At 70.5% G+C, this 55175-nt stretch carries 59 protein-coding genes, 1 tRNA gene and 1 riboswitch (1 of these 61 running past the window's edge); of the genes, 25 read left to right on the forward strand and 35 right to left on the reverse strand.

Annotation, left to right across the window (positions count from 1 at the left end; genetic code table 11):
• The 5 genes from ACFXJ8_RS29925 to bcp all read right to left on the reverse strand — a co-directional run.
• On the reverse strand, nucleotides 1-509 hold a 509-nt coding region (locus tag ACFXJ8_RS29925), incomplete at its 3' end, for a serine dehydratase beta chain (protein ID WP_379647316.1).
• 55 nt (nucleotides 510-564) lie between these two features.
• Complete coding sequence (gcvH, locus tag ACFXJ8_RS29930; RefSeq protein ID WP_379647317.1) at nucleotides 565-954, reverse strand: glycine cleavage system protein GcvH; 390 nt, start codon at nucleotides 952-954, stop codon at nucleotides 565-567.
• Entirely contained in the window at nucleotides 951-2036 is a 1086-nt protein-coding gene (gene gcvT, locus ACFXJ8_RS29935) for a glycine cleavage system aminomethyltransferase GcvT (RefSeq protein ID WP_379647318.1), read from the reverse strand. Before gcvT ends, gcvH begins: the two co-directional genes overlap by 4 nt.
• Before the next feature lie 131 nt (nucleotides 2037-2167).
• Nucleotides 2168-2265: riboswitch (glycine riboswitch) on the reverse strand.
• A 49-nt stretch (nucleotides 2266-2314) separates the two neighbouring features.
• A tRNA-Leu gene (locus tag ACFXJ8_RS29940) sits at nucleotides 2315-2398 on the reverse strand.
• 79 nt (nucleotides 2399-2477) lie between these two features.
• On the reverse strand, nucleotides 2478-2951 hold the full coding sequence (bcp, locus tag ACFXJ8_RS29945; RefSeq protein ID WP_379647319.1) for a thioredoxin-dependent thiol peroxidase: 474 nt from the start codon (nucleotides 2949-2951) through the stop codon (nucleotides 2478-2480).
• A gap of 166 nt (nucleotides 2952-3117) precedes the next feature.
• Between bcp and ACFXJ8_RS29950 the strand changes: the two genes are divergently transcribed.
• The gene (locus ACFXJ8_RS29950; protein WP_379647320.1) at nucleotides 3118-3444 is read left to right on the forward strand and encodes a DUF3618 domain-containing protein; all 327 of its coding nucleotides are present in this window, start codon (nucleotides 3118-3120) and stop codon (nucleotides 3442-3444) included.
• 82 nt (nucleotides 3445-3526) lie between these two features.
• On the opposite strand, the gene ACFXJ8_RS29955 is transcribed toward ACFXJ8_RS29950, so the two are convergent.
• Nucleotides 3527-4714: an amino acid deaminase/aldolase gene (locus tag ACFXJ8_RS29955; protein WP_379647321.1), complete on the reverse strand. Its 1188-nt coding sequence runs from the start codon at nucleotides 4712-4714 to the stop codon at nucleotides 3527-3529.
• A gap of 97 nt (nucleotides 4715-4811) precedes the next feature.
• Between ACFXJ8_RS29955 and ACFXJ8_RS29960 the strand changes: the two genes are divergently transcribed.
• Together ACFXJ8_RS29960 and ACFXJ8_RS29965 are read left to right on the forward strand one after the other, a co-directional pair.
• A complete protein-coding gene (locus ACFXJ8_RS29960) occupies nucleotides 4812-5423 on the forward strand; it encodes a DUF6286 domain-containing protein (protein WP_379647322.1) in 612 nt (203 codons plus the stop codon).
• Entirely contained in the window at nucleotides 5420-5917 is a 498-nt protein-coding gene (locus ACFXJ8_RS29965; protein WP_379647323.1) for a hypothetical protein, read from the forward strand. The genes ACFXJ8_RS29960 and ACFXJ8_RS29965 overlap by 4 nt, the downstream gene beginning before the upstream one ends.
• Before the next feature lie 188 nt (nucleotides 5918-6105).
• Here the strand turns inward: ACFXJ8_RS29965 and ACFXJ8_RS29970 are convergent, their stop codons facing one another.
• Nucleotides 6106-7299: an RNA-guided endonuclease InsQ/TnpB family protein gene (locus ACFXJ8_RS29970; RefSeq protein WP_379647324.1), complete on the reverse strand. Its 1194-nt coding sequence runs from the start codon at nucleotides 7297-7299 to the stop codon at nucleotides 6106-6108.
• A gap of 45 nt (nucleotides 7300-7344) precedes the next feature.
• Here ACFXJ8_RS29970 and ACFXJ8_RS29975 point away from each other — a divergent pair, with 45 nt between their 5' ends.
• Together ACFXJ8_RS29975 and ACFXJ8_RS29980 are read left to right on the forward strand one after the other, a co-directional pair.
• Nucleotides 7345-7758, forward strand: coding sequence for a carbohydrate-binding protein (locus ACFXJ8_RS29975; RefSeq protein WP_379647325.1), 414 nt, complete (start codon nucleotides 7345-7347; stop codon nucleotides 7756-7758).
• Between the two features lie 131 nt (nucleotides 7759-7889).
• A complete protein-coding gene (locus ACFXJ8_RS29980; protein ID WP_379647326.1) occupies nucleotides 7890-8498 on the forward strand; it encodes a hypothetical protein in 609 nt (202 codons plus the stop codon).
• Nucleotides 8499-8516: 18 nt separating this feature from the next.
• Here ACFXJ8_RS29980 and ACFXJ8_RS29985 read toward each other — a convergent pair whose 3' ends face one another.
• Complete coding sequence (locus tag ACFXJ8_RS29985; protein ID WP_379647327.1) at nucleotides 8517-9362, reverse strand: haloalkane dehalogenase; 846 nt, start codon at nucleotides 9360-9362, stop codon at nucleotides 8517-8519.
• 91 nt (nucleotides 9363-9453) lie between these two features.
• Between ACFXJ8_RS29985 and ACFXJ8_RS29990 the strand changes: the two genes are divergently transcribed.
• The 5 genes from ACFXJ8_RS29990 (at nucleotide 9454) to ACFXJ8_RS30010 (ending at nucleotide 15335) form a co-directional block, all read left to right on the forward strand.
• Nucleotides 9454-9939, forward strand: coding sequence for a MarR family winged helix-turn-helix transcriptional regulator (locus ACFXJ8_RS29990; RefSeq protein WP_379647328.1), 486 nt, complete (start codon nucleotides 9454-9456; stop codon nucleotides 9937-9939).
• A 272-nt stretch (nucleotides 9940-10211) separates the two neighbouring features.
• Nucleotides 10212-11381, forward strand: coding sequence for a sensor histidine kinase (locus tag ACFXJ8_RS29995; RefSeq protein ID WP_379647329.1), 1170 nt, complete (start codon nucleotides 10212-10214; stop codon nucleotides 11379-11381).
• A complete protein-coding gene (locus tag ACFXJ8_RS30000; RefSeq protein WP_379647330.1) occupies nucleotides 11378-12040 on the forward strand; it encodes a response regulator in 663 nt (220 codons plus the stop codon). Before ACFXJ8_RS29995 ends, ACFXJ8_RS30000 begins: the two co-directional genes overlap by 4 nt.
• Before the next feature lie 95 nt (nucleotides 12041-12135).
• A complete protein-coding gene (locus ACFXJ8_RS30005) occupies nucleotides 12136-12888 on the forward strand; it encodes an ABC transporter ATP-binding protein (RefSeq protein WP_379647430.1) in 753 nt (250 codons plus the stop codon).
• On the forward strand, nucleotides 12885-15335 hold the full coding sequence (locus ACFXJ8_RS30010; protein WP_379647331.1) for an ABC transporter permease: 2451 nt from the start codon (nucleotides 12885-12887) through the stop codon (nucleotides 15333-15335). The genes ACFXJ8_RS30005 and ACFXJ8_RS30010 overlap by 4 nt, the downstream gene beginning before the upstream one ends.
• A 68-nt stretch (nucleotides 15336-15403) precedes the next feature.
• Here ACFXJ8_RS30010 and ACFXJ8_RS30015 read toward each other — a convergent pair whose 3' ends face one another.
• From ACFXJ8_RS30015 to ACFXJ8_RS30050, 8 genes are all read right to left on the reverse strand, one after another.
• Complete coding sequence (locus ACFXJ8_RS30015) at nucleotides 15404-15667, reverse strand: hypothetical protein (RefSeq protein WP_379647332.1); 264 nt, start codon at nucleotides 15665-15667, stop codon at nucleotides 15404-15406.
• Nucleotides 15664-16398 (reverse strand): toxin glutamine deamidase domain-containing protein, encoded by a 735-nt coding sequence (locus ACFXJ8_RS30020; protein WP_379647333.1) that lies wholly within the window; start codon nucleotides 16396-16398, stop codon nucleotides 15664-15666. Before ACFXJ8_RS30020 ends, ACFXJ8_RS30015 begins: the two co-directional genes overlap by 4 nt.
• 185 nt (nucleotides 16399-16583) lie before the next feature.
• Nucleotides 16584-18323, reverse strand: coding sequence for a molybdopterin-dependent oxidoreductase (locus tag ACFXJ8_RS30025; RefSeq protein ID WP_379647334.1), 1740 nt, complete (start codon nucleotides 18321-18323; stop codon nucleotides 16584-16586).
• A 179-nt stretch (nucleotides 18324-18502) separates the two neighbouring features.
• The gene (gene rdgB, locus ACFXJ8_RS30030) at nucleotides 18503-19090 is read right to left on the reverse strand and encodes an RdgB/HAM1 family non-canonical purine NTP pyrophosphatase (protein ID WP_379647335.1); all 588 of its coding nucleotides are present in this window, start codon (nucleotides 19088-19090) and stop codon (nucleotides 18503-18505) included.
• Nucleotides 19087-19806 carry a ribonuclease PH gene (rph, locus tag ACFXJ8_RS30035; RefSeq protein WP_379647336.1) on the reverse strand — a complete coding sequence of 240 codons (720 nt, stop codon included), beginning with the start codon at nucleotides 19804-19806 and terminating at the stop codon, nucleotides 19087-19089. The genes rdgB and rph overlap by 4 nt, the downstream gene beginning before the upstream one ends.
• Before the next feature lie 40 nt (nucleotides 19807-19846).
• Entirely contained in the window at nucleotides 19847-20599 is a 753-nt protein-coding gene (locus ACFXJ8_RS30040) for an MBL fold metallo-hydrolase (RefSeq protein ID WP_379647337.1), read from the reverse strand.
• Complete coding sequence (gene murI / locus ACFXJ8_RS30045; protein WP_379647338.1) at nucleotides 20596-21420, reverse strand: glutamate racemase; 825 nt, start codon at nucleotides 21418-21420, stop codon at nucleotides 20596-20598. Before murI ends, ACFXJ8_RS30040 begins: the two co-directional genes overlap by 4 nt.
• 73 nt (nucleotides 21421-21493) lie before the next feature.
• Nucleotides 21494-22285: a thioesterase family protein gene (locus ACFXJ8_RS30050; RefSeq protein WP_379647339.1), complete on the reverse strand. Its 792-nt coding sequence runs from the start codon at nucleotides 22283-22285 to the stop codon at nucleotides 21494-21496.
• Between the two features lie 100 nt (nucleotides 22286-22385).
• On the opposite strand from ACFXJ8_RS30050, the gene ACFXJ8_RS30055 reads away from it, so the two are divergent.
• The 3 genes from ACFXJ8_RS30055 (at nucleotide 22386) to ACFXJ8_RS30065 (ending at nucleotide 25115) form a co-directional block, all read left to right on the forward strand.
• On the forward strand, nucleotides 22386-22712 hold the full coding sequence (locus tag ACFXJ8_RS30055) for a hypothetical protein (RefSeq protein ID WP_379647340.1): 327 nt from the start codon (nucleotides 22386-22388) through the stop codon (nucleotides 22710-22712).
• 98 nt (nucleotides 22713-22810) lie between these two features.
• Nucleotides 22811-24757 (forward strand): DUF3352 domain-containing protein, encoded by a 1947-nt coding sequence (locus tag ACFXJ8_RS30060; protein WP_379647341.1) that lies wholly within the window; start codon nucleotides 22811-22813, stop codon nucleotides 24755-24757.
• Between the two features lie 175 nt (nucleotides 24758-24932).
• Nucleotides 24933-25115, forward strand: a complete 183-nt coding sequence (locus ACFXJ8_RS30065; RefSeq protein ID WP_379647342.1) for a hypothetical protein — start codon at nucleotides 24933-24935, stop codon at nucleotides 25113-25115.
• A gap of 120 nt (nucleotides 25116-25235) precedes the next feature.
• On the opposite strand, the gene ACFXJ8_RS30070 is transcribed toward ACFXJ8_RS30065, so the two are convergent.
• The 5 genes from ACFXJ8_RS30070 to clpS all read right to left on the reverse strand — a co-directional run bounded on the left by ACFXJ8_RS30070 (nucleotide 25236) and on the right by clpS (nucleotide 28915).
• Nucleotides 25236-26183, reverse strand: a complete 948-nt coding sequence (locus tag ACFXJ8_RS30070) for a PLP-dependent cysteine synthase family protein (RefSeq protein WP_379647343.1) — start codon at nucleotides 26181-26183, stop codon at nucleotides 25236-25238.
• Between the two features lie 588 nt (nucleotides 26184-26771).
• Nucleotides 26772-27050, reverse strand: a complete 279-nt coding sequence (locus ACFXJ8_RS30075) for a MoaD/ThiS family protein (RefSeq protein WP_358131645.1) — start codon at nucleotides 27048-27050, stop codon at nucleotides 26772-26774.
• Nucleotides 27051-27246: 196 nt separating this feature from the next.
• Nucleotides 27247-27651: a Mov34/MPN/PAD-1 family protein gene (locus ACFXJ8_RS30080; protein WP_379647344.1), complete on the reverse strand. Its 405-nt coding sequence runs from the start codon at nucleotides 27649-27651 to the stop codon at nucleotides 27247-27249.
• A gap of 435 nt (nucleotides 27652-28086) precedes the next feature.
• Complete coding sequence (locus tag ACFXJ8_RS30085; protein ID WP_379647345.1) at nucleotides 28087-28611, reverse strand: DUF2017 domain-containing protein; 525 nt, start codon at nucleotides 28609-28611, stop codon at nucleotides 28087-28089.
• Between the two features lie 10 nt (nucleotides 28612-28621).
• Nucleotides 28622-28915 carry an ATP-dependent Clp protease adapter ClpS gene (gene clpS / locus ACFXJ8_RS30090; protein WP_358131639.1) on the reverse strand — a complete coding sequence of 98 codons (294 nt, stop codon included), beginning with the start codon at nucleotides 28913-28915 and terminating at the stop codon, nucleotides 28622-28624.
• 46 nt (nucleotides 28916-28961) lie between these two features.
• On the opposite strand from clpS, the gene ACFXJ8_RS30095 reads away from it, so the two are divergent.
• The 3 genes from ACFXJ8_RS30095 (at nucleotide 28962) to ACFXJ8_RS30105 (ending at nucleotide 32075) form a co-directional block, all read left to right on the forward strand.
• On the forward strand, nucleotides 28962-30245 hold the full coding sequence (locus ACFXJ8_RS30095) for a nicotinate phosphoribosyltransferase (RefSeq protein WP_379647431.1): 1284 nt from the start codon (nucleotides 28962-28964) through the stop codon (nucleotides 30243-30245).
• Between the two features lie 391 nt (nucleotides 30246-30636).
• Entirely contained in the window at nucleotides 30637-31206 is a 570-nt protein-coding gene (locus ACFXJ8_RS30100; RefSeq protein WP_379647346.1) for a nicotinamidase, read from the forward strand.
• Nucleotides 31207-31547: 341 nt separating this feature from the next.
• A complete protein-coding gene (locus ACFXJ8_RS30105; protein ID WP_379647347.1) occupies nucleotides 31548-32075 on the forward strand; it encodes a hypothetical protein in 528 nt (175 codons plus the stop codon).
• Between the two features lie 101 nt (nucleotides 32076-32176).
• On the opposite strand, the gene ACFXJ8_RS30110 is transcribed toward ACFXJ8_RS30105, so the two are convergent.
• From ACFXJ8_RS30110 to ACFXJ8_RS30135, 6 genes are all read right to left on the reverse strand, one after another.
• A complete protein-coding gene (locus tag ACFXJ8_RS30110; RefSeq protein ID WP_379647348.1) occupies nucleotides 32177-33931 on the reverse strand; it encodes a DEAD/DEAH box helicase in 1755 nt (584 codons plus the stop codon).
• 124 nt (nucleotides 33932-34055) lie between these two features.
• Nucleotides 34056-34784 (reverse strand): hypothetical protein, encoded by a 729-nt coding sequence (locus tag ACFXJ8_RS30115; RefSeq protein ID WP_379647349.1) that lies wholly within the window; start codon nucleotides 34782-34784, stop codon nucleotides 34056-34058.
• 73 nt (nucleotides 34785-34857) lie between these two features.
• Nucleotides 34858-36237 (reverse strand): MFS transporter, encoded by a 1380-nt coding sequence (locus ACFXJ8_RS30120; RefSeq protein ID WP_379647350.1) that lies wholly within the window; start codon nucleotides 36235-36237, stop codon nucleotides 34858-34860.
• 9 nt (nucleotides 36238-36246) lie between these two features.
• Nucleotides 36247-37149: a zinc metalloprotease gene (locus ACFXJ8_RS30125; RefSeq protein ID WP_379647351.1), complete on the reverse strand. Its 903-nt coding sequence runs from the start codon at nucleotides 37147-37149 to the stop codon at nucleotides 36247-36249.
• A gap of 118 nt (nucleotides 37150-37267) precedes the next feature.
• On the reverse strand, nucleotides 37268-37525 hold the full coding sequence (locus ACFXJ8_RS30130) for a DUF3039 domain-containing protein (protein WP_379647352.1): 258 nt from the start codon (nucleotides 37523-37525) through the stop codon (nucleotides 37268-37270).
• Between the two features lie 88 nt (nucleotides 37526-37613).
• Nucleotides 37614-39194 (reverse strand): MFS transporter, encoded by a 1581-nt coding sequence (locus ACFXJ8_RS30135; RefSeq protein WP_379647353.1) that lies wholly within the window; start codon nucleotides 39192-39194, stop codon nucleotides 37614-37616.
• 121 nt (nucleotides 39195-39315) lie between these two features.
• On the opposite strand from ACFXJ8_RS30135, the gene ACFXJ8_RS30140 reads away from it, so the two are divergent.
• Nucleotides 39316-39933 (forward strand): TetR family transcriptional regulator, encoded by a 618-nt coding sequence (locus tag ACFXJ8_RS30140; RefSeq protein ID WP_379647354.1) that lies wholly within the window; start codon nucleotides 39316-39318, stop codon nucleotides 39931-39933.
• A 7-nt stretch (nucleotides 39934-39940) separates the two neighbouring features.
• On the opposite strand, the gene ACFXJ8_RS30145 is transcribed toward ACFXJ8_RS30140, so the two are convergent.
• Nucleotides 39941-40519, reverse strand: coding sequence for a YqgE/AlgH family protein (locus ACFXJ8_RS30145; RefSeq protein WP_379647355.1), 579 nt, complete (start codon nucleotides 40517-40519; stop codon nucleotides 39941-39943).
• A gap of 120 nt (nucleotides 40520-40639) precedes the next feature.
• Between ACFXJ8_RS30145 and ACFXJ8_RS30150 the strand changes: the two genes are divergently transcribed.
• Nucleotides 40640-41251, forward strand: coding sequence for a hypothetical protein (locus ACFXJ8_RS30150; protein ID WP_379647356.1), 612 nt, complete (start codon nucleotides 40640-40642; stop codon nucleotides 41249-41251).
• 29 nt (nucleotides 41252-41280) lie between these two features.
• Here ACFXJ8_RS30150 and ACFXJ8_RS30155 read toward each other — a convergent pair whose 3' ends face one another.
• On the reverse strand, nucleotides 41281-41898 hold the full coding sequence (locus ACFXJ8_RS30155) for a TetR/AcrR family transcriptional regulator (protein ID WP_379647357.1): 618 nt from the start codon (nucleotides 41896-41898) through the stop codon (nucleotides 41281-41283).
• 67 nt (nucleotides 41899-41965) lie between these two features.
• On the opposite strand from ACFXJ8_RS30155, the gene ACFXJ8_RS30160 reads away from it, so the two are divergent.
• Entirely contained in the window at nucleotides 41966-43372 is a 1407-nt protein-coding gene (locus ACFXJ8_RS30160) for an MFS transporter (RefSeq protein WP_379647358.1), read from the forward strand.
• A 108-nt stretch (nucleotides 43373-43480) separates the two neighbouring features.
• On the opposite strand, the gene ACFXJ8_RS30165 is transcribed toward ACFXJ8_RS30160, so the two are convergent.
• The gene (locus ACFXJ8_RS30165; RefSeq protein ID WP_379647432.1) at nucleotides 43481-44890 is read right to left on the reverse strand and encodes an NAD-dependent malic enzyme; all 1410 of its coding nucleotides are present in this window, start codon (nucleotides 44888-44890) and stop codon (nucleotides 43481-43483) included.
• 186 nt (nucleotides 44891-45076) lie between these two features.
• Between ACFXJ8_RS30165 and ACFXJ8_RS30170 the strand changes: the two genes are divergently transcribed.
• Nucleotides 45077-46234: a phosphatidylinositol-specific phospholipase C1-like protein gene (locus ACFXJ8_RS30170; protein ID WP_379647359.1), complete on the forward strand. Its 1158-nt coding sequence runs from the start codon at nucleotides 45077-45079 to the stop codon at nucleotides 46232-46234.
• Here ACFXJ8_RS30170 and ACFXJ8_RS30175 read toward each other — a convergent pair.
• From ACFXJ8_RS30175 to ACFXJ8_RS30185, 3 genes are all read right to left on the reverse strand, one after another.
• Nucleotides 46209-46838 (reverse strand): AAA family ATPase, encoded by a 630-nt coding sequence (locus ACFXJ8_RS30175; RefSeq protein ID WP_379647360.1) that lies wholly within the window; start codon nucleotides 46836-46838, stop codon nucleotides 46209-46211. The genes ACFXJ8_RS30170 and ACFXJ8_RS30175 overlap by 26 nt on opposite strands.
• 15 nt (nucleotides 46839-46853) lie before the next feature.
• The gene (locus ACFXJ8_RS30180) at nucleotides 46854-47786 is read right to left on the reverse strand and encodes a co-chaperone YbbN (RefSeq protein ID WP_379647361.1); all 933 of its coding nucleotides are present in this window, start codon (nucleotides 47784-47786) and stop codon (nucleotides 46854-46856) included.
• A 111-nt stretch (nucleotides 47787-47897) separates the two neighbouring features.
• The gene (locus tag ACFXJ8_RS30185) at nucleotides 47898-48398 is read right to left on the reverse strand and encodes a MarR family winged helix-turn-helix transcriptional regulator (RefSeq protein WP_379647362.1); all 501 of its coding nucleotides are present in this window, start codon (nucleotides 48396-48398) and stop codon (nucleotides 47898-47900) included.
• Nucleotides 48399-48615: 217 nt separating this feature from the next.
• On the opposite strand from ACFXJ8_RS30185, the gene ACFXJ8_RS30190 reads away from it, so the two are divergent.
• The gene (locus tag ACFXJ8_RS30190; RefSeq protein ID WP_379647363.1) at nucleotides 48616-49950 is read left to right on the forward strand and encodes a hypothetical protein; all 1335 of its coding nucleotides are present in this window, start codon (nucleotides 48616-48618) and stop codon (nucleotides 49948-49950) included.
• A gap of 38 nt (nucleotides 49951-49988) precedes the next feature.
• Nucleotides 49989-50639: a DUF4230 domain-containing protein gene (locus ACFXJ8_RS30195; RefSeq protein WP_379647364.1), complete on the forward strand. Its 651-nt coding sequence runs from the start codon at nucleotides 49989-49991 to the stop codon at nucleotides 50637-50639.
• Here the strand turns inward: ACFXJ8_RS30195 and ACFXJ8_RS30200 are convergent.
• Nucleotides 50636-52273, reverse strand: a complete 1638-nt coding sequence (locus ACFXJ8_RS30200) for a DUF885 family protein (RefSeq protein WP_379647365.1) — start codon at nucleotides 52271-52273, stop codon at nucleotides 50636-50638. The genes ACFXJ8_RS30195 and ACFXJ8_RS30200 overlap by 4 nt on opposite strands.
• Nucleotides 52274-52441: 168 nt before the next feature.
• Here ACFXJ8_RS30200 and ACFXJ8_RS30205 point away from each other — a divergent pair, with 168 nt between their 5' ends.
• A complete protein-coding gene (locus ACFXJ8_RS30205; RefSeq protein ID WP_379647366.1) occupies nucleotides 52442-52597 on the forward strand; it encodes a hypothetical protein in 156 nt (51 codons plus the stop codon).
• A 69-nt stretch (nucleotides 52598-52666) separates the two neighbouring features.
• Here ACFXJ8_RS30205 and ACFXJ8_RS30210 read toward each other — a convergent pair whose 3' ends face one another.
• Entirely contained in the window at nucleotides 52667-53848 is a 1182-nt protein-coding gene (locus ACFXJ8_RS30210) for an acetyl-CoA C-acetyltransferase (RefSeq protein ID WP_379647367.1), read from the reverse strand.
• Nucleotides 53849-53981: 133 nt separating this feature from the next.
• Between ACFXJ8_RS30210 and mce the strand changes: the two genes are divergently transcribed.
• On the forward strand, nucleotides 53982-54407 hold the full coding sequence (mce, locus tag ACFXJ8_RS30215) for a methylmalonyl-CoA epimerase (protein WP_379647368.1): 426 nt from the start codon (nucleotides 53982-53984) through the stop codon (nucleotides 54405-54407).
• A 189-nt stretch (nucleotides 54408-54596) separates the two neighbouring features.
• On the forward strand, nucleotides 54597-55175 hold the 5' portion of the coding sequence (locus ACFXJ8_RS30220) for a DivIVA domain-containing protein (protein ID WP_379647369.1). The gene runs 723 nt beyond the window's last position; 579 of the gene's 1302 nt are visible here — the first part of the coding sequence; the start codon lies at nucleotides 54597-54599; its stop codon lies off the right edge, out of view.

The raw sequence follows: 55175 nt of genomic DNA on the forward strand, positions 1-55175 counted from the left end.
ACCGTGTCATCCGGCTTGATCCGATCGGCGCCGGTCGCGTTCTCATCCACCACGAACCCGCCACCCACCGAGAAGTACACCTTCTCCCGCACCACGGCCCCGGAGGCGTCGAAGGCGGTGAACCGCATCCCGTTCGGATGCTCCGGCAACGAGATCTTCCGCTCGAAGACGAGGTCCTCGCCCACCACGAACGGGATCTCCTGCTCGCCGAACAGCCGGATCCGGCCCGAGGCGCGCATCTCGGCCAGCCGCGCCTCCACCCCGTCGACGTCCACCGACTCCGGCTTGTCCCCCGACAGGCCCAGCAGCACCGCCTTGTCGCTGCCGTGCCCCTTACCGGTCAGCCCGAGCGAGCCGTACAGGATCGCCTCCACCCGCGCCACCCGCTCCAGCAGCCCGTCGGCCTGCAGCCCGCGCGCGAACCTGTGGGCGGCCGCCATCGGCCCGCCGGTGTGCGAACTCGACGGACCGATACCGATCTTGAAGAGGTCGAAGACGCTGATCGCCATTGATGCAGCCCATTCTCGGGAGTGCCGGGGTCCTGGCCGGACCCCGGCGGGTGTGTCAGTTGTCGCCTGACGTGAGCGCGGTGTACTCCTCCGCGCTCAGCAGGTCCTCGGGGTCGCCGGACAGGCGCACCCTGAACATCCAGCCCTCGCCGTACGGCTCGCTGTTGACCAGGTCGGGCTTGTCCACGACGGCCTGGTTGACCTCGACGATCTCACCGGCCACCGGGGCGTAGATCTCGCTCACGGACTTCGTCGACTCGACCTCGCCGACCGAGTCACCGGCCTCGAACGTCGCCCCGACCTCGGGGAGCTGCACGTAGACCACGTCGCCAAGCGCCTCGGCCGCGTAGGCGGTGATGCCCACCGTCACGGTCATACCGTCGTCGAGGCCGGCGATCCACTCGTGCTCCTTGGTGTAGCTCAGGTCGTCAGGGATGGTGCTCACTTGTTCCTCCTGTAGAAAGGCAGCTCAACCAGGTCAACAGCTTCTTGGCTGCCCCGGATGTCAACGGCCAGACCTTCTTGTATTCCAGTGTCCACGTACGCCATCGCGATGGGCTTGCCGAGGGTCTGCGACGGAGCGCCGCTGGTCACCTCGCCCACGACGGCACCGTCCTTGGTGACCGGGAACCCGTGGCGGGGCACCCGGCGGCCCGTCGCGACCAGGCCGACGAGGCGGCGGCGCGGCGGAACGTCCTTGACGGGCTCGAGCGCGGCCCTGCCGACGAAGTCGCCGGGCTTGTCGAACTTCACCACGCGGCCGAGGCCCGCGTCGAACGGCGTGAGCGAGGCGTTGAGCTCGTTGCCGTACAGCGGCATGCCGGCCTCGAGGCGGAGCGTGTCGCGGCTGGACAGGCCCGCGGGCATGATCCCGTACGGCTCGCCCGCCTTGGTCAGCGCGTGCCACAGCGCGACGGCGTCGGCGTTGCGGACGAACAGCTCGAAGCCGTCCTCGCCGGTGTAGCCGGTGCGGGCGATCAGCGCCTCGGCGCCGGCGACGGTGCCGGGCAGGCCCGCGTAGTACTTCAGGCCCTCGAGGTCGGCGTCGGTGAGCGTGGAGAGGATCTCCTGGGCGCGGGGGCCCTGGACGGCGATGAGCGCGTACTGGTCGGAGCGGTCGTCGACGACGGCGTCGAACCGCTCGGCGCGCTCGGTGAGCCGCTCGGTGACCATGAGGTAGTTGGAGGCGTTGGCGACGACCATGAACTCCTCGTCGGCCAGCCGGTAGACGATGAGGTCGTCGAGCACGCCGCCGCGCTCATCGACGATCATGGTGTAGCGGGCGCGACCCGGCACGAGCGCGGACAGGTGGCCGACGAGCGCGTAGTCGAGCGCCTGGCCGGCCTGCGGGCCCGTCACGAAGATCTCGCCCATGTGGGACAGGTCGAACAGCCCGGCCCGCTCGCGGACGGCGTTGTGCTCGGCTGACTCGCTTCCGTAGCGCAGCGGCATGAGCCAGCCGGCGAAGTCGGTCAGCGTCGCACCGAGACTCTCGTGTACGTCTCGTAGCGGTGTCGGTCGGGACATTGTTCGCACCTCAGAATGGGTCGGATGCCAGGATCCTCCCCCTCTGTCATCGGTGCCTGAGAGCTTCGCCCGGGTCTATACCGGACTTTCACCTTCGGCGAGGCCCCGCAGGCCTGCTTTCCAGAGGTCACCTGGCCCGCGCGGTCCTTTGCCTTGAGAGGTTCGCGGGGAGGGCTTGCTCCTTCAGGGGCCCTGGCCGGGTGCCAGGACGCTCTCCCGCGTGGGTTCATCGGTGTCTGTAGGCAAGACTAGTACGGAATGGGCCGCCAAGGGAAAGGTGCGGGCGGGGGGACTCGAACCCCCACAGTGTCTCCACCAACAGGACCTAAACCTGCCGCGTATGCCTATTTCGCCACGCCCGCGCATCCGGCATCAGCTTAGCGCCCGGGCAACGGCGGAGATACTGGTTTGCGATCAAGCCGACTGGCTTGATCGCAAACATCAGGCCAGGCCGAGCTTCTTCTTCAGGCTCTCCACGTGGCCGGTGGCCTTCACGTTGTAGAGGGCCTGCTCGATCTTCCCGTCGGCGTCGATGACGAAGGTCGAACGGATCACGCCGACGACCTCCTTGCCGTACAGCTTCTTGGTGCCGTAGGCGCCGTACGCCTTGTGGACCTCGAGGTCGACGTCCGACAGCAGCGGGAAGGTCAGCGCGTCGCGCTCGGCGAACTTCACCAGCTTGTCGGTCTTGTCCTTCGACACGCCGAGCACGACGAAGCCCTCGTCGGTCAGCCGGCCGAGGTTGTCGCGGAAGTCGCACGCCTGCTTGGTGCATCCGGGCGTCATCGCGGCCGGGTAGAAGTACAGGATGACGCGCTTGCCGCGGTAGGCGTCGAGGGAGACGGCCTCGCCGTCGGCCACGGGGAGCGTGAAGTCCGGAGCGGCGTCTCCTGGCTGGAGCTTGGTTTCGGTCACGGCCTCAACCTAACCCAGCCACGGCCTCGACCTAACCCCGGTCACGGCCTCGACCTGACAACCCAGCCACCGGTCCGGCCTGACCTCCGGCCGAAGGGACACGTTCGCCCGCTGTGCCGTACGGCGGCGCGACCTGACAGACTGATCACCCTGAGAGAGGAGAGCCATGGCCGACACCGACCCTGATGAGCTGGAGCGCAGGATCGCGCGGACGCGCGCCGAGCTCGCGCAGACCGTCGACGCCATCGCCGACAGGGTGAGCCCCAAGCGGGTGGCCCAGCGGAGCATGGACGAGGTCAAGTCGAGGGCCGAGCATTTCGTGGCGTCGGTCGGCGACCTCGTGGGGGTGACGCCCAGGCCGGTGCGGTTCGGTGAAGAGCCCGACGACCTGTGGGAGGACGAGCGGCCCATCGGGTCGGCCCTGATCGCCGTGGGCGCGGTGCTGGTGGTGGGCGCGGCGATCGTCCTGTGGCGCAGGAGCCGCCGGAGGTGAGCCCGGAGCCGCACGAGGTGAGCCCGGCGCGGGAGGTGAGCCCGGAGCCGCCGAAGGTGAGCCCGGCGGCGCGGGAGGTCGGTCAGAGGAAGGTCTTGCCCTCGCCCCGGTAGGTCGGGACCTCCTCGACGACCTTGTCCCCCTCCACCAGCAGCAGCGACGCGAAACGCTCGCACAGCTCGCCCGCCTTGGCGTGGCGGAACCACACCCTGTCGCCGACGCGCAGGTCTTCGGCGGGCTGGCCGAGCAGCGGGGTCTGCACCTCGCCCGCGCCCTCGTCGCTGGAGTAGCGCAGCCCCGCGGGCAGGTACGGCTGGGGCAGCCGCGAGGGGCCGGGCGCTCCCGAGGCGAGGTAGCCGCCGCCGAGCACGGTCACCACGTCGAGCGCGGGACGCCGCACGACCGGCAGCGCGAACAGCGCGGCGGGGCGCCCGCTGAAGCCGCGGTAGAAGTCGAAGAGCCTGGGGTGGAAGAAGCCCGAGCCGGCCGCGCACTCGGTGACGGCCTTCTCCCTGACCGTGCGGTCGATGCTGCCCGTGCCGCCGCCGTTGACGAACTCCAGGTCGGCCAGTTGCCTGACGGCGTTGACGATGCGGCCGCGCCGTACGATCAGCTCGCGGGCCGAGCGGGCCTGCATCAGCCTGATGACGCGGGCGAAGGCCGCGTTGCCCGGCGGGTCGTCGCCGACGCCGGCGATCTGCGCCTCGTAGGCCATGAGGCCGACCAGGCGGAAGGCGGGCCGCTTGGCGATCTCGGCGGCCAGGTCGGCGGCGTGGACGGGCTCGCGGACCGGCGAGCGCAGCGCTCCGGCGCGGAACCGCCCACCAAAGGCGACATATCCGGCGTCGAGGTCGAGGCAGAGCCGGAGCACGGGAGCGCTGTCCGGGATCGCCGACTCGATGAAGTCGAGGTGCTCGGTGGAGTCGACCATGAGCGTGATCTCCCGCGCGGCCTCCTCGGAGGCGGCCAGCGCGACCAGCGCCGCCCGGTCGGCGGTGGGATAGGCGACCAGCACGTCGGTGATGCCCTGGGAGACCAGCCACAGCGCCTCGGGCAGGGTGAAGGCCATGACGCCGCGGAAGCCGTCCATGGCGAGGATGCGCTCGAGGATCGGGCGCGACCTGATCGACTTGCTCGCCACCCTGATCGGCTTGCCACCGGCCCGGCGGACGAGGCTGTCGGCGTTGCCGCGCAGCGCCTCCAGATCGAGGATCGCGAAGGGCGGCTCGAACGCGGCGGTGGCCCTGTCGTAGCGCTGGCGGTCGTCCATAGAAGCAGGGTAATACCGATTGCCGTCGGCAAAGATCCGGCAAACCGGCGGCGGGGACGGCTTTATGGCCTGACGGGTCCCTGTACCTCTGGTCGGTGTGACGACAACACTCCAGGAGCGCTCGCCGAGCGGCCCGGTTGCGAGCGTGCGCGAGACGCCGCGCCGCCGGGCGGCCAGGGTGCTCAGACCGGCGCGCACCCCCGCCGGCGTGGCGGTGGCCCTCACGATGTCGGCCGGGTTCTCGCTGGTGGCGGCCGAGGTCCTGGCCACGCTGACGGGCGGCGGGCTCGACCTCGTGCCGGTCGACGCGACTGTCGCCATGGCGGCAGGCACGTCGTGGTCCGACCCCGCCCTGATGCTGGGGGCGATGGGCGTGGCCGCCGTCGGAGTGGTGCTGCTGGGGCTCGCCCTGGTGCCCGGCAGGTGCCGGATGGTGGCGCTGGAGACCGCCGATGCGCGGATCGTCATGGCCATCACCAGGACGGGCCTGCGCAGGACGCTGAAGTCCGTCGCCGAGGACGTCGACGGGGTGCGCAGCGTGCGGGTACGGCTGCGCCGCCGGCTGATCGAGGTCACGGTCGTCTCCGAGGCCGAGCGTTCGGGCGAGATGCTGCGCCGTACGGGTGCGGCGGTCGGCGAGCGGCTGAACGGGCTCGGCGCGATGTGCGCGGGCGAGGTCGTGGTGCGGCTGCGCAGGAAGGGCCTGTGATGCGGCCCTACTCGGGCAACAGGATCGGGCTCGGCGTCGTCGGCGCGCTGTTGCTGGGCGCGGGCGCGTACGCCTACCTGCGCGGCGCGGGCCTGCTCGGCAGGGGCAGGAACGCGAGGGTCCTGGGCGACGACGTCACCGGCTACGTCGCCGCGCACCCGTGGATCTTGTGGGGCATCGCGCTCGCCCTGGTGCTGGCGGCCATGCTGGCCACCCGGTGGCTGTTCAAGGCGCTCGGCTGGGGCAGGCTCGGCCACCGTTCCGGCACGGGTACGGCGCTGCTGTGCGTCGGGCTGAAGGACGTGGACGGCATCGGCCGTACCAGTGTGCGGGTGGTGGACCAGGACCGGCTGCGGATGGCGGTGACCTGTCCCGCCACCGCCGACGTGGGCGCGGTGGTGACCAAGCTGGACCGCGAGATCGTCGGCAGGGTCCGCCGCGACGTCGGCGACAACGACATGGGCGCGATCGTCCGCGTGCACGTCCGCCGCTGACCGCCCGCCCTGCGGGCGCCGGTGTATCAGGCCTGGTGGAAGCGCCATGGCCGGATACACCGCAAAGTCATAGGAAATGTTGGTTTACTAAGGCTCTAACTCTCGCGGTCCACTGGGGACACCTACACCCCAAGGAGCACGAGATTGGCATCCTCCCCCTCGTGAACGAGGGGGATTCCAACCCGTTCCTACGCAGGCAGGAGGACGGGTTGAGGTTCGCGGTTCATCCGCCCCGGCAACCCGGAGCGTCCCCGCGCAGCCACCGCATGCCCTGCGGCGGTATCACGCATGTTCTTGGACGCGTTCACGTCGGCATGGTCCAGCCACCCGCAGGCCACGCACAGGAAGAGAGCTTGACTCTCGCGACTCTCCCTGGCGATGTGCTCGCAGGCGTTGCAGGTCTGCGACGTGTAACGCGGATCGATCTTCCGGACGCGATCGGGAGCCTTGTGCTCCAGCCGCTGCACGAGCCCGCCCCATCCGGCAGCGAGGATGCCCCGGTTCAGGCCCGCCTTCTGCCGGACGTTCCTACCCGGCGCCTCGACGGTGCCCCGCGCCGAACGGGTCATGTTCGAGATCTTCAGGTCTTCGACGGCGATCACGTCGAACCGGCGCGCGAGATCGGTGCTGGTCTTCTCCACCCAATCCTTGCGCCGGTCGCTCTCGCGCGCCTTCAGCCTCGCGATCGCGGCCTTGATCTTGCCGCGCCGCTTGGAGCCGCGCCTGGCGCGGGCCAGCCTGCGCTCCAGACGTCGCAGCCGCGTCTTCTCCGTCTCGCGCAAACCAGGCGCGTTCAGCAGCTCGCCCGTGGACAGCGCCGCGCTGACGGCCACGCCACGGTCGACGCCCACCGCCTCTCCCGTGCCCGGTGCCGGTATCGGCTCGGGGACGGCGGCGAAGGCGACATGCCAGCGCCCCGCCCGATCCAGGGTGACCCGGTAGGACTTCACCCCTCCGGGCACGGCACGCGACCAGCGGAACCGCACCCACCCCACCTTGGGAATCTTCACCTGGCCCACATGCCGGGAGACGCGGCGCACATCGCCCGCCTTGACCGCGATGATCCGAAAGCCTTCGTGCCGTCCGGCCTTGCGCCACGTCGGCCGCCGATGCGTCCCGGCGAAGAAGTTCGCCATCGCCTGGGCGAAGTCCTTGAGCGCCTGCTGCTGGACGGTCACCGACCCCGCCGCCAGCCACGGATGGGCCGCCCGCGCCTCGGTCAGCTGACGGCACTGCCCGGCGAACCCCGGCGCGCTCTTCCGACCCGGAGCCCAATGCGCGTGCTGCTCCACCGCCAGATTCCACACGAACCGGGCATGCCCGCAATGCTCCAACAACACCGCCTCCTGGGCGGGCGTCGGCTGGAGCCGGTAGCGGGACACGCCGATCAACCTACCGACCGCCACCGACAAATTCAGGAGATCACAGTGATCCACCGCTCCGCGTTTCCTCCCCGCCCCACGCTGAGCACGCAGGTCACCTCGGGCGACCCGCAGAGCGTCACGCTGTCGGCGGCCGACGTGCCCAGTGGGGTCACCGTCACCATCACCCCGCAGACGATCACCTCGGGCCAGACGGCGACGGTGACGGTCGCCACGACCTCGGGTACGGCGCCGGGGGCGTACCCGATCACCGTCAACGCCGACGGGACGGCCGCCGACCACTCGGCGCGCTTCACGCTGACGGTCGGCGGCGGGGAGACCACGTGGGCGGCGTGGACGCCGTACGCGGTGGGTGACGTGGTCAGCTACCAGGGCGTCAGGTACCGGTGCAGGATCGCCCACACCTCGCAGCCGGGCTGGGAGCCGCCCAACGTCCCGGCTCTGTGGCTGCCCATCTGATCCCGTTTCTTTCGGGTACGGCAAGCGGGCGGACGGCCACCGGGGTCACCGGTGGCCGTCCGTCCTTCACGCGTACTCCAGCAGGACTCCGGCGGGCCGCCGTCACGTCGAAACGGGATAGGTTGGACGGGATGTCCCCCATGCCCCGCAGGCCCCTCCTTGCCCTGGCGTACCTGGTCCCCGCGCTCGCATTGGCCGCCACGGTCGTCGTCACCAGGACCGTCTCGACCGAGCTGGTCCTGCTCAACGACACGCTCGACCACCCCGTGCTGTTCGGCCTGGCCGCCCTCCTGCTCGGCGGGCTTGCGGTGCGCGAGCTGGTCAGGCCGATCCCCCGGGCAAGAGTCGTCGTGGTCGTCGCGACGATCGCGGGGATGCTCGGCTGGATGGGCTACGGGCTGCGCTGGACGCTGTCCCCCTCCTACGAGGTGGCATCGGTGAAGGGGCCCGGCAGGCTGAGCCTGATCGTGCGGGAGCAGCACGGCCTCTTCGAGTACTCGATGGTCCTCAGCATCCGCGAGGACGCGGGGCTGCTCAGCCGGGAGTGGTCGCTCGGGTGCCCCGGTTTCGACCTGGCCAGGGAGGACCTCCACCACGTCCGGTGGGTGGGGGCGACCAGGGTCGAGGCGCGCATCCCGATGGAGGATGAGGAGGAGCTGGTCGGCGTCGACCTCAACGCCTCGGGCCGCCCCATCGGGACCTGCGACTACGTTGTCAGCCCGTCGTCGGGATCAGAGTAGGGACGGCCCTCCGACTGGTCAGCGACGAACCCAGGCGGTGATCGCCGCCGCGATCGCCTCGGGCTGGTCCTCGGTGGCGTGGTGACCCGCCGGCCCGATGTGCTCGATCTCGAGGCTCGCGATGTTGTCCTTGCACCAGGCGGCCGCCTCAGGGGTGATGAGCAGGGTCGGGGAGGAGTCGAAGGTCAGCAGCAGCTTGGGGACGTCCGTGCTGGCGGCCAGCCAGGCGTCGTAGGCGATGACCCGTTCGGCCACGTCGGCGGGCTCGCCGTCGAGCGGCAGCGAGCGGGCCCACTGCAGCACGGGGCGGCGGCTCTCCCGGGTGGGATAGGGCTCCAGGTAGGGAGCCATCTCGTCGGCGTCGAGCGGCGTGCGGACGCCGCCGGTGTAGGCGGTTTCGATGAAGAAGTTCTGGTCGAGGATCAGGTCTTCGCCCCGGGGTGAGCGCATGGTCTCGGCGCGGGCCCGGGGGGCGTCACCCAGGTCGTTCCAGGACATGGGACGGACGATGGCCTCGAAGAAGGCGATGCCGCGCACGCGCTCCGGGTGGCGGGCGGCCCAGTCGAAGGCCAGGGCGCCGCCCCAGTCGTGGCCGACGAGCACGACGTCATGCAGGTCGAGGGCGTCGAACCAGGCGTCGAGGTAGCGGGCGTGGTCGGCGAAGGTGTAGGCGATGTCGGGCTTGCCGGAGCGGCCCATGCCGATCAGGTCGGGAGCAAGAAGCCGGGCGGGCGCGTCGATCCCGGGCAGCACCTTGCGCCAGGAGTGGGAGGAGGAGGGGTTGCCGTGCAGGAAGACCATCGCGGGGCCGGTGCCGGTGTCCTCGTAGTGAAGGGAGGAGTCCAGAACGTCGATGTAAGGCATGATCGACCAATCCGTTAGCAGGACGAACGTTTATGACACTAACGAAATTACATCGTTAGGGCGACTAACGCAAGCGGCTACGATCAGAGTCATGGCCATTGGCGAGACACGGCATCTGGGCGACAACCCGGCGACTCCGGCACGACTGCGGCAGATACCCAGCAGACTGCTGGCGATCGCGGCGGCGCAGGCCGACCGGTTGGTGAACTCCGGGCTGGCCGAAGCGGACGCGCGCAAGTGGCACTACGCCGTCCTGGTCGCGCTGCAGGAATCAGGACCGGCCAGCCAGGCCACACTGAGCGGCCGGACCGGCATCTACCGCAGCGACCTGGTCGCGGTGATCAACGAACTGGCCGAGCGCGGGCAGGTGGAGCGCGCCCCTGACGAGACCGACCGCCGCCGCAATGTCATCACCATCACTCGGGCAGGCCGCGACCAGCTGAACCGGCTCGACACCCTGCTGGCGGCCCTGCAGGACGAGCTGCTCGCCCCGCTGACCGCGCCGGAGCGGGAGGAGCTGGTTGGACTGCTGGGACGGCTGGTCGAACATCACGCCCGAGCAGGGGACCAGTCCTGACCGGCGCGCAGTGGGCGACGGCCTCGGTAAGCGGGTGGTGGGGCGCTCTCGGGGTCCGGGCCGCGCGGTGCTTCCTCTTCACCGCGCGGCCCAACGGCTTGATCATGATCCGCCATCACGATCTCCCTTTACTCGCCCAGAGGGCGCTCCCAGAGACGACAATGCCCGACACCCCATAAACACCGTGTAAATGCGGCATGCGACCAGGGTCGTAGATCGACCTCCGACTCAAGGGGGAAGGGCGGCCGCGAGCCGATACATAGAGTGAGGGAGTGTTCGGCAAGATTCGAGCCTGGTCGCCGCGTCGCCGCATGCTCGTCGACGTCCTGTGGGTCACCCCGCTGATCGCGCTGTGCGTCGCCCTGGCCGCCAGCTACTCCACGGTGCCGACCAGCGCGCCCGTCGGCATGGTCGGCTACCTGCTGCTGTCGACGGCGCTGCTCGTGCCGCTGTTCTGGCGCAACAGCCATCCGCGCACGGTGTTCGCGCTGGTCTCGCTGATCAGCTTCGCGCAGTGGCTGGCGGGGATCAACGCCTTTCCCGCCAACGCCTCCGTGCTGGTCGCGATGTTCGCCATGGCCGGCCGGTGCGCTTTCAGGTGGGCGCTGGCGGCGGGTCTGGTGTCGGAGCTGGGCATCTTCCTGGCCCTGTCCTACTGGGACCCCGTCAGCCTCGGCATGTTCCTGAGCTGCTCGTTCTTCGTGATCATGATCTGGCTGACCGGCATCTACGCCAACACCCGCCACCGCTACCTGGAGAGCCTCGAGGAGCGGGCCGAGCGCGCCGAGCGGGAACGCGACCAGCAGGCCAGGATGGCGGCGGCGGCCGAGCGGGCCAGGATCGCCAGGGAGCTGCACGACGTGGTGGCCCACAACGTCAGCGTCATCATCGTCCAGGCCGACGGGGCGGGTTTCGCCATCGACACCGATCCCAACCAGGCGCGGCAGGCCGTACACGCGATCTCGAAGACGGGCCGCGATGCGCTGGCGGAGATGCGGCGCCTGGTGGGGGTGCTGCGCGAGGACCCTGCCGATCCCGCGTCCGAGACCGCCGACTACACCCCGCAGCCGGGTCTGGCGCAGCTGGAGGACCTGGTGCGCGGCTCGGGCCTGCCGGTGGATCTGCGGGTCACCGGCACCCCGCACGCGTTGTCGGAGGGCGAACAGCTGGCCGTCTACCGGCTGGTCCAGGAGGCGCTGACCAATACCCTCAAACACGGTGGTCCCGGCGCGAGCGCCACGGTTGAGATGGAGTACGGCATGCGCGAACTCGTGGTGCGCGTCACCGACGACGGCAGGGGCGCGGCCGCCCCGCCTGGCGTGGGCGGTCACGGCCTGCTCGGCATGCGCGAAAGAGTCTCCATGTACGGCGGAGCCGTCCAGGCCGCCCCCAGGCCGGGCGGCGGCTTCGAGGTGCTGGCCAGACTGCCGGTCGCGGCATGATCAGGGTCATGCTGGTCGACGACCAGCAGTTGCTGCGCGCGGGCTTCAGGATGGTGCTGGGCGCCCAGCCCGACATCGAGGTGGTCGCCGAGGCGAGCGACGGCGTCACCGCGCTGGAGCTGCTGAAGGAGGTCGAGGTCGACGTCGTCCTGATGGACGTGCGCATGCCGCGCATGGACGGCGTCGAGGCGACCAGGCTGATCGAGGGCCCGAAGGTGCTCATCCTGACCACGTTCGACCTGGACGAGTACGCCTACTCGGCGATCAAGGCGGGCGCCTCCGGCTTCCTGCTGAAGGACGTGCCGCCCTCCGACCTGGTCAGCGCGATCCGCTCGGTGCACAACGGCGACGCGGTGATGGCGCCGAGCGCCACGCGCAGGCTCCTGGACAGGTTCGCCGCCCAGCTGACCACCGAGCGGCTGCCCGACGGCAGCCTGCTGACCGCCAGGGAGCGGGAGGTCATGATGCTGGTGGCGCGCGGGCTGTCCAACACCGAGATCGCCGACCGGCTCGACCTGGCGGAGGCGACGGTGAAGACGCACCTGGGCAGGGTGCTGGCCAAGCTGGGGCTGCGTGACAGGGCGCAGGTGGTGGTCTACGCCTACGAGGCGGGGTTGATCGTGCCCGCCGACCGGCAGCCGGATCGGCCATTCGGCTGATCCGGGTCATCTGAGATGGGACAGGAAGTCCCTCCTCAGGTCCCAGGGAAAGCGGCTTTCCCCCTCATAGCGTTTTCCGCGTGACAGCGACCCAGATGACCCAGACGACCCCGACATCCCTCAGGCCCGCCGTGGTGGCCACCGGACTGACGAAGACCTACGGACAGGGCGACACGCGGGTGCACGCGCTGCGCGGGGTGGACGTCTCGTTCGCCACCGGCGCCTTCACCGCGATCATGGGCCCGTCGGGCTCCGGCAAGTCGACGTTGATGCACTGCCTGGCCGGGCTCGACACGGTGAGCAGCGGCCATGTCCACATCGGCGACGTCGAGCTGACCGGGCTCGGCGACAAGCAGCTCACGCTGCTGCGCAGGGACCGGATCGGCTTCATCTTCCAGGCGTTCAACCTGCTGCCGACGCTGACCGCCGAGGAGAACATCAGGCTGCCGCTGGAGATCGCCGGACGGCAGGCCGACACGGTGCTGTTCGAGCGGGTCATCCAGACCGTGGGGCTGCAGGACAGGCTCGGCCACAAGCCGACCGAGCTGTCCGGCGGCCAGCAGCAGCGCGTCGCCGTCGCCCGCGCCCTGATCAGCAAACCCCAGGTGATCTTCGCCGACGAGCCCACCGGCAACCTCGACTCGCGCAGCGGCGCCGAGGTGCTGTCGTTCCTTCGCACCAGCGTCCGCGAGCTCGGCCAGACCATCGTGATGGTCACGCACGACCCCGTCGCGGCCGCCTACGCCGACCGCGTCGTCTTCCTGCGCGACGGCGAGCTGGTCAGCGAGCTGGCCCAGCCCTCGCCGCAGTCGGTGCTCGACACGCTGATGAGGCTGGAAGCCAAGTGATCAAGACGACCCTCGCAGGACTGCGGGCGCACAAGCTGCGCCTGCTGCTCACCTCCCTGGCGATCACGCTCGGGGTGGGCTTCATCGCGGGCACGTTCGTGCTCACCGACACCATCGAGGCCGGGTTCGCGCAGAAGGTCACCGCGGACGCCGAGAAGGTGGCGGTCGCCGTACTGCCGAAGGAGCGGGGACAGGCGCTCCCCCAGACGCTCGTCGAGCGCCTGCGCGGCCTCGACGGCGTCACCGGCGTCCAGGGGCAGGTGCGCGGCAGCGCACCGCTGCTGGGCAGCAACGGCAAGACGATCGGTGACCTGCCGACCACGGCGATCTCCGTGACCGACCGCACGACGATCACGGACGGCGCCGCTCCGGCCGGGGCCGACCAGGCGATCGTGGACGAGAACACCGCGCGCAAGCAGGGCCTCAAGGTCGGCGACACCGTCACGGTGCTCGACCGCAAGGGCGCCAAGCACGCCTTCGCCCTGTCCGGCGTCTTCGACATCGGGCTGGACCAGGAGCTCGGCTACACCGGCGCGGTCGGCTTCACCACCGCGACCGCGCAGCGGCTGACGGGTGAGAAGGGGTTCCGCGAGATCGATCTGGCGGGCGGCGACCCCGCCGCGCTCAAACGGACCGTCACCGCGGCGCTGGGCCAGACCTACGACGTCAAGACCGGCCACGAGCTGGCCGCGGCCCTGGCCAAGAGCAACGGCGTGCAGATCGAGTTCATCAAGGTCGGCCTGCTGATCTTCGGCCTGATCGCGATGATGGTGGCCGCGCTGGTCATCTACAACACCTTCAACATCCTGGTCGCCCAGCGGACCAGGGAGATGGCGCTGCTGCGCTGCATCGGCGCGACCCGCGGCCAGGTGTTCGGCTCGGTGCTGCTGGAGTCGGCGATCGTCGGCCTGCTGTCCTCCCTGCTCGGCCTCGCCGTCGGGTACGGCCTGGGCGCGGGCGCGATGGCCGTACTGCGCGCGCTGGACGCTCCGCTGCCCACCGGGCTCGGCCCGTCGCTCGCGCCCCTGACGATCGCCATCGGGCTCGTGGTCGGCCTCGTGGTGACCGTGGGCGCGGCGCTGCTGCCCGCCCGCTCGGCCACCGGCGTGGCGCCCATCGCGGCGCTGCGCAGCCAGATGGAGGAGCAGACCTATCGCGCCGGAGTGGTCCGCGTGGTCGTCGCGGGGCTGCTGCTGCTGGCGGGAGCCGGTGCGACCGGCGCGGCCGTGTTCATGGCCCCCGGCGAGCAGGTCTCGCTCTTCGTCGCGATGGGCGGCTGCTCGCTGATCTTCCTGGCGGTCCTCATCCTGGGCCCGTTGCTGGTCAGGCCGCTCAGCAGGCTGGTGGGCTGGGTGCCGCGCGCGCTGTTCGGGGTGCCGGGACGGCTGGCCGTCGACAACTCCGGCCGCAACCCCAAGCGGGCGGCGACCACCACGATCGCGCTGACCATCGGCGTCACGCTGATGACGGTCATCTCGGTGATGACCGCCTCGACCAGGGTGACGATGGCGGCGAAGCTCGACTCGCAGTTCCCCGCCGACTACCTGGTCGCCACCCAGGACCGTGAGGCGGCCATCCCCCGCTCGGTCGGCGACACGCTGCGGGCCAAGCCCGAGTTCGACTCCGTCCTGCAGATCCGCGACACCATGGCGAAGGTCGGCAAGGTCGACAGCGACGTCGGCTCCTTCACCGGCCCGGCCAAGCTCAAGCCGCTCGGCCCCGGCGAGGTGGCGCTTTCGGCGACCATGGCCAAGGAGTGGGGGCTGAAGGCGGGCTCCTCGCTCCAGCTCACCACCAAGCGGGAGGGAACGGTCACGCTCAAGGTCGGCCAGCTGATCGACGGCGAGAGCCTGCTGCCCTCCGTCACCGTCTCCCCCGACTCCTACGACCAGTACTTCGGCAAGACGCCCGACTCCAAGCTCTACCTCAAGATCAAGGACGGCGTCGATCCCGACAGGACCCGCGACCTGGTGGAGGCGGCCACGGCGGCCTTCCCGACCGTGCAGGTCATCAGCTCAACCGACGTCCGCGGCGAGTACGACGACGCACTCGACATGACGCTGATGATCGTCACAGGGCTGCTCGGCCTGGCGATCCTCATCTCGCTGCTCGGCATCGCCAACACGCTGTCGCTGTCAGTCCACGAACGCACCCGCGAGTCGGCCCTGCTGCGGGCGCTCGGCCTGACCAGGCCGCAGCTGCGCCGGATGCTGTCGGTGGAGGCGCTGGTGCTCGGCCTGATCGGCGCGCTCGTCGGGGTGACGCTCGGCGTCGCCTTCGGCTGGGCGGCCGTCAGGACCATGATGACGGACGCGACGCTGTCGGTGCCGTTCGGGCAGATCGCGCTGTTCGTGGCGCTGTCGGGGCTGGCGGGCGTGCTCGCGGCGGTGCTGCCGGCGCGCAGGGCGGCCCGCGCGTCGATCGTGTCGTCGCTGGCGAGCGGCTGACCCCCTGGTTTGCGACGGCCCGGGCACCGTCAGCGCGGGCCGTCGCGCGGAACGGCGAGCACGGGCCGTCAGCGGGGGTGGCGGCCGGGCCACTGCTCAGCCACCGTCTCGGGGTCGAGCAGCGGCCTGATCGCCACCTCGCCGGTGTGCCGGTCGATCACGACGCAGCCGCCGCCGACCGTCTCGGGCAGCACCGAAGGATCGTCGGGCTCCGGCGGTTTCGCCCACACCACGTAGCCGTCGCCGAAGGCGTACAGGCCCAGCTCCACCGGATCGTCCCGGCCGCCGTTGAAATACTCCTCCGCCACCGCGCGCGCCTGGTCCAGGTTCACCCCTGCTCACCCCGCCGGTCGACGATCGCGCAGAACACGCCGGACACCGTCTCGTAGGGCGGCTCGACGGCCATGTGCCCCCGCTGGGCGTCGATCCAGATCACCTCGCCGTCGGCGTTGACGGCGTTCCACGCGTGGGAGCCGCCGCCCGGCCAGCGCACCACGATGACCGCCGACGCGCCGTGGCCCGCCTCGACCAGCCGCTGGGCGATCACCTCGTAGGCCTGCCTGCCCTGGCCCACGCACTCCAGCCGCCGCCCCAGCCAGCGCTCGATGCGCGCCGCGCCGCCCGCCTCGCCCATGAGCAGCGGGCGGCCCACCGCGTCGTACTCGGGCAGGCGCGGGGCTGCTACCACCGGCTCGCCGTGCCACGTGGACACCACCGCCAGCGCGCAGTCCGCCGCGTTGCCCGCCCTGAACGGATCGTCGGCGGCGCCCATGCCGTTGACCAGCCTGACCCAGGTGCCGCGCGGGTCGGCGAACCTGGTGCCCGGCGGCACCGCGTCCAGCAGGTCGGACTCGGCCTGCGGGTCGGCGCGGGTCAGCCCGCCCGCCACGCCGTACGGCCGGCAGTCGGCCAGGCGCGGCGGCCGGTCGGGCAGGTCGAACCAGTCGCCGTCGCGCACGTCCGGCTCCGGCGCCGACTCGGCGGCCTGCTCGTAGTCGCGCCACCGCACACCGTCGGCGATCAGCGGGTTGTAGCGGCCCTCGGGAAGGCTCTCGCGGAACATCTCGCCGCCTCCTTCTCCATCGACGACCGATCGTAGGCGGCCGATCGCTCTCAGTCAGGAGATTCCAGTCATTGAACATGAGGATCTGACCGCGCGGGCCCGCATCCCCCACGTCGCGATGGCATTGTTCGCCGAGCGTGCGCCGCCGCGACCTGGGGCCCTCCGCGTGATGTCCGTGGTGATCCTCAACCGACGCGCACCGAGATGGTGTGCCAGCCGGTCGCCCCGTCCGGCGCCACCGGCGCCCGCCGCTCGGTCTGGGTACGGCCGGCCGCGTCGCTCGCCCGCACCTCGATCGTGTGCCCGCCAGGAGGCGCGTCCCAGTCCAGCGCCCACTGCCGCCAGGTGTCGGGCCCCGGCACCTGCGCGAGCCTGGCCCGCTGCCACGCGCCCCCGTCGATCCGCACCTCTACCGCCTCGACCCCGGTGTGCTGCGCCCACGCCACTCCCGCGATCGTCGTACGGCCCCGCTTCAGCCGCGCGCCCGCCCTGGGCAGGTCGATGCGTGACTGGGTCTTGATCGGCCCCTTCGCGGCCCAGCCACGCGGCGTCCAGTAGGCCTGGTCGGTGTCGAACCGCGTCACCTTGAGGTCCACGACCCACTTGGTCGCCGACACGTACCCGTAGAGCCCCGGCACCACCTGCCTGACCGGGAAGCCGTGGTCGACGGGCAGCGCCTCGCCGTTCATCGCGATGGCGAACAGCGCGTCCCTGCCGTCCATGACGACGTCCACGGGGGTGCCGCAGGTGAAGCCGTCCGCCGACGTGGACAGCAGCATGTCCGCGTCCTTGCGGAGCCCTGCCTCGCGCAGGACGTCGGCCATCCGCACCCCCAGCCACCGGGCGTTGCCCACGTACGGCCCGCCGACCTCGTTCGACACACAGGTGAGCGTGATGTCGGCCTCGGTCAGCGGCCGCCCGAGCAGGTCGTCGAAGGTGAGCTCGACCGGCCGGTCGACCATGCCGTGGATGCGCAGCGTCCAGTCGCGCGGGTTCACCTGGGGGACGATGATGGTGGTGTCGACGCGGTAGAAGTCCTTGTTCGGGGTGACGAACGGCGACAGCCCGTCGATGCGGAAGTCGGCCCCGGCCGGCAGCGGCCTGGCGGGGGTCACCGGCTTCGGCAGCGCCACCTCGACTCTCGCGGTGTCCCCCACTCTGCGCCCGGACAGCACCTGCCCGGTGATGGCCGTCGCTCCCGCCACGGCGATTCCTCCGGCCGCGCCGAGCATCAACCGCCGCCGGTCGAAGGCATGGAGCGCGACGCCCGCCCGCATCACCGCCGGCCGCTCAGCCTCCCGCTCCTGCTCAGCTTCCCGCACGGCCTCCCGCTCGGCTTCCAGAGCGTCGCCGCCCCTTGTACTGCCCGCAGCCCCTCCGCCGTCACCCGAGCCCCCGTGGAACCCGCTTCCGTCGGCCTGCCCCTCCGCGCCCAGGACGACCCCTGCCCCCACGTCAGAACCCCGACCGACCCCGGCCCACGCATCCGTGCCCCGCCTGAACAGCAGGGTGAGCGCCCACGATCCGGCCAGCGCCCCCACCACTGTCGACAGCCCGTCGACCGCCCCAGCGCCCGGTCGGGTGAGCACCGCCAGCAGCCCCACCACCCCGAACACCGCGAACCCCGCCTGACCGAGCCCGACGTTCCGCCTGGACAGCACGCCGAGCAGGGCCGCGACCAGCGTGAGCACGACCAGCACCCCGGCCACCAGGACCGCCTTGTCGTTCTCCCCGAAGGTCGCGATCGCCCACTCTTTGACGGGCGCGGGCGCCAGATCCACCGTCGCGTCGCCCACCGCCACGACGGGGAACGAGCCTGGTCCCACCACCGCCGCGACCAGATACGCGACGCCCAGCGCCACCGCTCCCGCGACCAGCCCGACGACGGCCCCCGCCCACGCGGGCACGGCCTTGTAGTTCTCCACGGGAAAACGCTACGCCCGGCCCAGGGCGGAAGATCTTACGGACCGGTGACGAAGCCGGACGACGTCACGGCGGGTGCGCGTCGCGGCTGGAGTGGCGTGCTGGACGGGCGGTCAGCGGTGACCACGGTGGCCTTGACCCGGCTTGCCGTACGGAAGAAGACCGGACAGAAGGAGAAGGATCAGGACAGCAGGTCGGCGACGATCGGGGCGAGGGCGCGGAAGGCGCGCCCCCGGTGGCTGATCGCGTCCTTCTCCTCGGCCGTCATCTGCGCCGTGGTCCGCGACTCCCCGTCCGGCACGAAGATCGGGTCGTAGCCGAAGCCGTTCGTGCCCCGCCGCTCCCGCAGCAGCCGCCCGAACAGCTCGCCCTCCACCACCCGCTCCTCGCCCGACGGCAGCGCCAGCGCGGCCGAGCACACGAACCGGGCCGTGCGCCGGTCGTCGGGAACATCGGACACCTGCGCGAGCAGCAGGTCGAGGTTGGCGTCGTCGTCGCCGTGCTTTCCCGACCACCGGGCCGACAGCACGCCGGGCATCCCGTTGAGCGCGTCGACGCAGAGCCCCGAGTCGTCGGCCACGGCGGGCAGCCCCGACCCCTGAGCGACGGCGTGCGCCTTGAGCAGGGCGTTCTCGGCGAACGTGAGCCCCGTCTCGGCCACGTCGCCGATCTCGGGGAACTCCTCAAGACCCACGATCTCGAACCCGCCGAGGATCCGGCGCAGCTCCACGATCTTGCCCGCGTTGCGGGTGGCCAGCACGATCCTCATCGGCCCAGCGCCTCCTGCTGGTGCAGTGTCAGCTCTTCGCAGCCCACGACCGCGAGGTCGAGCAGCTGGTCGAGGGCGCGGCGGTCGAACGGCGCGCCCTCCGCGGTGCCCTGCACCTCGACGAACTCCCCCGACCCCGTCATCACGACGTTCATGTCGGTCTCGGCGGCGACGTCCTCGACGTAGCAGAGGTCGAGCATCGGCGTGGACTTCACCACACCGACCGACACCGCCGCCACCGAGTCGATCAGCGGGTCGCCGGGGCACATCTTCCGCTCGCGCATCCACGCGACCGCGTCGGCCAGCGCGACGTAGGCGCCGGTGATCGCGGCGGTGCGGGTGCCGCCGTCGGCCTGCAGGACGTCGCAGTCGAGCACGATGGAGTTTTCCCCGAGTGCCTTGTAGTCGACGCAGGCGCGCAGCGAACGCCCAATCAGCCTGGAGATCTCGTGCGTGCGCCCGCCGATCCTGCCCTTCACCGACTCGCGGTCGTTGCGGGTGTTGGTCGCCCTCGGCAGCATCGCGTACTCGGCCGTCACCCAGCCCTGGCCGCTACCCCTGCGCCAGCGGGGCACGCTGTCCTGGACGGAGGCGGCGCACAGCACGCGTGTGCCGCCGAACTCCACCAGCACCGATCCCTCGGCGTGGCTGATCCACCCTCTGGTGATCTTCACGGGGCGGAGCTGGTCGGGAGCGCGTCCATCCTGTCGAGACATGCAGATCACCCTATCTCCGCGCGGGAACGCCCTTGACCGTTCAGGTCAGGTCATAGACGGCGCCGCTGCGGGCCAGCTCGATCGGCCCGCCGAAGGCGCCGCACGAGGCCTCCTCCAGCACTCTCGCGCTGTCGTTCCACGGCACCAGGTGGGTCAGCACCAGCCTGCCCGCCTTCGCCTTGGCCGCGTGCTCGGCCGCCTGGCGGCCCGTCATGTGCAGGCCGGGGATGAGGTCGGGCCCCTCCACGAACGACGCCTCGCACAGCATCAGGTCGGCACCGTCGGCCAGCTTCACCAGCTCCGCGCACTCGCCGGTGTCGCCCGAGTAGGCGAGCGTCCTGCCGCCGTGGGAGACGCGGAAGCCGTACGCCTCGACGGGGTGGTTGACCAGGCCCGCCGTGACCTCGAAGGGGCCGACGGTGAACCGTCCCGGCGACAGCGGCCTGAACTCGAAGGCGGTCTCCAGACCCGGCTCCTCCGGCATGCCGTAGGCGGCGGCCAGCCTGCGGGGCGCGTCGGCCGGCGCATAAACCGGGATCCTCGGGTACGGCGCGGCGGGCCCGTACGTGCGGACGACGTGGTAGCCGCAGATGTCCAGGCAGTGGTCGGCGTGCAGGTGCGACAGGCAGATGGCGTCGACGTCGTAGAGGTCGATGTGGCGCTGGAGCGCGCCGAGCGAGCCGCTGCCGAGGTCGAGCAGCAGGCGGAAGCCCTCGGCCTCGACCAAGTAGCAGGACGCCGGGCTGTCGGGCCCGGGGAAGCTCCCCGAGCAGCCGACGATCGTCACCTTCATGCGGTCCTCCCGTTCGAGGTGGTGATTCCCCCAACCGCGGCCGGCTCGACCGCTTCGATCTCGGGCCCGAGGAAGCGCCTGCCCAGGTCGGCGAAGAGCGCGGAGTCGCCGGTCGCCCAGAAGCGGTGCCGGGGGGAGACGGCGCCGTTGGCGAGACCGCGGTCGTGCAGGATGCGGTAGACGTCCTTGGCCGTCTCCTCCGCGCTGGAGACCAGCGTGACCCCGTCGCCCGCGACGTAGGAGATGGCGCCGGTCAGCAGCGGGTAGTGGGTGCAGCCGAGGATGAGGGTGTCGCACCCGGCCTCCTGGATGGGGGCCAGGTAGCCGCGGACGACCTCGATGAGCTCGTCGCTCATCGTCTCGCCGCGCTCCACGTACTCCACCAGGCTCGGGGTGGCCACGCTGGTGAGGGTGACGTCGGGGGCGGCGGCGAAGGCGTCCTGGTAGGCCATCGACCCGATCGTCGCGGACGTCGCGATCACGCCGACCCTGCCGTTGCGGGTGGCCCTGACGGCGCGCCTGGTCGCGGGCAGGATCACCTCGACCACCGGGACGTCGTAGCGCTCGCGCGCGTCACGCAGCACGGCGGAGCTGGCGCTGTTGCAGGCGATGACGAGCATCTTCACGTCGTTCTCGACGAGGTGGTCCATCACCTCCAGCGCGTACTCGCGCAGCTCGGCGATCTTTTTCGGTCCGTACGGCTGGCGGGCCGTGTCGGCCACGTAGGTGATGGACTCATGGGGCAGCTGATCGATGATCGCCCTGGCGACGGTCAGGCCGCCCACCCCGCTGTCGAAGATTCCAATGCTCGCGTCCGGCACGTTTCAGAGGGTAGGCGACCTGCGGGATCACCACAGCGTAAGAATCCTCACACGGCTGCTTGCGTGGGTCGTTTCAGCCGCGTCCGACCCTGGCCAGTTGACGGGACTGCGCGACCAGCCGTCCCGCCGAGTCCCACACCTCCACCTCCTCGTCGAACCACCCGTCGGCCACGAGCCGCCCGCTGCCCAGCAGCGTGAGCCACCCGGGCGACGGCAGCGCCCGCAGGTGCCAGGTGAGGTCCACGGTCGGCGCCCATCCGCGCTGCCCGGCCGAGAACACCACCGGCGGAAGCGCGTCCACGGCCAGCGCCAGCACGTAGGGGTCGGGGTCCTGCGGCTCGGCCATCCTGAAGTACGCGCGCGCCTCGGGCCGTCCCGTCGGCTTGCCGTACAGCCAGCCGATCGTGGGCGGGTCGAAGCACATCTCCAGCCGCGCGTTCAACGTCATCCCCGACTCCGGCTTCGGGTCGGGCAGCTTGACGCATTCCTCCACCGCGGGCATCCCAATAGCCGATTTATGCGCATATATCGGCTCGGCACCGTCCAGGGTGGCCGTCGTGATCAACGATTCGAGTTGCGGGACATCGTCCTGGATCAACCGCGCCCTCGCGAACGCCGCCGTCCTGCCCTCCTTCAGCATTTCCACCACCACCTTGGCGGGCCCGGGCCGCGGTGACCGCAGGAACTGCGTGGACGTGCTCACCGGATGCTCGTGCGGAGAGGCGTCCACGGCGGCCCTCAGCAGAACCGCCATCAGGTACCCCCCGTTGAGCGGGCCGCCGATGGAATAGCCGGGATCGAGACAGACGTCGTAGACGCCCTCCTCGACCCTGATCGCCTGAGTCGCCTCGTCGAACTTCGTCATACCCGCTCCCGAACTAAGTTCTAGTGGCTCCATACTCTACGGCATCCCACTTCCAGCGCGCCTACCTGCGGAAACGTCCTCCCGATGACACAGTTGGATCATGGTGGGATTGACAGCGCTCATGGGCCAGTGCGTCTGGGACGCCGAGGGAGTATGGGTCGGCCACGTGGTCGACATCCGCGTGGTGCGGAACAAGCGTGAGTCCATGCAGAGCCATACCGTGATGGGTCTCGTGGTCTCGGTTCACCGCGCGCCCGTCATGCTCGGACTGACCCGAGACAGGCAGGGCAGGCTGGGCTGGCTGTCGGAGGTGCTGGCCCGCGTCGTCTACGCGGGATGCACGTTCGTGCCGTGGGAGATGGTCGCCTCCAGCGACACCGGCGAGGTGCACCTCAGGGCACAGCGCAAGGAGCTCACCAGGGTGTAGCTCATCGCAAATCAGCCGGTTTCAGTACTTTGCAACCGGCTCTCTAGTCCCATGCACTAACTTCACTGTGGTCATTAAGTCCACATTGTGAGTTGAGAATGTCTGCGAATACTCCCCCCGGCGGCCAGGACCCCGAGCGGACCACGGCCTATCGATGGAACGAGGGTCAGCCGGCGCCGCAGGGCGGCCAGCCGTACCCGCAGCAGCCCTACCCGCCCCAGCAGCCGACCTACCCGCAGCAACAGCCCTACCAGCAGCCGCAGTACGGCCAGCAGGGCCAGCAGGGCCAGCAAGGCTACGGACAGCAGCAGCCCGGGCAGCAGGGCTACGGCCAGCAGCCGGGCCAGCAGGGCTACGGCCAGGCAGGCTCCGGCCAGCAGGGTCACGGTCAGCCGGGCTCCGCTCAGCCTGGTTACGGTCAGCAGGACTACGTCCAGCAGGGCTATGGCCAGCAGCAGCCCGCCTACGGGCAGCAGCAGCCGTACCAGCAGCAGAACCAGCAGTACTCCTACGGTGACCAGACCGTGCAGGAGCCTGCAGGATGGCAGCAGCAGCCGGCGGACGGGTGGGGCGCGCCCCAGCAGCCGCCGGCCAAGAAGGGCCGCAAGGGCTGGCTGATCGCGGGCATCGCGGCCCTGCTGGTCGTGCTCGTCGGAGGCGGCGGCGTCTGGGCCGCGGGCTCCTTCCTCGGCGGCGGCGGCACGCAGCCGCACGAGGTGCTTCCCGGCGGCGCCATGGCGTACGTGCGCGTCGACCTCGACCCCGCCGCCAACCAGAAGATCGCGCTGTTCAACCTGGCCAAGAAGTTCACGGTCACCAAGGACCGGATCACCGGCGACGACCCGCGCCAGGCGCTGTTCGACGCGATCAAGGCCGACAGCGACGACCTGAAGGACGTGGACTTCGCCAAGGACGTCGACCCGTGGCTCGGCAGCAGGATCGGCATGGTCGCCCTCCCCGCGGGCGCGGGCAAGGAGCCCGGCGTCGCGGTGGCCGTCCAGGTCAAGGACGAGGCGGCGGCCAAGGCCGGCATCGCCAAGCTCATGGGTGACGACAAGTACGGCATCGCCTTCCGCGAGGACTACGCGATCCTGTCCTCCGACCAGGCCGCGGCCGACAAGTACGCCACCGGGCCCACGCTCGCGGAGAGCGCCGACTTCAGCTCCGACTTCGACGCGCTCGGCGAGCCCGGCGTGCTGTCGGCGTGGATGAGCGTCGGCAAGATGGCCGAGATGGCCGGCGAGCTGACCGGCCAGGAGAAGGAGCTGCTGGAGAAGGCCAAGAACGCCAGGATGGCCGTCGCCCTTCGCTTCGACTCCGCCTACGCCGAGTTCGCGGGCGTCGTCCGCGGCGCCGAGGCCATGGCCGTCGGCACCCCGCAGGCCGCCGACATCTCCACGCTGCCCGCCTCCACGGTCGGCGCGCTGTCGATCTCCGGCCTGGACGAGGCGATCACCAAGCAGTGGGCCGAGCTGCAGAAGAGCATGTCCGCCACGGAGCAGGGCGCCGGCTTCCAGCAGTTCGTGGACATGGCCCAGCAGAAGTACGGCCTGGCGCTGCCCGCCGACCTGGCGACGCTGCTCGGCAAGAACCTGACCGTCGCGGTCGACGGCGACGGCCTGGCCAACCTCGGCCAGAGCGGCCAGATGCCCAAGGCCGGCGTGAAGATCGTCACCGACCCCGGCAAGGCGCAGGAGGTCATCGGGAAGATCGAGAAGGCCTTCACCGACCAGGGCCAGCCCGCCCCGCAGCTGGCCAAGGTGCCCGGCGACGGCACGTTCACCATCGCGACCACGCCCGAGTACGCCAAGCTCCTGTCGGAGGACGGCACGCTGGGCGACAGCGAGAACTTCAAGACCGCGATCCCCGACGCGGGCAACGCGACCTTCGCCCTGTTCGTGGACGTGGACAAGATCGAGCCGCTGTACCTGAACAACCTGACCGGCGACGACCAGGCCAACGCCAAGGCGCTGAGCGCGGTGGGCTTCAGCGGCAAGCAGGACGGCGGCGAGGCCAGCTTCTCGCTCCGCGTGCTGTTCAACTGAGCTGCATGACCTGCAAAGGGCCGTGCCCCGGTGCTCCCGGGTGCGCGGCCCTTCTCGTGGCTCCACATCGAGCGATGGCCCGCGAACCGGGCGTCAACCAACCTAAAATCCAGAGAGCACCGGGGATGAGATAGATCCCCGGTGCCCAATCCCAACACTAGGGGAAGGGCACCGAGTGAGTAACAAGACCACGGAGGAGCGCGTCAAGGACCTGGAGTCCTGGGCGTTCCAGACGGGCCGGGACCTCGCAGAGATCAAGTCGGTTCAGGCTGACCACACCGAGCGTCTCGCGCAGATCGAGCAGGGTGTCGGTCTCCTCCTGGCCCACTACAGCATCCAGCGGCCAGGAACGGAGTGAAGCTCCCCGTAGGGCCGGCTTGATGACGGCGACGGTGGTCCGTCTCCAGCCCGGTAGATCTTGCGCTGAGCCCGAGGTCTGGACTCAGCGCCGGCTCCGGGCTTGGCGCAAGCGTGAGGGTCAGGCCCAGAGCTGGCCTTCGAGCCTGGTCTCCGCCTCGTCGAGGGTGCCCTCGTAGGCGCCGGTCGACAGATACTTCCACCCGCCGTCGGCCACCACGAACACGATGTCGGCCCGCGCGCCCGCCTTCACGGCCTTGCCGGCCATCCCCAGCGCCGCGTGTAGGGCCGCGCCGGTGGAGACGCCCGCGAAGATGCCCTCGGCGACCAGCAGCTCCCTGGTACGGCGCAGCGCGTCGCCGGAGCCGACGGAGAAGCGCGTGGTCAGCACCGACTCGTCGTACAGCTCGGGGATGAAGCCCTCGTCGACGTTGCGCAGGCCGTACACGAGCTCGCCGTACCGCGGCTCGGCGGCCACGATCTGCACGTCGGGCACGTGTTCGCGCAGGTAGCGGCCGACGCCCATGAGTGTGCCCGTGGTGCCGAGCCCTGCGACGAAGTGGGTCACGGTCGGCAGGTCCTGAAGGATCTCGGGGCCCGTCGACTCGTAGTGGGAGCGCCAGTTGGCCGGGTTGCCGTACTGGTAGAGCATGATCCACGACGGGTTCTCGGCCGCGAGCTGCTTGGCCCGCCTGACCGCCTCGTTGGAGCCGCCCGCGGCGGGCGAGGAGATGATCTCCGCGCCCCACATCCGCAGGAGCTGGCGGCGCTCCTCCGAGGTGTTCTCCGGCATGACGCAGATCAGCTTGTAGCCCTTGAGTTTGGCCGACATGGCCAGCGAGATGCCGGTGTTGCCGCTGGTCGGCTCCAGGATCGTGCAACCGGGCGCGAGCAGGCCGTCCTTTTCCGCCTGCTCGATCATCCACAGCGCGGGGCGATCCTTGATGGATCCCGTGGGGTTGCGGTCCTCCAGCTTGGCCCAGATCCGGACGTCGTCGGAGGGCGAGAGCCTGGGCAGGCCCACGAGCGGCGTGCGACCGACGGAGTCGATCAGGGAGTCAAAGCGCATGGTGTACGGCTTCCGCTTCGGCGTTCACAGGGATCTGGGTGTGTGGCACACGACGGGTCGCGCGCCACGGGAAAGGTCTCGCCCTTCGGACCGGCCATCAGGACCACGCCGCACAAGCGATGGCCCCGACGGCTCGTCCCCAGCCTAGGACCGAGCCGACCTGGCCGGCTCATCCAGCACCGGCTCGTCCAGCGCGTCCGGGCTCAGCCGTCCGGGCCAGGCCCGTCGGAGCGACCGATCGCACCGAACCGGGTTCGAGCGGCCCGTCCGAGCGACGGTCGGGTCCGGATCCGGTCGACCGAGCCGGGTCTGCCCGAGCGGCCGTCCGAACCAGATCCGATCGACCGCCAGGTTCGTGCGGACTCGGTCTCGCAGGCCGGACCGGTCCGTCGGGATCTCGGCCCTCCGAACGGAGCCGGTCCGATCGGGCCGGGCCCGTCGGAGCGACCGTCCGGACCGGCGGTGATCGGGCGGGTTCGTCGGGATCACGGCCGTCCAGGCTGATCCGGTGGAGCTGGACCGGGTCGGAACAGCTCGGACTCGGTCAGGCCGGGTCCGGTCGGGCCGGGGGCGTCGCGGTGTCGGAGGTCAGCGGGAGCCGCCCGCGACGGCGGGCAGCACGGTCACGGTGTCACCGTCGGCGACAGGCGTGCCGAGCCCGCCGAGGAAGCGGACGTCCTCGTCGTTGAGATACACGTTCACGAATCGGCGCAGCGCGCCCTGGTCGACCAGCCGGTCCTTGATGCCCGGGTGCCGGGACTCCAGGTTGCTGATCAGCTCGTCGAGCGTGGCGCCCTCGGCGTCGACGGCCTTGGCGCCGTCGGTGTAGTTGCGCAGGATGGTCGGGATGCGAACCTCGATGGCCATCGCGGGTCAGTCTCCTCGTTCATGTCGTCGTCCACCGGGCAAACGCCGGCGCGGGATAAGGGATTCCGTAAAACTGCCGGTCAGCGACAGTCGTAGACGACAACGGACGGAGTGTGCGCGAAGAGGAAGCTCTGCACAGGCCGGACCGTCATGGACAGAAGTGTACCCAGGGTGCGAATCGCCCCGGCTCCTCGTCTCATGTGATGGTCACCTCTTCCTCGGTGATCACCCCGTCGACGATGCGGTAGGAGCGCAGCTCCGCCTGCTCGCCGAGCTCCTCCCTGGTGGAGACGAGCACGTAGTGGGCATTCGGCTCCGAGGCGTACGACACGTCGGTGCGGGAGGGGTAGGCCTCGGTGGCGGTGTGGGAGTGGTAGATCACGACGGGCTCCTCGTCGCGGTCGTCCATCTCGCGCCACACCTTCAACTGCTCGATCGAGTCGAAGCGGTAGAAGGTGGGTGAGCGCTCGGCGTTCTCCATGGGGACGAACCGCTCGGGAACGCCACCACGACCCGCGATCACCCCGCACGCCTCGTCGGGGTGGTCGGCGCGGGCATGCGCAATGATCTTGTCGACAAGATCCTGCGAGATCGTCAGCATGCTGCAGAGATTACCTGGACCGTCGCGAACGCCTCGACGCCCGGGTCTCCCACCGCGCGCCGCCACCCGGCAGCCGCGGGCCGAGGCCCAGCGGACGACGTAGCTCACGGCGATGGCGGCCCCACCCGAAGCGCGGGACTCCCCGAGGACGCGAGCCGGCGCCTCTCAGGAGGAGATGCCTCAGGTGAGACGCCAGTGCTGGAACCCGCCTCCCACGAGCACGCCTCGGAGGAGGCTCGGTGCTGGGGCTCGCCTCCCGTCCTCTCCGAAGGATGCTCAGTTCTCCCTCGGTGCCGGAACGCGGCGCCCCGCGGAGCGTCCCCCTCTGGAGGTTCAGGTCGGGGGCCCTCGGGTGGCGAAGGACCGGAAGCAGAAGACCGGAAGGCGGAGGCCTGGAAGGAAGGGGCCGGAAGGCGGAAGCCGGGAGGAGGGGTCCTACCAGAGGGCGCGGACCAGGGTGTCCTGGAGGTAGGTCAGCCAGTCGTAGGTCACGAACGCCGGATACCGCGGATCGTCCTCCGACATCGTCGCGATCTCCTCGTGCACCTCCTCCGTCACCTCCAGCCGCGTGCCCAGCGCCAGCCGTACATCGTTGAGAGAGCGCAGCCACGCCTGGGCCTGCTCGGCCGTGAGCTCGGTGCGTCCGGGCCTGGCGGTGTCGAGCATCGTCTGCGCGTCTGCCCGCTTGCCCTCCCGCAGCGTCGCCTCGGTGTAGCGGCGAAACTCCCCCGCCGAGGCGTCGTCGGCGTACGCGGACGGGAACAGCCTGGCCAGCACCGGGTCGGTGGGCGCCTCGGCCGAGCCGATGCCCAGCGCGCGCTCCAGCGGGTCGTCGCCGGTCTCGCCGGGCTCGACGAGGCCGAGCACCTGCGTCACCAGCGACCGCAGGATCGAGACCTCGGCGGCCTCGAACTGCGCGATGACCCCACCGCCATGACGGGACTTGAAGCCCGAGCTCACCGGCACCACCTCACGAGAGCGAGTCCGACTGGAGCGTCGCCCACAGGCCGTAGGAGTGAAGAATCTGCACATCGCGTTCCATTTCTTCACGCGTGCCGCTCGACACGACGGCCTTGCCCTTGTGGTGGACGTCCATCATGAGCTTTTCGGCCTTCTCCTTGGAGTAGCCGAACACGGTCTGGAACACATAGGTCACATACGACATCAGGTTAACCGGGTCGTTCCAGACAATCGTGACCCATGGCAGATCGGGCCTGACGTCCGTTGAAGGACGCTCGACGGCGATTGGAGCGGTGCTACCCACATCCCCGAGTCTGCCCTATCTGGGCCGTAGTCTCGAACTCGTGAGAATGACCATGAGCACTGCGTTGCTTACAGATCACTATGAGCTGACGATGTTGCAGGCGGCCCTCCGGAGTGGGGCCGCGCACCGGCGGGCGATCTTCGAGGTGTTCGCGCGCCATTTGCCAGGAGGACGGCGGTATGGGGTGGTCGCCGGCGTCGGCAGAGTGCTGGACGAGCTGGAGCACTTCCGCTTCGGCGACGACGAGCTCGCCTTCCTGCGGGAGCACGGCATCGTGGACGAGCCGACCCTGGCGTTTCTCGCCGATTACCGATTTTCCGGGAGCATGTACGGCTACCGCGAAGGCGACGTCTACTTCCCCGCCTCGCCCATCCTGGTGGTGGAGGGCACGTTCGCCGAGGCCGTCCTGTTGGAGACGCTGGTCCTGTCCATCCTGAACCACGACTGCGCGATCGCCTCGGCGGCCTCCCGCATGGCGAACGCCGCGGGCACGCGGCCGCTCATCGAGATGGGCTCGCGCCGTACCCACGAATGGGCCGGGGTCGCGGCCGCCCGCGCGGCCTACGTCGCCGGTTTCTCCTCGACGTCGAACCTGATGGCGGGCTGCGAGTACGGCATTCCCACCGCGGGTACGGCCGCGCACGCCTTCACCCTGCTGCACGACAGCGAGCGGGACGCCTTCGAGGCCCAGATCGCCTCGCTCGGCCCGGGCACGACGTTGCTGGTCGACACCTACGACGTCGCAGAAGCCGTACGGACGGCGGTGGAGCTGGCGGGCAACGAGCTCGGCGCGGTCCGCATCGACTCGGGCGACCTGGCGGCGGCGGCGCAGGAGGTGCGCGAGCAGCTCGACGCGCTCGGCGCGTTCAAGACCCGCATCCTGGTCACCTCCGACCTGGACGAGTACGCGATCGCGGCGCTCGCCGCGGCTCCCGTCGACGGGTACGGCGTGGGCACCTCGCTGGTGACGGGCTCGGGCGTGCCCACGGCGGCGCTGGTCTACAAGATGGTGGCCAGGGAGACCGCGTCGGGCAAGCTGGAGGCGGTCGCCAAGCGATCGGTGGGCAAGCCGTCGCGCGGCGGCCGCAAGCAGGCCTTCCGCCTGCTGGACGAGCACGGGCACTACGACACCGAGCTGGTCACCACGTCGGACGTCGCCCCCGAGGGCGGGATCCCGTTGCTGCACGAGCTGGTGCGCGACGGCGAGATCGTCGGCAGGGAGCCCCTCGACGCGGCCCGCGACCGGCATCGCGCGGTGATCGAGCGACTGCCGCAGGACGCCCTTCACCTCGCAAGGGGGTACGCGGCGATCCCGACCGAGTTCGCCTGAGCCCGCCCCGCCCCCTCCGGCATCCCCGAGCTCGCCCCCGCCACCACCGAGCCCACCCAAGCCCGGCCCCACCACCTCGGGCACCACCGAGCTCACGTGAGCCCGGCCCCACCACCTCGGCCACCACCGAGCTCACCCGAGCCCGGCCCCGTTGCCTCCGGCCCGACCGAGTTCGTCCCAAAGAAGATCCCCTTATCCGGGCGGCTTCGCCTGAGGGTGAGCCCGCCACCGCAGGCGCGGCCGAGTCCGCCTGAGGGCGAGCCCGCCACTTCAGGCGCGGCCGAGTGAGCCCTGAGGAAAGCACCACCTCCCCCGGGCACCACCGAATCCGCTCGAGACGGGACCCCGCCACCTCGGGCGCGGTGGGCCGGTCGTGAGTAGGCTCGGTAGTGTGAGCACCGCATTGATCATCGTGGACGTACAGAACGACTTCTGCGAGGGCGGCAGCCTCCCGGTCGAGGGCGGCGCGGCGGTCGCGAAGGCGATCAGCGAGCATGTGGCCAAGCACCCCTACGACCACGTGGTGGCCACGCGTGACTACCACGTGGACCCTGGCGTGCACTTCGCCGACGATCCCAACTACGCCACCACCTGGCCACCGCACTGCGTCGCGGGCACGAGCGGTGCGGACTTCCACCCGAACTTCGACACCTCGAAGGTCGAGGAGGTCTTCAGCAAGGGCGCGGGCGCTGCGGCCTACAGCGGCTTCGAGGGCGCGTCGGGGTCGGGGGTGTCGCTGGCCCAGTGGCTGGCCGAGCGGGGCGTGCACGCGGTCGACGTCGTCGGCCTCGCCACCGACCACTGCGTGCGCGCCACGGCGCTCGACGCGGTGGAGCACGGGCTGGCGGTCCGGGTGCTGCTCAGCCTGACGGCGGGCGTGGCCAGGAACACCACGCAGGCGGCGCTGGGCCAGCTGAAGGACGCGGGCGCGATCCTCGCCGGCGCCCCCTTCGTCGGCTGACATCACGCCGCGCAGAAGGCACCCAACAACGGCCCCGTCGTCAGCTGATGCCGCGGGGCGCAGGAGGCATCCCCATCGTCGGCTGAGGTCACGGGGCGCAGGAGGCATCCCCATCGTCGGCTGAGGTCACGGGATGCAGGAGACACCCAGCAACCTGGGACGCACACCACGGCCCACCATCGGCCGGGCACCCACAAGGATGCCCCAACCTCGACCGGCGTCACGGCGCGTAGACAGCCGACAACGCTGTGGTTATGTGATAGTCAAGGCGATGAGAACTCTCCGCTTCTGAACTACTACGGAGAGCTAGCAAGCTCACTCGACGCGCAGAGGAACGCCCCATGCTCGCCATCGCTCTCGGCATCGCCTGGCTCGTGCTGTCGCCGCTGTGCCTGTGGATCATCTTCCGCGGCCGCCTGGGAGCCAAGATCGGCGCCGTGCTCACGCTGGCCGCGATGGAGGCGGCGACGGTGGCGGTGCGCCCCGCCCAGGAGGTTCCGCAGGTCGTGGCGTACGACGTGCCCGCTCCCCCGCGGCCCGAGGCGGGCGAGTGCGCCGAGCGGACACCCGTCCCGCGGGCGGCGCGGCTGGAGAAGGGCCACGAGAGCCTGGAGCTGTTCTGGTCGGCCGAGCCCGACGAGTGCCGTACCGCCAAGGTCGTCCTGCGCCAGAAGGGGCGTCAGCTGCGGGTCTGGGTGCACGAGGGCCCGATGCGCGGCCACCGTGAGGGCATGCGGACGGTTCCCGTGCGGGTCGTCGGTGACACGGCCTCGCTCCACCTGGCCCTCGACGTGCCCAAGCGCGCCCACTACCAGCCGGTCGACGGGCGCACCGGCCGCCACATCGCGCCGCTCAGGAAACATCACTGACATCCCGCCGAAGAACGGGCGGCTACCCGGTGCTCCCCGGTGGCCGCCCGTCACCACGAAATCGCGCCCGCCGTCCCAAGATCAGCGCCATGAACGCGGGATCAACGAGATGATCGTTGCGTCGCCCAGTGGCGGATCTTGTCGATGCGCTCCTGGACCTGCTCGCCCGTCGCCTGGGCGATCGGCGGCCCTCCGCAGGCACGACGCAGCTCGGAGTGGATCACCCCGTGCGGCTGCCCCGTGCGATGGTTCCACGCCCCCACGAGGCCGTTGAGCTCCTTACGCAGCTCGGCCAGCTGCTCGTGCGGCGACAGCACCGGCTCGGCGGGCTTGGGCGCACGCCGCTTGGCAGCCTGCTGGTCGGCCTGCCGCTTGCGCAGCAGCGAGGCGACCTGGTCGGGCTCCAGCAACCCGGGCAGGCCGAGGAAGTCCTCCTCCTCGGCCGAACCGACCTCCGCGCCGGTGCCGAACTCGCCGCCGTCGAACAGCACCCTGTCGAAGGTCGCCGTCGTCTCCATCGTCTCGAACGGCAACTCGTCGCCGAGGACGTCAGGGTTGTCCTTCTTGCGGTTGGCCTCCTGCAGCAGGCTGTCGTCAAGGCCGTCCTCCGGCGGGCGCTTGTTGAGGACGTGGTCGCGCTCGACCTCCATCTCGTTGGCCAGCCCCATGAGGGTCGGCACGGACGGCAGGAAGACCGAGGCGGTCTCGCCGCGCTTGCGAGCCCGCACGAAGCGCCCGACGGCCTGGGCGAAGAACAGCGGGGTGGAGGTCGAGGTGGCGTAGACGCCGACGCACAGGCGCGGGATGTCGACGCCCTCGGAGACCATGCGGACGGCCACCAGCCAGCGGTCCTGCGAGGCGGCGAACTGCTTGATCTTCTTGGATGCGCCAGGGTCGTCGGAGAGCACGACCGTGGCGCCCTCGCCGGTGATGTTGCGCAGGTGGCGGGCGTAGGCGCGGGCCGCCTCGTGGTCGGTGGCGATGACCAGGCCGCCCGCGTCGGGCACGCCGCGCCGTACCTCGGTGAGGCGGCGGTCGGCGGCCTGCATGACCTGGCGGATCCAGTCGCCCTTGGGGTCGAGCGCCGCCCTCCAGGCCTGGGAGAGCTGGTCCTTGGTCAGTGGCGTGCCGAGCGTGGCGGCGATCTCGTCGCCCGCGCGGGTGCGCCACTTCATCTCGCCGGAGTAGGCCAGGAAGATGACGGGACGGACGACGCCGTCGGCCAGGGCGGGGCCGTAGCCGTAGGAGTAGTCGGAGACGCTGCGCTTGAAGCCCTCGGCGTCGTCGGCGTACTCGACGAAGGGGATCGGGCTGTCGTCGGAGCGGAACGGCGTGCCCGTCAGGTGGAGGCGGCGGGTGGCCGGCTCGAAGGCCTCGCGGATGCCGTCGCCCCACGACTTGGCGTCGCCCGCGTGGTGGACCTCGTCGAAGATCACGAGCGTCTTGCGGGCCTCGGTGCGGGCCCGGTGGAGCGCGGGATGCATGGCGACCTGGGCGTAGGTCACCGCGACGCCGACGTAGTCGCGCGAGGTGGCGCCCTGGCTGTTCTTGAACTCGGGGTCGATCGCGATGCCGACCTTGGCCGCCGCGTCGGCCCACTGGCGCTTGAGGTGCTCGGTCGGGGTGACGATGGTGATCGCCCTGATCACGCCCTGGGAGAGCAGCTCGCTGGCGATGCGCAGCGCGTAGGTGGTCTTGCCGGCTCCGGGGGTGGCCACGGTCATGAAGTCCCGTGGCTCGCGTCTGAAATAGAGGTCGAAGGCCTCCTGCTGCCAGGCGCGCAGCTTGGTCGCCGTGCCCCATGCGGCACGGTCGGGATAGGAGGGCGACAGGTGGGATGCCGCGAACGTACTCACGCCATCACCTCTGGGACTCGTGTGCTTCGCTCTCTCACAGTGACCCAAGGGTAATCGGGGGCACCGACAAGACGTGCCGTGCTATGGGGATCCTGGCCAAGGTCACCTCTGCGTGCTAAGGGGCTTATCGCACGCTCGTCATGACAGCGTCGAGCGCCTGCCTGCTGGGGATTCGGTCGGGTTGGAGCAGGCCGACGACGACCACGCTCCTTCCCTGCTTCGTGAGAAGCATCACTCGAAGATACGCGGGCTGGTTCACCACGTCCTTGTACTCCGCGCGCAGCGAACGCGTGTGCCCGCCGTACGGGCCGATCGTGATGGGCGCGTCGGCGACGACGGTCACCTTGTCGCCGTGGAGCAGCAGGCGCGCGTAGAGCTCGGCCGCCTCCGCGGTTGCCCTGGCGGCGGCCCCGGGGGCGGCTCCCGGCGCGTCGCTCGGCCTGGTCATCACCAGCGCCCCGGCCGCCGAGCGCGCGGCCGAGGTGAAGCCGGTGACGGGCGGCAGGGGGTCCTGCCGCCACCCTTCGGGCAGCGGGATCGTGACGGCCGCCGCCGCGTCGGTCAGCCGCGCCGTCAGGACCTGTTCGGGTACGGCCGGCCGCAGCACGGCCACGACCAGCCCCGTCACCATCCCGCCCGCCACGACCAGCGCGAGCACGGCCCCCGCACGAGACCGCCACCCACCGCCCGTCCTCCTGGGCGCGGCGGGGCCGCCGTACAGCCTCGCGGACGGCGGCAGCGCCTCGCTGAACGGACCAGACGCCGACCGCTCCACCGTGCGCCTGAGCCGGGGATTCCAGGGCGGCTCAGGGTCCTGCGAACCCGGCGGCCAGACCCGGCGATCGTCCTCCATGCCGCCGTCTTACCACTCCCACGGACGGCCATCAGGGGATTCGTGATCGCTGGGACGCGAGGGGGAAATGAGTTCAGGACCGCACTCTGGAGGCGGCGATCACGGCGCCCAGTGCGACGGCGCCCATGAGGAGCGCGATCACGACGAACCCGACGGAGATCTGCTCGGGCGTGTGGCCGATCAGGTTGATCAGCGCGCCGCCGACGCCGATGGCCAGGGCGGATCCGAGGGTGTCCATGACCTGCAGCGCCGCGGAGTTCTTGCCCTGTTCGGCCTCGGGCGACTGCTTCATCATGGTCACGCTGACCGTGGTGACGGCGATGCCCATGCCCAGGCCGGCGGCGATCCAGGCGGGCACGGCGATCCAGCCGCTGACCGACGGCAGCGCGGTGAGCATCGTGAGCAGCACGCCCACCAGGACGGCGACGGCGCCGAGGCGCAGCAGCCGCTCCGGTGCAAGGGCGCGCCTGCTCTGCAGGTAGGAGCCGGTGGACCAGCCCAGGGCGCCGGTGGTGAGCGCGATGCCCGCCTGCGTGGTGCCGAAGTGCTGGACCTGGGTGAGGACGAGCGGGATGAAGGAGTTCACGCCGAAGAAGGCGGCGGAGTACATGCCGCGCATCATGATCGTGGTGGGCAGGCCGCGGGCCAGCCTCAGCGCGCCCTTGGGCAGCAGCCTGGGCAGGCTGAGGGCCAGCAGGACCAGGCCGCCCACGGTCTCCACCGCGCCCATGACGGGCGACTCGTGCAGCTCGTCGATGCCGAACAGCAGCAGCCCCGCGCCCGCCGCGGTCGCGGCGGCCGTCAAGATGCGCAGCAGCGCACCCGAGCCGGCACCCGAGCCGGGCTCGTGGGAGCTCTGCCTGAGCGCGGGCAGCAGCATGAGCAGGGCGGGCACGACGAGCGGGCAGATGCCGTAGAAGACCCAGCGCCAGCCGACGGTTTCGGCCACGAGCCCGGCCACCGCAGGGCCGACCATGGCGGGCACCACCCAGGCGGCGGAGAGCCCGGCGAAGATCTTGCCCCTGGCCTCGGGCGGGTAGACCCGGGCGATCATCACGTAGATCGCCACGACGGTCGAGCCGCCGCCGAGCCCCTGCACGACCCGCGCCAGGACGAACAGCTCCTTGTTGACCGCCGCTCCCGCCAGCGCCATGCCGACGACGAACAGCGCGATGCCCGCGACGAACGGCAGCGCGTGGCCCTTCCTGTCCGACCACAGGCCCGCCACGACGTTGGCGAACAGGCCCGCGATGAGGAAGGCCGAAAAACTCATGCCGTACAGGCCGAGGGCGTCGAGCTCCCGCGAGACCACGGGCATCACGACGCCGACGGACATTCCCTCGAAGGCGACGAGCGTGACGCAGAGCAGGATGCCGGTCGTCGCCGTGCGGTACTCGGGACCGAAGATCCGAGGAGGCGCGTATGGAGTGTCGGGTGTCTTCGGTGCTGTCACCCGGACATCCTAGTTGCGCTGGACAGGCTCCCTGCCCGCCGGAGCGGCGGCGGCGGCCCTGTTCCGCGGCGCCCGGTAGGCGGCCCACATCTCGTGCATGCGCACCGCCTGCCCCTGGGTGAACTCCGTCATGCAGTCGTCGTAGCTGTAGTCCATGTAGTTGTGGATCGGGTCGAGACCCGGCTGGACGCAGGTGTCCTTGCCCTCGGGGCAGCCCGCGGTCGGCTGGTCCTGGAACGGGGTGTCGTCGACGCCGTCGCCGGTCGCCGTGCAGCCGTTCTCGAAGGTGTGGAACAGGCCGAGCCAGTGCCCGATCTCGTGGACGGCGGTGAGCCCGCGGTTGAAGTTGGTCAGCGTGCCGCCCGGCATGCTGCGCCAGTCGACGACGACGCCGTCGGTGACGGGCATGGTCTGGTACCAGAACGCGTACGTCGAGTAGCCCAGCATGAGCGATGTCAGCTGGCCGATGTACAGGTTGAGCGTGTCGGAGCCGCCCCGGCGGAGTTGTGTCTTGATCGCGGTGTCGTTGGCCAGCGGGTTGGCGAACCACTGCGGCCGGTTGGTCACCGTCACGCCGTCGAGGCGGAAGCGCATGCCGGTGTCGACACCGCCGTACTGCCCGGCGTACGCCGCGTTGATGGTGGCCACCTGGGCCCTGACCGCCTCGTCGGTCGGCCGCAGGTTGCCGTCGGTCAGCACGTGGACCCACATGGGCACGGTGACGACGGCGGGAGGGGCGGCCGGCAGCTTGTGCAGCCGCTGGCCGAGGTCGGCGAGCACCCTGGCGACAGGCGCGTGGCCGGGGTCCGCCCGGCCACCGCTGTGCTGCTCGGCGGGCCTGCAGCCCTCAGGTGTGGTCGCGGACGCGTCCGCGGGTTGTATGGAAATGTGCCCGAATGCGAGCAGGCACATCAAAACGACGGCAGACGCGCGCCGAGCCATGCGATCCCCCGATACGGCATGAGCTGGTCAATATCGCGACCTTAGCTTCACCGTGGGGCGATCACCGGTGATCGACACTCACTGAGTGTTACTGCTTGCCGTCGTCTCCGTCGCCACCCTGCGGCAGGCCCCCGTAGATTTCCTTGCATTCGGGGCACACCGGGTATTTCTTGGGGTCACGGCTGGGCACCCAGATCTTGCCACACAGGGCGCGGATCGGCGTGCCTGTCACCATGCTCTCGGTGATCTTGTGCTTGTCGGCGTAGTGGGCGAACCGCTCGTGATCGCCGTCGCCGTGCGACAGCCGCGGCGTGGTTTCCTGCTCGGGAAGGATCTTCGTGCTCACGCCATCGAGTCTATGCGGATCCGGGGGCGGTCCAGGAAAAGGTACGGCTCCCGCCGGGGATGGCGGGAGCCGTACGGAATGCCGGAGCTCACCCGACGTGGACGGGAGCGCCCTCGGTCGGCGTGGCGCCGCGCTTGACGAACAGCGCCAGGACCGCGGTGAGGATCGCGACGGCGGTGCTCACCAGGAACGCCAGGTGCATGCCGTCCATGAAGGAGCTGTGCACCGCGTTGGTGACCAACTGGGCGACCTGGGCGGGCAGGCCCTGGGTGGGCGCCGTGCCGAAGGCCGCCGCCTGCTCCAGCAGGCGCATCTGCTCCGGCGGGATCGCCTGGGCGGCGGGGCCGAGGTAGCCGGGCAGCTTGCTCGCGATCTCGCCGGCCATGACCGCGCCGAGGATGGCGGTGCCGAGCGCGCCGCCGACCTGCATGGCCGACTGCTGCACGCCACCGGCCACACCCGCGTACTGCGGGTCGACGTTGCCCACGATGATCTCGGTGGCGCCGACGAAGACCGGCGACAGACCGAAGGCCAGCACCAGGAACGGGATGCCGCTCTCGACGAAGGAGGCGTCGACGCCCAGGCGGGACATCAGGAACATCGCCACGGCGGTGATCACCAGGCCGGACGCCATCGTGATCTTCGGGCCGAGCTTGCCGATCGCCATGCCCGCCAGTGGCGAGGCGATGATCATTCCGGCGCTCATCGGCAGCATGCGCAGACCCGCCTCCAGCGGGGTCAGGCCGTGGACGCCCTGGAAGAAGAAGCCCAGGAAGAACATCGCGCCGAACATCGCGAAGGCCACCATCATCATCAGGCCGACGCCGATGGAGACCGAGGGGTTCTTGAAGATCGCCAGCGGCACCAGCGGCTGACGCGCCACGGTCTGCCAGAAGATGAACACCGCCGTCAGCACCGCGAAACCGATCAGGAAGCCGACGGTCTTGGCGTCGCCCCAGCCCCACTCGGGAGCCTTGATGATCGACCAGACCAGCGCGAACATCGCGCCGGACAGCAGCACCACACCCAGCCAGTCGACCTTGGACAGCAGCTGGGACCTGCTCTCCCTGATGATCAGCACACCCATGATCAGCGCGATGACGCCCACGGGGCCGTTGATGAAGAACACCGACTGCCAGCTGACGTTCTGCACCAGCAGGCCACCCACGATCGGTCCGGCCGCGCTGGACAGGCCGATGATGGCGCCCCACGCGCCCATCGCCTGGTTGAGCCTGGGGCCGGGGAAGGCGTTGCGGAGCAGGGCGAGCGCGGCCGGCTGCAGCAACGCGCCGAACAGGCCCTGGAGCACGCGGAAGAAGATCAACGCGGTGACCGAGCCGGTGAAGCCGATCGCCAGCGACGTCACGGTGAAGCCGGCGACACCGATCAGGAAGATGCGCTTGTGGCCGAACAGGTCACCCAGCTTGCCCGCCGTGATCAGGAAGACGGCCAGGGCCAGCAGGTAGCCGCTCGTCACCCACTGAAGGTCGGAAAGGGAGGCGTTGAGCTCCTTGCCGATGACCGGGTTGGCGATGCCGACCACGGTGCCGTCGAGCATCACCATGATCACGCCCAGCGAGACCGCCAGGAGCGTCAGCCATGGACTGCCGTTCGCACCCCCTTCCGCGTCTGACGGCGTGGGCGCCGTCACGGTCTTGGCTTGGGCCATGGAGTCCCCCTCAGTACTGACGAAACGGTAGCTGAAGTAACTTATGGCACCGACTGACAGATGACAAATGGTTTTATTTGCCTGCTTCTGACTTATGGCACACTGTGATAGGGAGGTTGCCATGGGCCTACGAGAACGTAAAAAGGAGAAGACGCGCCTGGCGATCCTCGACGCGGCGCTCGACCTGTTCCTCGAACAAGGATACGAGGCGACCACCGTCGAGCAGATCGCGGGGTCGGTCGACGTCTCAGCCAGGACGTTCTTCCGCTACTTCACCGGCAAGGAACACGTCGTGCTGTGGTTCCACGACAACACCGAAGAGCTCCTCACCGAGGCTCTGGCGGACCGTCCGGACGACGAACCGCCCTTCACCTCGCTCCTGCACGCCCTGCGCACCATGATGCAGGGGTTCAAGGACGCAACGCCTGAGGACACCGCGAGGTTCCTCAAGATGCAGCATCTCCACGAGATCAACCCCGTGCTGGCGGGCCGGAGCGTGGCCCGTGGAGTCGAGACCGAGCGGCGGCTGGCCAACGAGATCGCCAGGCGCCAGGGCGTCGACCCCGACTCCGACCAGTTGCCCCATCTTGTCGTCGCCTACGCCATGGCGACCGTACGCGTCGGCTTCGAGTGCCCCCGGCCGAAGGTGACCGACATGACGGAGATGCTCGAACGCGTGGAGGCGGCCCTCACCCTCGCCGAGCGCTGCTTCCGGCCCGGCTGGGACCTGGCTCGCTAGTTCCCCGCTAGTTCATCGTGGGGTCGTCGGGATGGGTGGCCACGAACGCCAGCTCACCCCGCTGCCTGCGCAGCACCGCCCGCCACAGGCGGCCGGGATCGGCGTCGAAGGTGTCACCCACCTCGGAGTCGACGACGTACCACGCGCCCTCGGCGATCTCGCCCTCCAGCTGCCCCGACGTCCACCCCGCATAGCCCGCGAAGATCCGCATCTGGGCGATCTCCCCCGCCAGGATCTCCGGTGGCGCGTCCAGGTCGACGGTGCCGAGCCTGGACACCGACGGCGTGCCGGCGTGCAGCCGCCGCCAGCCCAGCGGCTCCTCCCCACTCGGCACCGCGGCCAGCGCGAGCGCGCTGTCGGTCTGCACCGGGCCGCCCTCGAACAGGACGGCGGGGCCGCTCACCAGTGTGTCCCACACCGGCAGCACCTGGGTGACGGCGATCTCGCTCGGCCGGTTCAGCACGACGCCGAGAGTGCCGCCGTCGACGTCGTGTTCGAGGATCAGCACCACGCTGCGCCGGAAGTTGGGGTCGTCGAGCAGCGGCGTCGCCACCAGCAACCCGCCGACGTAGATCGCCTCCGCCATGCATCCATCATGACCGGTGCGAAGGGCATCCCGCGCCCCCAGACACCGGATGTTACTCGTTGAACACATATGGGCACCGTACGTAGCAGAGATCGCAAGCGTGCGTGCTCGGGAGGAGCCATGACCACCGGAAGCCGACTCGCCCTTCTCGTGCTGACCGCACCGGTCGGGGCGCTGCTCCTGCTGCCGGCGGCCGCCTCCGCGCACGAGGGCGACCCGTTCACGATGTCGCTGGGCAAGACCAGGTGCGACACCAACATGGTCGCGGTGGTCCTGAGGAGCACCAGCGACTACGCGTCGGGGTTCACCGTCCAGAAGGACGACCACCTGGTGGAGCGCGGCACGGTGCGGGCGCGCAGGAGCACGACGGTCTACGTGCCGCTCGCCCGTGGGCGGTCGGCCGGCATCGAGGTCAGCTACGTCGGCGACGGGCACGACGACAAGCTGGTCGACTCGCAGCGGGTCTACAACAGCTGCCCCAGGAAGGGTGGCGGATGGGGCGACGACGACTGGGGGCACGGCCGCTGGGAGAACTGGGGAGACCGCGACGGGCGCCTGCCGTACACGGGGCCGCCGGCGGACCTGATGGGCAAGCTGGCGACCGGGGGCGGGCTGGTGCTGATGGGCGGGATCGTCTGGTGGTACGGGTCGATCTGGCCGCGCCAGACGCCTGACGGGCCGCTCACGAGCACCCGCACCCCCCGCCGCCGCTACCCGGACCTCAAGGAGTAGCACCCGCCCCGCGGGCCGCGGCGGGGTTCTCAGGTGGTGGGGATGAAGGCGCCGGCGCGGGCGGCGGCGAGGGTCGTGCGGACCGCGCGTTCGGCCACCGCCTCGTCCACCGGCTCGCGGGTCACCAGTAGCCGGTAGTAGATCGGCGCCGACACCGCCCGCACCACCTCCGCGCCGTCCGTCCCCTCGGGTAGTTCCCCACGGGCCACCGCCAGCTCGACCACCGTGGCCCACTCCCGCACCCGCCGCAGGTAGAACTCCCGCAGCGCCGCCGCCGCCTGCTCGTCACAGGTCGCCGCGGCGATCACCGCCTGCAGCGTCGCTCCCAGCCGCTCGTCGGCGACCGCCCCCAGCACGCCCGCCGCGTTCGCCAGCAGGTCGCCCTCGACCGACCCCGTGTCCGCGTGCGGCGCCGACTGGTCGGCCAGCTCGGTCATCAGGTCGGTGACCAGGCCCGCGGGCCCGCCCCACCGCCGGTAGACGGTCGTCTTCCCGACGCCCGCCCGTGCCGCCACCTGATCCATGGCCAGCCCGTGGAAGCCGCGCTCCACGAGCTCGTCCTGCGTGGCCTCCAGCACCGCGGCCCGCACTCTCGCCGTACGGCCGCCGGGCCGTACCGTTCCCGCCAAATGGGTCTGCTGTTCCATTAACACTCCTCGGCATGCTAGTGTCTGCACATCTTAACGGAACTTGCGACCCATTAAGGGGATGCTGATGACCACGTTGGACATGCGCGCTCCCGCCACCACGATGGCGGGCCGGCAGCGATTGACCCTGATCCTGCTGCTCGGCGCCCAGTTCATGCTCGCCGTCGACTTCTCGATCCTGAACGTCGCCCTGCCCGTCATCGGCCAGGGCCTCGGCTTCGAGCTGTCGAATCTCCAGTGGATCGCCACCGCCTTCGCGCTGGCCGCCGCCGGGTTCACGCTGCTGTTCGGCCGCATCGCCGACGTGTTCGGCCGACGGCGGCTCTTCCTGGCCGGCATGGCGCTATTGGGACTTTCTTCCCTGGTGGGAGGGTTGGCCACCTCGCCGAGCATGCTGCTGGTCGCCAGGGTCGCCCAGGGCCTGGCCACCGCGATCGTCACCCCCGCCGGCCTGTCGCTGCTCACCACCTCCTTCCCCGAAGGGCCCCTGCGTGACCGGGCGCTCGGGTTGAACGGCGCGCTGATGTCGGCGGGCTTCACCTCGGGCGCGGTGCTCGGCGGCGTGCTGACCGAGCTGCTGAGCTGGCGGTGGGCGTTCTTCATCAACGTGCCCGTGGCGCTGGCCGTCCTGGTCGCGGCGCCTGCCGTACTGGCCGAGAGCAGGCACGAGCGGCGGCCCACGATGGACCTGCCGGGCGCCGTGACCGTCACCGCCGGACTGCTCGCGTTGGTCTTCGGCCTCACCCAGGCCGGTGAGTACGGCTTCGCCTCGCCCGTCGCGCTCGGCGGCCTGGCGGCGGGCGCGGTGCTGCTGGTGGCGTTCTGGTTCGCCGAGCGCAGGGCGGTCTCGCCGCTGGTGCCCGTCGCCATCCTCAAGCGCCCCAGCGTGAAGTGGGGCAACCTGGCCGGGCTGCTGGCCTTCGCCACCGAGACGTCGCTGGTCTTCCTCATGACGCTCTACCTGCAGAAGGTGCTCGGCTACTCCGCGCTGGCCACGGGGCTCGCCTTCGGGGTGCTCGGCCTCGGCACGGTCGTGGGCGGCGTCGGCGCTTCCCGCGTCATCGCCCGCCTCGGCAGCCGTCCCACGCTGATCACCGGCTTCGCCGTCCAGGCCATCGCCACGGCTTCGCTGGCGCTGCTCGGCACCTCGCAGGGGTGGATCTGGCTGCTGCTGGTGGCCACCTTCGTCGGCGGCGTCGGGAACATGCTGGCGATCGTCGGCTTCATGGTGACCGCCACCTCGGGCCTGCCCGATTCGGAGCAGGGCCTGGCCACCGGTCTGGCCACGATGACGCAGCAGGTGGGGATCACGATGGGCATCCCCGTCATGAGCGCCGTCGTCACGGCGGCGATGGCGGTGGACGCGGACGTGCTCGGCGGGGTGCGGGTCGCCGTCCTCGCCAACGCGGCGCTGGTGCTGCTCGGCATCGTCGTCAGCGCCGCCCTCCGCAGGAAGCCTGCCACAGCGGAATGACCGCGGAAAGGAGCCGACCGGTCGCCGCTCTCCCGGGCCCGAATGCCCGGGACGAGCGGCTTCTCGGCATCCGACCCCTGGCCGCCAGAGCCCGGGATCAGCGTCGGGTCAGGCCTCGGTGAAGCCGCGGGCGCGCCCGCCAGCCGAGTCGCGGACGGCCGCGGCCACGGCGGTGGCGACGTCGGGGTGGAAGACGCTGGGGATGATGTAGTTGGGCCCGAGCTCCTCGGGCGTCACCACCGCGGCCAGCGCGCCCGCCGCCGCCAGCAGCATCTGCTGGCTGACCTCCGTGGCCTGGGCGTCGAGCAGGCCACGGAAGACGCCGGGGAAGGCCAGCACGTTGTTGATCTGGTTGGGGTAGTCGGAGCGCCCCGTGGCGACGACGGCCGCGTGCTCGCGGGCGTCGTCGGGCGAGACCTCGGGCTCGGGGTTGGCCAGGGCGAACACGACGGCGTCCGAGGCCATGGTGGCGATGTCGTCGCCGTTGAGGATGCCGGGGGCCGACACACCCACGAAGACGTCGGCGCCCTTGACCGCGCCGCGCAGGTCGCCGGAGTAGCCCTCGGCGTTGGTGTGCTCGGCGATCCAGCGCAGCGAGTCGTCGAGGTCGTCGCGGCCCAGGTGGACGGCGCCGAGGTAGTCGCAGACGATCACGTTGCGCGCGCCCGCGGCCAGCAGCAGCCGCAGGACGGCGGTGCCGGCGGCGCCCGCGCCCGCCATCGTGATGCGGACGTCCTCGAGGCGCTTGTCGACCACGCGCAGGGCGTTGGTCAGGGCGGCGAGGACGCAGATGGCGGTGCCGTGCTGGTCGTCGTGGAAGACGGGGATGTCGAGCAGGTCGCGCAGGCGGGCCTCGACCTCGAAGCAGCGCGGCGCGGAGATGTCCTCCAGGTTGATGCCGCCGAAGCCGGGCGCGATGGCGCGGACGATGGAGACGATCTCGTCGACGTCCTGGGTGTCGAGGCAGATCGGCCAGGCGTCGATGCCCGCGAACCGTTTGAACAGCGCCGCCTTGCCCTCCATGACGGGCAGCGCGGCGGCCGGGCCGATGTTGCCGAGGCCGAGCACGGCCGAGCCGTCGGTGACGACCGCGACGCTGTTGCGCTTGATGGTGAGGCGGCGGGCGTCTTCGGGGTTGCGGGCGATCGCCATGGAGACGCGCGCGACCCCCGGCGTGTACGCCATGGACAGCTCGTCACGGTTGCGCAGCGGCACCTTCGACTTCATCTCGATCTTGCCGCCGAGGTGCATGAGGAAGGTGCGGTCGGAGACCTTGTGGATGACGACGCCCTCGACCGCCTCCAGCTGGTCGACGATCTGCTGGGCGTGGTCGGTGTCCCTGGCGGCGCAGGTGACGTCGATGCGGAGCTTCTCGTGCCCCGCGTTGGTGACGTCGAGCGCGGTGACGACGCCACCGGCCGACTCTACGGCGTGGGTCAGCTGGCTGACCGCCTTGCCTCCTGCCGGCACCTCGAGCCGCACGGTGATGGAGTAGGACACGCTCGGGACGGTGGCCACGTCTTTCGCTCCTTTGCGCCTGACCAAGGATGCATCCATGGTGCCACCTCCGACGACTCCTCTCGACAGACACCTTTACGGCAGTGTTTACGGACATTTCCGAAACGGGAGAACTCTTTCTTGATCGGGTGTTCACCGCCTCAGGCGACCGTCTGAGACGCCCCCACGAACCCCTCAAGGAGCTCCATGCCCCGCGTGACCGCTCTGCTCGCCGCGACCGCGCTCGCCGTACTGACCTCGGCGGCGCCCGCCGTCGGCATCACCGGCAGGTCGGACGTCCGGATCAACCACATCCAGACCATGGCCACCCACAACAGCTACCACCGCGAGGTGACCGACGCCGAGAAGGACGTCCAGCGCAGGACCGACGCCAACTGGTGGAACCTGCAGTACTCCCACCCCGCCCTCCCGCACCAGTTCGGCTCGCAGCGGGTGCGCGGGATCGAGCTCGACGTCTTCCCCGACCCGCAGGGCGGCCTCTACACCAAGCCGCTGGTGCGCGGGGACGCCGGGCTGCCGCCGCTGCAGGATCCGGGCCTGTCCGCGCCCGGCTTCAAGGTGCTGCACTGGGCCGACCACGACTACGCCACCACCTGCTCGACGCTGGTGGCGTGCCTGCGCCAGGTGCGCGACTGGTCGGACGCCAACCCCGGACACGTCCCGCTGACCATCCTGACCGAGCTCAAGCGCACCGACCCGGCCAAGGAGGCCATGGGCGGCGCCAAGAGCCCCACGTGGGACGCGGCCCTGCTCGGCGCCCTCGACGCCGAGATCAGGACCGTCTTCTCCGAAGACAGGCTCATCACCGCCGACGACCTGCGCAGGCCGGGCCTGTCGCTGGAGCAGAGCGTGCTGAAGTACGGCTGGCCGCGCCTCGACTCCTCACGCGGCAAGGTGATGTTCTTCATGGACAACTCGGGCGCCGACATCCAGGCTCCCTACCTGGCAGGCCACCCGAACCTGGAGGGCAGGGTGCTGTTCACCAACTCCAGGCCGGGCCGTCCCGACGCCGCCTTCATCCAGTGGAACGACCCGCTCGGCGCCAACACCGCCCAGATCCAGGACTTCGTCCGGCGCGGCTACTACGTCCGCACCCGCTCGGACGTGCCGTTCGCCGAGGCCAGGTCGGGCGACACCACGCGGCTGAAGGCGGCGCTCGACAGCGGCGCCCAGATGATCAGCACCGACTTCCCCGTCGTCGGCCTGTCGGCGCGCAACGGCACCGACTACGTGGCGGAGCTGCCCGGCGGCGCGACCGCGCGGTGCAACCCGGTCAGCGCGCCGCGCGGCTGCCGCGACCACAAGCTGGAGCCCCGCCTCAGGCAAGCGCCTCAGCAGCCGTGACGATGATCTCGACGCAGACCCGCACGGGGATCGTGGTGCTGTCGACGACGAGGTGATAGTGCTGCGGATCGGCCGGGTCGGCCCGGTAGAAATGCCGGACATATGCCGACCTGGCCCGGTCGTTGTCCTCGACCAGCTTCCGCGCCGCCCGCTCCGACAGATCGGCGAGCGAGGCCGTCTGGAGGACCCGCCTGCGCAGCGGCGCGTCGAGGCGCACGTGCAGCGCGCCGGGATGCTCGGCCAGTACCAGCGCGCCCGCGCGACCGAGGAACACCCCGCCCGTGGACCGGGCGGAATCCTTGATCATGCGTTCGGTACGGTTGACGAACTCCTCCGGCGCCAGGGGCATCGCCCCCGGCAGATACATGTCGACTCCCCCGAAGGTGACCGTCGGCAGCCGCATCGCCCCTGAGAGCAGCCGTCCGAGGCCGTGCTCGGCCCTGTCGTCGTGGACCAGCGCCTCCTCCAGCGAGCAGCCGAGCTCCTGGGCCACCGCGCTGGGAATCGCCCTGTCGACGAAGGGGACGCCAAGACGTTCGGCCACGGCCGGGGCGATGACGCTCCCCGCCGTGCCGTACGTCGCCGAAATGGTGACGACCCGCATGCCCCCAGGCTAGAGCTAGAACAGCGCGCTCGAAAGCGCCCTGCGCCCCTTGACCAGAGCCGGGTCGTCGGACGGCAGCGCGTCGAACAGACCGAGCAGGTGCTTGCGCGCGATGTCGCGCTCGTCGCCCGAGGTGCGCCTGACCACCCCGACGAGCCTGTCGAAGGCCTCCTCGACGTTGCCGGAGAGCATCTCCAGGTCGGCGGCGAGCAGCTGTGCCTCGATGTCGGCCGGGTCCTGCAGTCGGCGCTGCACGTCGGCAGGGTCGACGTCGGCGGTGCGCTTGATCAGGCCGACGCCCGCCAGGCCCATCCTGGCGTCCTCGTCGCCCGGCGAGCGGGCGAGCAGGCGCTCGTAGGCGTCGGCGGCCGCGTCGAGGTCGCCCTCGTCGATGGCCTTCTCCGCGGCCGCGAGGTCGGGGTCGAGCGGAGGCGCCTCCGGCGCGGGGGCCGCACCCTCGGCGGCCGGCGGCCTGGCGTCGGGGTTGGCCTCGTAGAACTGCTCGACCGCGCCCATCAGCTCGTCGAGCCAGCGGCGCACCTCCTGCTCGGGCAGCACCTGCTGGAAGCCGGTCAGCGCCTGCCCCTGGAAGATCGCCAGCACGGTCGGTACGGCCTGCACGCGCAGCGCCTGGGCGACCTGGGGGCTGACGTCGACGTTGACCTTGGCCAGCGTGGCCCTGCCGCCGAGCTCGGTGACGACCTTCTCCAGGACGGGGCTGAGCTGGGCGCTGCCGGGCGCGCGCGGAGACCAGAGGTCGAGGATGACCGGGACGCTCATCGACCGGTCGATGACGTCGGTCGTGAACGTCTCGTCGGTGACGTCGACCACCGACGCGGCCGCCTGGGGACCCGCGGCCTCCCGCCGGGTCTGTGCCTCGATTGCCTGCTTCCTGGCGCCCAGATCCACCGCTCCGTAGAGCGATCCGGGCCGAGAGATGTCCGCCATGCTCCTCATCTTGCCGCATCTCCGCCGTGCACAACGCAAGAGCCCGGCGGTAGGGGCTGGGCGCGGCCGTCAAACACCGAGCGCAGGAGCCCGGCCGGGGGCGCGACCATCTCAGTCGGAGAAGTCGCCCGCCGCCACCCTCAGCGTGCGCAGCAGGCCGAACATCTCCTGGAGGTCGCTCTCGCCGTACATGGTCATGCCGAAGTCAGCGTTCATCAGGTCGGCGGTCGCGGCGGCCACCATCTCCCTGCCCTTGCCGGTGATCTCGGCGAGCACCCCGCGGCCGTCGCGCGGATTGCGCAGACGCACGACCAGACCGGCTTTCTCCAGCCGATCGACGGTGTTGGTGACGCTCGTGGGATGCACCATGAGCCGCTCACCGATCTTGGACAGCGGGAGGGCGCCGGTTCTGCTGAAGGTCAACAACACGAGCGCTTCGTATCTGGCGAAGGTCAAGTCATACGGTTTGAGAAGCGAGTCCAGTTGCGACAGCAGGATCTGTTGCGCTCTCATGATCGAAGTGACCGCGGCCATGGCGGAGGACGGCCCGAAGTGAACACGCCAGGTCTCAGCAGCGCGCTCGATCGGATCGAACGACAGGTTGAGCGACACACCGTTACGTTAGCGTGCCCTCGTCCTGGTTCGTATGATTACTCAGCGCAACCATATTCACCGCTTGACCAAGAACCCGGGCGCTAATCATCACGCTCAGTTATGGTTCTCGCACGAAACGGTGACGCGGAGCCCAGGGGACGGCCATGAGCCGGTGTTCCGCGGTCGCTGATGGGGCACGGGGGGTGCTTGATGTATTTCAGCGGGGGGTTTCGCCGTGCGTGAGCACGCCGGCGTCACGCGCGAGGAGCTGAAGCAGAGCGCGGCCGTCACGACGGCCGTCCTGCTGGCGTTGGGTCTGGTCGCCGCCTGGAGCGTCCTGATCCCCGGCGTCGACGCATGGGAGAACATCGTGGTCGCGGTGATCGGGTCGCTGAAGCTGACCGGTCCCGTGGCGGCCGCGTTCGCGGCGTGGGTCGCCGTCCGCAAGCGCCGCGCGCTGCGCGGCAGGGCGGTCTCGACGTGGATCGCGCTGAAGGCGCCGCTGGCCATCGTGGTCGTGGTCGTGGGCTCGTTCGCGGCCACCGTGCTGGTGCTGGCGGTCAAGACCGTGCTGACCGAGCAGGCGGGCCGGCTCAATCTCGCTGGCCTGGGCATGGGCATGGCGGGGCTGGCCCTGTACGCCGTCATCGGCTGGGTGGCGGGCTGGCTCGTGCCGCGCGCGGTGACGCCGCTGGTGGCCGGCCTGGGCTGTTACGCGCTGTTCACGTGGCTGGCCGACGGCAAGACGTGGGTCGACAAGCTCGCTCCCGGCACCGGCGAGCCGTACGACCTGTTCCAGGGGCTGGCCGGGGCCGCCTTCCTCGACCAGACGCTGTGGCTGCTCGGCGTCGCGCTGGCCCTGCTGCTCGGCTGGGCGGCGGCGGTGACCAGGCAGGCCCTGGTGCTCGCCTTCGCGCTGCTTGCCGTACTGGCGGCGGCCACGGGTGTGGCGCGGCTGGTGACCGAGCCCCAGGCGGCCAGCGCGCAGCCCCTGGTCTACAGCTGTCAGGAGTGGCCGATCACCGTCTGCCTCCACCCGGGCATGCGCGGCGGGCTGACCGAGGTGGGCGACGCGTTCACCAAGATCGCATCCAAGCTGTCCGGGACGCCGGCCGCCTTCACCAGGGTCGAGCAGCGCCCGCTGGGCGAGAGCCTGCGCGCCTCGACCGGCATCGTGCCGATCCACGTACCCGACCTGGCGGCGGGCTTCGCCGACCAGGCCGCCTACGACTACGTCGAGAGCCTGGCCGCCAGTTGCTCTGGCACGCCCGCGGCCGGCTACAGGGAGATCGTGATGGCGTGGCTGCGCGGCGAGCCGCTGCCCGGTGGCCCGCTGCCCGAGCACCAGTACGCCGCGGCCTGGTTCTCCGGGCTGACCGAGCACCAGCGCCGCGAGTGGCTTCGGATGTTCTACACCGACTTCCAGTCGTGCCAGCTGTCGGCCAGGCACTTCGGCGGCGGCCCCGCGGTCGCCTCGCCGACGCCGAGCGCCACCCAGAGCTATCCCGTCTATCCCACCTCCAGCGGCCGGAGCTGGGGACCGGAGATGTCACCACAGAACTGGCACTGATCATGTAGACACTCTCGTATGAGGGCAGAAAGGTCTGCATGAACGTTCAGACGGCGGCCAAGCGCAGGCGTTGGCGATATGTGGCAGGACTGCTGGCACTCGTGGTCCTTTTAGTGGTGGGCGCGCGACTGGCCTGGACCTGGCTCAACCCCTTCGACGAGCGGGTCGTGGACCGCAGCCAGCCGGTGCTACTGGAGTCCATCCACGACCTGGCCAGGTTCGAGGCGGCCACCGGCGCCTTCCAGGTCGTCGTCGACCTGGAGAAGGACGCGCCGTTCCTGCCCGACGCGGTCAAGGGCACGCGCACCCTGTTCGTCGGCGCGGGCACCGTCGACGCCTACGTCGACTTCGGGTCGCTGGCCAAGGACGCGGTGACCGTCAACGCCGACCGCACCGCGGTGACCGTCCGCCTGCCCGCCGCGCAGCTGGAGAAGGCCAACCTGGACAACAAGCGCTCCTACGTCTTCGCCCAGCAGCGCGGGCTCATCGACAGGGTGCAGGGCTTCCTGTCCTCCTCGCCGCAGGACCAGCAGGAGCTCTACGTCCTGGCCGAGAAGAAGATCACCGAGGCCGCCGTCTCGAGCGACCTGCGGGCCCGCGCCGACACCAACACCAAGGCGATGCTGGAGGGGCTGCTGAAGTCGCTCGGCTTCACCAAGGTCACGATCGTCGCGACCCCCGCCTCCTAGCCGCCCGCCGCGAGCCTGTCGGCCTCCTCGACGTGGTCGGTGAGGCCGAGCAGCTCCCAACGCTGCAGGGCGAGCGGCACGTTGCCCTCCAGCCACAGCCGGTCGTGGAAGGCGCCGAGGTCGAACGCTCCGCCCTGGCGGCGCATGGCCGTGGCCAGCAGGTCGAGGACCTGCAGCTTGCCGATCTGGTAGCTCAGACCCTGCCCGGGGTTGCCGGAGAAGAAGACCGCCTCCTCCCACGCCGTCGCCCTGTCCATCGGTACGGCCTCGGCCAGCACGTCCGCGGCCTGGTCGAGGGTCAGGTCGCCGAGCGCGAGCGCCAGGTCCACCTCCACGCGCAGCGCCCGCAGCCGCATCGCGTTGGCCACGAACACGGCGCTGTGCGGGGCGTCGTCGAACAGCCCCGACTGCAGCATCAGCTCCTCGTGGTAGAACGCGATGCCCTCGTTGGGCGCCGAGTCGTGGTAGCGGCGCCGTACCGGGTCGGGGTGCCGCCACGACAGCGCGAGCTGCTGCGCGTGGACGCCTTCGTGCGTGATCTGGGCGCGCGGGTCGCGTGCCGCGGCCAGCTCGAAGTACGGCAGGTCGGGTCCGGGCGCCTCCACGTACCTGACGGCGTCGGCGTCGGGACGCGACTCGACACCGATCTCGTGCGGGACACCCAGCCAGGCCAGCGGCGCGAGGTAGGCGGGCATCTCGGCGAACCGGTAATGGCGCAGCGTGGCGGGCTGGCTCAGCAGCCCCCTGTCCACGTAGAAGGCGCGCACGGCGCGCTCACCGGCCGCCGCCGCCTCGATCAGGGCGGCGGTGTCCGCGGGCAGTGCGGGGTCGCCCGCGTCGCGGTGGCGGTGCCGCAGCGTCGTCTCCATCGCCACCGCCCTGTCCCACTCCTGCCGGCCCATGGCGCGCAGCCGCTCGGCGTCGTACGGCAGCAGCGCCACCCTGTGCAGGAAGAACGCCAGCCCGTCGGCCCCGACAGCCGTCTCGGTCCCGAACGTTTCGACCCGCTCCCCCAGCCACCGGTGGAAGCCGTCGATCGCCTCCACGGCCGCCTCGGTCGCCGCCCCGAGCCCCTCATCGGAGTCGAGGAGCGGGGCCAGCGCCGACATGGCGGCACGCAGCCGCTCGCCCGCGTCGGCGAGCAGGACCATCGCTGACCGGGCGAACGGCGCGGCGGCGTGGCCTTCCAGGTTCTCCCGCCCCTGCCCGAGCACCGAGGGGATCGCGCCGAGCACCCTGACGATCGAGGCGGATCGCTCGGCGGTGAACGGCGGCGCGGGCAGCAGCAGGTTGTAGACGGCCACCAACGCCTGGTCGACGTAGAAGCAGGGGTTGCGCCGCCAGGAGGCGAGCACGTCGAGCTCCCACCGCACCCTGGCCAGCGCCGACCCCAGCAACCTGGCGTCCACTCGCACCTCGACGGGCTCCCCGCCCACATCGAGCGCGCGCAGCTCCGCGTCGAAGGCCTCCCACGTCTGCCGTCTGTCCGCCACCGCCGCAGCCGACCAGTCCGGCACCCAGCCCGGCGGGCGCTCCACCCTCGTGATGTCGTCAGAGGTGTCGGGAGCGGCGGCCACGCGCCACGCCCAGAACCGCTCCGCAAGACTCCTCAGCGCGCCGCCGACGTCCGCCATCCCGTTCCTACCTCCCGTTTCCCGCATGCCTAGGCATCCCGCGCTCCACCTTAGGCATCCCCGAGCGGCGCCTCATCCGGGAGATAGGGCATCCGTCCGATGTGGCGGGTGGGGACTTAGCGCGAATCTAGAGATGTCAGGGAAAACACGACATCACGGGAGAATCGGATGAACCCCGAAGTCAACTACCAGATCATGCAGACCAGGATCGACGAGCTCCACGCCGCCGCCGCGCGCGACCGGCAGGTCAGGGAGGCCCGCAAGGCGCCGCGAGCCGAGCGCACCCGCACGCGTTCGTTCTTCGCCCGCCTCCGCGCCGCATGATCCCCGTCCGACAGCCCGGCCGCCAGCACCCCAGCGGCCGGGCTTTCCCTTTTTCCTAGCGCTGAGCGCTTAGGGAACGCGGATGATCAGGGCGTCGCCCTGGCCGCCGCCACCGCACAGCCCCGCCGCGCCGAGCCCGCCGCCGCGCCGCTTCAGCTCGTACGCCAGCGTCAGCACGATCCGCGCGCCGGAGGCGCCGATCGGGTGCCCCAGCGCGATGCCGCCGCCGTTGACGTTCACCTTCTCGTACGGCAGGCCGAGCTCCTTGGCCGACTGGATGACCACGCTGGCGAACGCCTCGTTGATCTCGACCAGGTCGAGGTCGTCCACCGACAGCCCCTGCTTGCCGAGCGCGTGCTTGATGGCGTTGGCCGGCTGCGACTGCAGAGAGGCGTCGGGCCCGGCCACGTTCCCGTGCCGCCCGATCTCGGCCAGCCAGGTGAGGCCCAGCTCCTCCGCCTTCGCCTTGGACATGACCACCACCGCGCACGCGCCGTCGGAGATCTGCGAGGCCGACCCCGCGGTGATGGTGCCGTCGGCGGCGAACGCGGGCCTGAGCTTGGCCAGCGTCTCCACGGTCGTGTCGGCGCGCACGCCTTCGTCGTCCTTGACGATCACGGGCTCGCCGCGCCGCTGGGGGATCTCGACGGGGACGATCTCGTCGTCGAACACGCCGTTCTTGATTGCGGCGGCGGCCAGCTGGTGGGAGCGGGCGGAGAACTCGTCCTGCTCGGCCCTGCCGATGCCGAGCCTGGCGTTGTAGCGCTCGGTCGACTCGCCCATCGCGCACTGGTCGAACGCGCAGAACAGGCCGTCGTGCGCCATCGAGTCGACGATCTGCGAACCGCCGTACTTGACGCCCTTGCGCAGGTCGGGCAGCAGGTGGGGGGCGTTGGTCATGGACTCCATGCCGCCCGCGACCACGATGTCGAACTCGCCCGCGCGGATCAGCTGGTCGGCCATCGCGATGGCGTCGAGGCCGGACAGGCACACCTTGTTGATGGTCACCGACGGCACGGTCATCGGGATGCCCGCCTTGACCGCGGCCTGGCGGGAGGGGATCTGCCCGGCGCCGGCCTGCAGCACCTGGCCCATGATGACGTACTCGACCTGCTCGGGCGCCACCCCTGCCCGTTCGAGCGCGGACTTGATCGCCAGGCCGCCCAGGTCGACGGCCTGCTGGCCGGACAGGGCGCCCAGCAGGCGTCCGATGGGGGTACGAGCTCCGGCGACGATGACGGAACCAGACATGACAGGGCCTCCTGTGCACACGCGGGGACGTTTGACACGATACCCATCGGCGTGGGAAACGCCCTACGGGGCCGCTTCCCATACATTCATTCCATACGACGGAGCCGACGACCACCATGGAGGCGGGACACACGTGTTTATGCGCATCGATCACATCGGGATCGCCTGCCATGACCTGGAGGAGAAGATCGCGCTGTTCGAGCGGACCTTCGAGCTGACCGTCGTCGCCCGCGAGACCAACGAGGAGCAGGGCGTCAAGGAGGCCATGCTGCACATCGCCGACGGCGAGGGCGGCGGCTCCTACATCCAGCTCCTCGAACCGCTGTCGGCGGACTCACCCGTCGGCAGGTTCCTCGCCAAGCGCGGCGAAGGGGTGCATCACGTGGCGTTCGGGGTGCCGGACGTGGCGGATGCCATGCGGCAGATCGGCGACAAGGGTGTCAGATTGCTGGACGAGCGGCCACGACACGGCTCCATGGGTTCGTCGATCGCGTTCCTTCACCCGAAGGACGTGGGAGGCATGCTCACGGAGCTGGTCCAGGCAGCTCCTCAACCCTGAACACAAAAAAGGTTCGTATGTAACTAGTAACGCAGATAGTCGGACGGGGCCTCCAAGGCGGCATCAGCGGAGTACGCTGGCCTTCCGCCGGACATGGAGCCTGCTGCCAGGAGCAGGCTCCAGGCTCGGGTGCCCCGAACCCCCCGTCCGGCCCGTGTAGCCGTCTCGACAACCCAGGATCGAGCCTCCATGCAGTCCGACATCGACGCCCAGCTCAACAACTTCTTCGAGGACGCCCCAGCGCGCGAGTTCGACGTGGTGCTCCGTGGTTACGACCGGCACCAGGTCCACGACCACCTCAAGCAGCTCGACAACGAGCTGCGCCAGACCCGCGAGCAGCTGACCAGCCTCCAGCGTGACCTCTCCGACTCGCAGCGGCAGCTCCAGGAGCAGGAGCGGCCCACCTACTCGGGGCTCGGCGCCCGCATCGAGCAGTTGCTGCGCCTGGCCGAAGAGCAGGCCACCGAGCTCGTTCAGGCCGCCAGATCCGAGGCCAACGAGATCAAGGCCCACGCCAAGGTGGAGGCCGCCGACCTGCGCGCGGCCGCCGAGAGCGAGGCGGCCGAGAAGCGGGCCCAGGCCACCCGCGAGTCCGACGACCTGCGCGGCACCGCCGAGCGTGAGGCCGAGGAGATCCGCTCGACCGCCCGGCGCGAGGCCGAGGAGCTGACCAACACCACCGAGCGCGAGGCCGCCAAGCTGCGCGCCACCGCCGACCACGAGGTGGCAGAGAAGCGGGCCGACGCCGAGCGCGAGATCGCCAAGCTG

Source organism: Nonomuraea sp. NPDC059194 (assembly GCF_042754765.1).
Lineage (GTDB): Bacteria > Actinomycetota > Actinomycetes > Streptosporangiales > Streptosporangiaceae > Nonomuraea.

Coding starts and splice junctions, on each gene's coding strand:
- ACFXJ8_RS30170 (WP_379647359.1), top strand. CDS start 45,077: ATGCCCCGCGTGACCGCTCTGCTCGCCGCGACCGCGCTCGCCGTACTG.
- rph (WP_379647336.1), bottom strand. CDS start 19,806: ATGTCTCGACAGGATGGACGCGCTCCCGACCAGCTCCGCCCCGTGAAG.
- ACFXJ8_RS29950 (WP_379647320.1), top strand. CDS start 3,118: ATGGCCGACACCGACCCTGATGAGCTGGAGCGCAGGATCGCGCGGACG.
- ACFXJ8_RS30200 (WP_379647365.1), bottom strand. CDS start 52,273: ATGGCGGACGTCGGCGGCGCGCTGAGGAGTCTTGCGGAGCGGTTCTGG.
- ACFXJ8_RS30000 (WP_379647330.1), top strand. CDS start 11,378: ATGATCAGGGTCATGCTGGTCGACGACCAGCAGTTGCTGCGCGCGGGC.
- ACFXJ8_RS30070 (WP_379647343.1), bottom strand. CDS start 26,183: ATGCGCTTTGACTCCCTGATCGACTCCGTCGGTCGCACGCCGCTCGTG.
- ACFXJ8_RS30155 (WP_379647357.1), bottom strand. CDS start 41,898: ATGGAACAGCAGACCCATTTGGCGGGAACGGTACGGCCCGGCGGCCGT.
- ACFXJ8_RS30140 (WP_379647354.1), top strand. CDS start 39,316: ATGGGCCTACGAGAACGTAAAAAGGAGAAGACGCGCCTGGCGATCCTC.
- ACFXJ8_RS29980 (WP_379647326.1), top strand. CDS start 7,890: ATGTCCCCCATGCCCCGCAGGCCCCTCCTTGCCCTGGCGTACCTGGTC.
- ACFXJ8_RS30060 (WP_379647341.1), top strand. CDS start 22,811: ATGTCTGCGAATACTCCCCCCGGCGGCCAGGACCCCGAGCGGACCACG.
- rdgB (WP_379647335.1), bottom strand. CDS start 19,090: ATGAGGATCGTGCTGGCCACCCGCAACGCGGGCAAGATCGTGGAGCTG.
- ACFXJ8_RS30080 (WP_379647344.1), bottom strand. CDS start 27,651: ATGCTGACGATCTCGCAGGATCTTGTCGACAAGATCATTGCGCATGCC.
- ACFXJ8_RS30205 (WP_379647366.1), top strand. CDS start 52,442: ATGAACCCCGAAGTCAACTACCAGATCATGCAGACCAGGATCGACGAG.
- ACFXJ8_RS30115 (WP_379647349.1), bottom strand. CDS start 34,784: ATGGAGGACGATCGCCGGGTCTGGCCGCCGGGTTCGCAGGACCCTGAG.
- ACFXJ8_RS30180 (WP_379647361.1), bottom strand. CDS start 47,786: ATGGCGGACATCTCTCGGCCCGGATCGCTCTACGGAGCGGTGGATCTG.
- ACFXJ8_RS29985 (WP_379647327.1), bottom strand. CDS start 9,362: ATGCCTTACATCGACGTTCTGGACTCCTCCCTTCACTACGAGGACACC.
- ACFXJ8_RS29990 (WP_379647328.1), top strand. CDS start 9,454: ATGGCCATTGGCGAGACACGGCATCTGGGCGACAACCCGGCGACTCCG.
- ACFXJ8_RS30210 (WP_379647367.1), bottom strand. CDS start 53,848: ATGTCTGGTTCCGTCATCGTCGCCGGAGCTCGTACCCCCATCGGACGC.
- ACFXJ8_RS30075 (WP_358131645.1), bottom strand. CDS start 27,050: ATGGCCATCGAGGTTCGCATCCCGACCATCCTGCGCAACTACACCGAC.
- gcvT (WP_379647318.1), bottom strand. CDS start 2,036: ATGTCCCGACCGACACCGCTACGAGACGTACACGAGAGTCTCGGTGCG.
- ACFXJ8_RS30145 (WP_379647355.1), bottom strand. CDS start 40,519: ATGGCGGAGGCGATCTACGTCGGCGGGTTGCTGGTGGCGACGCCGCTG.
- ACFXJ8_RS30005 (WP_379647430.1), top strand. CDS start 12,136: ATGACCCAGACGACCCCGACATCCCTCAGGCCCGCCGTGGTGGCCACC.
- ACFXJ8_RS30125 (WP_379647351.1), bottom strand. CDS start 37,149: ATGTGCCTGCTCGCATTCGGGCACATTTCCATACAACCCGCGGACGCG.
- ACFXJ8_RS29955 (WP_379647321.1), bottom strand. CDS start 4,714: ATGGACGACCGCCAGCGCTACGACAGGGCCACCGCCGCGTTCGAGCCG.
- ACFXJ8_RS30135 (WP_379647353.1), bottom strand. CDS start 39,194: ATGGCCCAAGCCAAGACCGTGACGGCGCCCACGCCGTCAGACGCGGAA.
- ACFXJ8_RS30105 (WP_379647347.1), top strand. CDS start 31,548: ATGCTCGCCATCGCTCTCGGCATCGCCTGGCTCGTGCTGTCGCCGCTG.
- ACFXJ8_RS30055 (WP_379647340.1), top strand. CDS start 22,386: ATGGTGGGATTGACAGCGCTCATGGGCCAGTGCGTCTGGGACGCCGAG.
- ACFXJ8_RS30095 (WP_379647431.1), top strand. CDS start 28,962: ATGACCATGAGCACTGCGTTGCTTACAGATCACTATGAGCTGACGATG.
- ACFXJ8_RS30020 (WP_379647333.1), bottom strand. CDS start 16,398: ATGTTCCGCGAGAGCCTTCCCGAGGGCCGCTACAACCCGCTGATCGCC.
- ACFXJ8_RS30195 (WP_379647364.1), top strand. CDS start 49,989: ATGAACGTTCAGACGGCGGCCAAGCGCAGGCGTTGGCGATATGTGGCA.
- ACFXJ8_RS30050 (WP_379647339.1), bottom strand. CDS start 22,285: ATGACGAAGTTCGACGAGGCGACTCAGGCGATCAGGGTCGAGGAGGGC.
- ACFXJ8_RS30175 (WP_379647360.1), bottom strand. CDS start 46,838: ATGCGGGTCGTCACCATTTCGGCGACGTACGGCACGGCGGGGAGCGTC.
- ACFXJ8_RS30150 (WP_379647356.1), top strand. CDS start 40,640: ATGACCACCGGAAGCCGACTCGCCCTTCTCGTGCTGACCGCACCGGTC.
- ACFXJ8_RS30040 (WP_379647337.1), bottom strand. CDS start 20,599: ATGAAGGTGACGATCGTCGGCTGCTCGGGGAGCTTCCCCGGGCCCGAC.
- ACFXJ8_RS30160 (WP_379647358.1), top strand. CDS start 41,966: ATGACCACGTTGGACATGCGCGCTCCCGCCACCACGATGGCGGGCCGG.